The organism is Roseovarius roseus, assembly GCF_043355935.2.
In the GTDB taxonomy this organism is placed as follows: Bacteria; Pseudomonadota; Alphaproteobacteria; order Rhodobacterales; family Rhodobacteraceae; genus Roseovarius; species Roseovarius roseus.
On sequence record NZ_JBHFPE020000004.1, the window covers coordinates 165755 to 221008 of the forward strand.

At 65.5% G+C, this 55254-nt stretch carries 52 protein-coding genes (2 of these 52 only partly in view); 29 read left to right on the forward strand and 23 right to left on the reverse strand.

The features are described from left to right. Both ACEWPL_RS09110 and ACEWPL_RS09115 read left to right on the forward strand, forming a co-directional pair. On the forward strand, positions 1-1087 hold the 3' portion of the coding sequence (locus tag ACEWPL_RS09110) for a sigma-54-dependent transcriptional regulator (protein WP_393931561.1). 248 nt of this gene lie to the left of the window's left edge; 1087 of the gene's 1335 nt are visible here — the last part of the coding sequence; its start codon lies off the left edge, out of view; its stop codon occupies positions 1085-1087. Between the two features lie 431 nt (positions 1088-1518). Next, positions 1519-4314 carry an Rne/Rng family ribonuclease gene (locus ACEWPL_RS09115; protein ID WP_393931563.1) on the forward strand — a complete coding sequence of 932 codons (2796 nt, stop codon included), beginning with the start codon at positions 1519-1521 and terminating at the stop codon, positions 4312-4314. Between the two features lie 173 nt (positions 4315-4487). On the opposite strand, the gene ACEWPL_RS09120 is transcribed toward ACEWPL_RS09115, so the two are convergent. Further along, positions 4488-4721 carry a sulfurtransferase TusA family protein gene (locus tag ACEWPL_RS09120; RefSeq protein ID WP_393931565.1) on the reverse strand — a complete coding sequence of 78 codons (234 nt, stop codon included), beginning with the start codon at positions 4719-4721 and terminating at the stop codon, positions 4488-4490. A gap of 92 nt (positions 4722-4813) precedes the next feature. Between ACEWPL_RS09120 and ACEWPL_RS09125 the strand changes: the two genes are divergently transcribed. The 3 genes from ACEWPL_RS09125 (at position 4814) to ACEWPL_RS09135 (ending at position 8311) form a co-directional block, all read left to right on the forward strand. Beyond that, positions 4814-5569, forward strand: coding sequence for a cytochrome c biogenesis CcdA family protein (locus ACEWPL_RS09125; protein WP_393931567.1), 756 nt, complete (start codon positions 4814-4816; stop codon positions 5567-5569). Between the two features lie 70 nt (positions 5570-5639). Next, positions 5640-6947, forward strand: coding sequence for a hypothetical protein (locus ACEWPL_RS09130; RefSeq protein WP_393931569.1), 1308 nt, complete (start codon positions 5640-5642; stop codon positions 6945-6947). Between the two features lie 53 nt (positions 6948-7000). After that, entirely contained in the window at positions 7001-8311 is a 1311-nt protein-coding gene (locus ACEWPL_RS09135; RefSeq protein WP_393931912.1) for a cytochrome P450, read from the forward strand. A gap of 52 nt (positions 8312-8363) precedes the next feature. Here ACEWPL_RS09135 and ACEWPL_RS09140 read toward each other — a convergent pair whose 3' ends face one another. After that, entirely contained in the window at positions 8364-10763 is a 2400-nt protein-coding gene (locus tag ACEWPL_RS09140; protein WP_393931571.1) for a GcvT family protein, read from the reverse strand. A gap of 172 nt (positions 10764-10935) precedes the next feature. Here ACEWPL_RS09140 and ACEWPL_RS09145 point away from each other — a divergent pair, with 172 nt between their 5' ends. The 3 genes from ACEWPL_RS09145 to ACEWPL_RS09155 all read left to right on the forward strand — a co-directional run bounded on the left by ACEWPL_RS09145 (position 10936) and on the right by ACEWPL_RS09155 (position 16373). Beyond that, on the forward strand, positions 10936-12273 hold the full coding sequence (locus tag ACEWPL_RS09145; protein ID WP_393931573.1) for a DUF2254 domain-containing protein: 1338 nt from the start codon (positions 10936-10938) through the stop codon (positions 12271-12273). Between the two features lie 101 nt (positions 12274-12374). Then, positions 12375-14795: a GcvT family protein gene (locus tag ACEWPL_RS09150; protein WP_393931575.1), complete on the forward strand. Its 2421-nt coding sequence runs from the start codon at positions 12375-12377 to the stop codon at positions 14793-14795. Positions 14796-14888: 93 nt separating this feature from the next. Next, on the forward strand, positions 14889-16373 hold the full coding sequence (locus tag ACEWPL_RS09155; RefSeq protein WP_393931577.1) for an inorganic phosphate transporter: 1485 nt from the start codon (positions 14889-14891) through the stop codon (positions 16371-16373). An 11-nt stretch (positions 16374-16384) separates the two neighbouring features. Here ACEWPL_RS09155 and ACEWPL_RS09160 read toward each other — a convergent pair whose 3' ends face one another. The 4 genes from ACEWPL_RS09160 to ACEWPL_RS09175 all read right to left on the reverse strand — a co-directional run bounded on the left by ACEWPL_RS09160 (position 16385) and on the right by ACEWPL_RS09175 (position 20447). Beyond that, on the reverse strand, positions 16385-17692 hold the full coding sequence (locus tag ACEWPL_RS09160; protein WP_393931579.1) for an HlyC/CorC family transporter: 1308 nt from the start codon (positions 17690-17692) through the stop codon (positions 16385-16387). A gap of 112 nt (positions 17693-17804) precedes the next feature. Continuing rightward, on the reverse strand, positions 17805-18776 hold the full coding sequence (locus ACEWPL_RS09165) for a tyrosine recombinase (protein ID WP_393931581.1): 972 nt from the start codon (positions 18774-18776) through the stop codon (positions 17805-17807). Beyond that, the gene (locus ACEWPL_RS09170) at positions 18773-20308 is read right to left on the reverse strand and encodes a hypothetical protein (protein ID WP_393931583.1); all 1536 of its coding nucleotides are present in this window, start codon (positions 20306-20308) and stop codon (positions 18773-18775) included. Before ACEWPL_RS09170 ends, ACEWPL_RS09165 begins: the two co-directional genes overlap by 4 nt. Further along, complete coding sequence (locus tag ACEWPL_RS09175) at positions 20298-20447, reverse strand: hypothetical protein (RefSeq protein ID WP_393931585.1); 150 nt, start codon at positions 20445-20447, stop codon at positions 20298-20300. The genes ACEWPL_RS09170 and ACEWPL_RS09175 overlap by 11 nt, the downstream gene beginning before the upstream one ends. A gap of 90 nt (positions 20448-20537) precedes the next feature. Between ACEWPL_RS09175 and ACEWPL_RS09180 the strand changes: the two genes are divergently transcribed. Continuing rightward, positions 20538-21116, forward strand: coding sequence for a shikimate kinase (locus tag ACEWPL_RS09180; protein WP_393931587.1), 579 nt, complete (start codon positions 20538-20540; stop codon positions 21114-21116). Beyond that, entirely contained in the window at positions 21113-22225 is a 1113-nt protein-coding gene (gene aroB, locus ACEWPL_RS09185) for a 3-dehydroquinate synthase (RefSeq protein WP_393931589.1), read from the forward strand. Before ACEWPL_RS09180 ends, aroB begins: the two co-directional genes overlap by 4 nt. A 69-nt stretch (positions 22226-22294) precedes the next feature. On the opposite strand, the gene tyrS is transcribed toward aroB, so the two are convergent. Further along, complete coding sequence (gene tyrS / locus ACEWPL_RS09190) at positions 22295-23545, reverse strand: tyrosine--tRNA ligase (RefSeq protein ID WP_393931591.1); 1251 nt, start codon at positions 23543-23545, stop codon at positions 22295-22297. Positions 23546-23608: 63 nt separating this feature from the next. On the opposite strand from tyrS, the gene ACEWPL_RS09195 reads away from it, so the two are divergent. From ACEWPL_RS09195 to ACEWPL_RS09210, 4 genes are all read left to right on the forward strand, one after another. Beyond that, entirely contained in the window at positions 23609-24706 is a 1098-nt protein-coding gene (locus tag ACEWPL_RS09195) for an anhydro-N-acetylmuramic acid kinase (RefSeq protein WP_393931593.1), read from the forward strand. Continuing rightward, positions 24706-25440, forward strand: coding sequence for a maleate cis-trans isomerase family protein (locus ACEWPL_RS09200; protein WP_393931595.1), 735 nt, complete (start codon positions 24706-24708; stop codon positions 25438-25440). The genes ACEWPL_RS09195 and ACEWPL_RS09200 overlap by 1 nt, the downstream gene beginning before the upstream one ends. 69 nt (positions 25441-25509) lie before the next feature. After that, entirely contained in the window at positions 25510-26835 is a 1326-nt protein-coding gene (locus tag ACEWPL_RS09205) for a hypothetical protein (RefSeq protein WP_393931597.1), read from the forward strand. Further along, entirely contained in the window at positions 26832-27608 is a 777-nt protein-coding gene (locus ACEWPL_RS09210; RefSeq protein WP_393931599.1) for a COG3904 family protein, read from the forward strand. Before ACEWPL_RS09205 ends, ACEWPL_RS09210 begins: the two co-directional genes overlap by 4 nt. 65 nt (positions 27609-27673) lie before the next feature. On the opposite strand, the gene ACEWPL_RS09215 is transcribed toward ACEWPL_RS09210, so the two are convergent. Further along, positions 27674-28111, reverse strand: a complete 438-nt coding sequence (locus ACEWPL_RS09215) for a tellurite resistance TerB family protein (RefSeq protein WP_393931601.1) — start codon at positions 28109-28111, stop codon at positions 27674-27676. A 211-nt stretch (positions 28112-28322) separates the two neighbouring features. Here ACEWPL_RS09215 and ACEWPL_RS09220 point away from each other — a divergent pair, with 211 nt between their 5' ends. Then, a complete protein-coding gene (locus ACEWPL_RS09220) occupies positions 28323-28931 on the forward strand; it encodes a hypothetical protein (RefSeq protein WP_393931603.1) in 609 nt (202 codons plus the stop codon). 145 nt (positions 28932-29076) lie between these two features. Next, entirely contained in the window at positions 29077-30765 is a 1689-nt protein-coding gene (locus ACEWPL_RS09225) for a chloride channel protein (RefSeq protein WP_393931605.1), read from the forward strand. 101 nt (positions 30766-30866) lie between these two features. On the opposite strand, the gene ACEWPL_RS09230 is transcribed toward ACEWPL_RS09225, so the two are convergent. From ACEWPL_RS09230 to cobS, 4 genes are all read right to left on the reverse strand, one after another. Continuing rightward, complete coding sequence (locus ACEWPL_RS09230) at positions 30867-31208, reverse strand: DUF427 domain-containing protein (protein ID WP_393931607.1); 342 nt, start codon at positions 31206-31208, stop codon at positions 30867-30869. Positions 31209-31294: 86 nt separating this feature from the next. Next, positions 31295-33109 carry an aminopeptidase P family protein gene (locus ACEWPL_RS09235; protein WP_393931609.1) on the reverse strand — a complete coding sequence of 605 codons (1815 nt, stop codon included), beginning with the start codon at positions 33107-33109 and terminating at the stop codon, positions 31295-31297. Then, positions 33109-34995: a cobaltochelatase subunit CobT gene (gene cobT, locus ACEWPL_RS09240; RefSeq protein WP_393931611.1), complete on the reverse strand. Its 1887-nt coding sequence runs from the start codon at positions 34993-34995 to the stop codon at positions 33109-33111. The genes ACEWPL_RS09235 and cobT overlap by 1 nt, the downstream gene beginning before the upstream one ends. Positions 34996-35068: 73 nt before the next feature. After that, entirely contained in the window at positions 35069-36055 is a 987-nt protein-coding gene (gene cobS, locus ACEWPL_RS09245) for a cobaltochelatase subunit CobS (protein WP_393931613.1), read from the reverse strand. Between the two features lie 207 nt (positions 36056-36262). Here cobS and ACEWPL_RS09250 point away from each other — a divergent pair, with 207 nt between their 5' ends. From ACEWPL_RS09250 to ACEWPL_RS09270, 5 genes are all read left to right on the forward strand, one after another. Next, positions 36263-36760 carry a sigma-70 family RNA polymerase sigma factor gene (locus ACEWPL_RS09250; RefSeq protein WP_393931914.1) on the forward strand — a complete coding sequence of 166 codons (498 nt, stop codon included), beginning with the start codon at positions 36263-36265 and terminating at the stop codon, positions 36758-36760. Continuing rightward, positions 36757-37461, forward strand: coding sequence for an anti-sigma factor (locus ACEWPL_RS09255; protein WP_393931615.1), 705 nt, complete (start codon positions 36757-36759; stop codon positions 37459-37461). The genes ACEWPL_RS09250 and ACEWPL_RS09255 overlap by 4 nt, the downstream gene beginning before the upstream one ends. 93 nt (positions 37462-37554) lie before the next feature. Continuing rightward, on the forward strand, positions 37555-38109 hold the full coding sequence (locus ACEWPL_RS09260) for a fasciclin domain-containing protein (protein WP_393931617.1): 555 nt from the start codon (positions 37555-37557) through the stop codon (positions 38107-38109). A gap of 129 nt (positions 38110-38238) precedes the next feature. After that, entirely contained in the window at positions 38239-38718 is a 480-nt protein-coding gene (gene msrB, locus ACEWPL_RS09265) for a peptide-methionine (R)-S-oxide reductase MsrB (RefSeq protein WP_393931619.1), read from the forward strand. Positions 38719-38847: 129 nt separating this feature from the next. After that, positions 38848-39270, forward strand: coding sequence for an OsmC family protein (locus ACEWPL_RS09270; RefSeq protein WP_393931621.1), 423 nt, complete (start codon positions 38848-38850; stop codon positions 39268-39270). 53 nt (positions 39271-39323) lie between these two features. Here ACEWPL_RS09270 and ACEWPL_RS09275 read toward each other — a convergent pair whose 3' ends face one another. From ACEWPL_RS09275 to ACEWPL_RS09285, 3 genes are read right to left on the reverse strand one after another with little or no spacing between them, the layout of a single operon-like run. Beyond that, complete coding sequence (locus ACEWPL_RS09275) at positions 39324-39800, reverse strand: DUF411 domain-containing protein (RefSeq protein ID WP_393931623.1); 477 nt, start codon at positions 39798-39800, stop codon at positions 39324-39326. A 40-nt stretch (positions 39801-39840) separates the two neighbouring features. Beyond that, on the reverse strand, positions 39841-40143 hold the full coding sequence (locus ACEWPL_RS09280) for a hypothetical protein (protein WP_420744337.1): 303 nt from the start codon (positions 40141-40143) through the stop codon (positions 39841-39843). A 54-nt stretch (positions 40144-40197) separates the two neighbouring features. Further along, on the reverse strand, positions 40198-40824 hold the full coding sequence (locus ACEWPL_RS09285) for a J domain-containing protein (protein WP_393931627.1): 627 nt from the start codon (positions 40822-40824) through the stop codon (positions 40198-40200). 76 nt (positions 40825-40900) lie between these two features. On the opposite strand from ACEWPL_RS09285, the gene ACEWPL_RS09290 reads away from it, so the two are divergent. Further along, positions 40901-41158: a BolA family protein gene (locus tag ACEWPL_RS09290; protein ID WP_393931629.1), complete on the forward strand. Its 258-nt coding sequence runs from the start codon at positions 40901-40903 to the stop codon at positions 41156-41158. A 24-nt stretch (positions 41159-41182) separates the two neighbouring features. Here the strand turns inward: ACEWPL_RS09290 and ACEWPL_RS09295 are convergent, their stop codons facing one another. The 4 genes from ACEWPL_RS09295 to ACEWPL_RS09310 form a co-directional block, all read right to left on the reverse strand. After that, positions 41183-41635, reverse strand: coding sequence for a DUF4177 domain-containing protein (locus tag ACEWPL_RS09295; protein ID WP_393931631.1), 453 nt, complete (start codon positions 41633-41635; stop codon positions 41183-41185). 71 nt (positions 41636-41706) lie between these two features. Next, positions 41707-42207, reverse strand: a complete 501-nt coding sequence (locus tag ACEWPL_RS09300) for a thioesterase family protein (protein WP_393931633.1) — start codon at positions 42205-42207, stop codon at positions 41707-41709. Beyond that, complete coding sequence (gatB, locus tag ACEWPL_RS09305; RefSeq protein ID WP_393931635.1) at positions 42208-43719, reverse strand: Asp-tRNA(Asn)/Glu-tRNA(Gln) amidotransferase subunit GatB; 1512 nt, start codon at positions 43717-43719, stop codon at positions 42208-42210. 73 nt (positions 43720-43792) lie between these two features. Beyond that, positions 43793-45055, reverse strand: coding sequence for a hypothetical protein (locus ACEWPL_RS09310; RefSeq protein ID WP_393931637.1), 1263 nt, complete (start codon positions 45053-45055; stop codon positions 43793-43795). A gap of 185 nt (positions 45056-45240) precedes the next feature. Between ACEWPL_RS09310 and ACEWPL_RS09315 the strand changes: the two genes are divergently transcribed. After that, positions 45241-45939 carry a transglycosylase SLT domain-containing protein gene (locus ACEWPL_RS09315; RefSeq protein ID WP_393931639.1) on the forward strand — a complete coding sequence of 233 codons (699 nt, stop codon included), beginning with the start codon at positions 45241-45243 and terminating at the stop codon, positions 45937-45939. Positions 45940-45945: 6 nt separating this feature from the next. Here the strand turns inward: ACEWPL_RS09315 and pepN are convergent, their stop codons facing one another. Next, positions 45946-48498 carry an aminopeptidase N gene (gene pepN, locus ACEWPL_RS09320; protein WP_393931641.1) on the reverse strand — a complete coding sequence of 851 codons (2553 nt, stop codon included), beginning with the start codon at positions 48496-48498 and terminating at the stop codon, positions 45946-45948. A 119-nt stretch (positions 48499-48617) separates the two neighbouring features. Between pepN and ACEWPL_RS09325 the strand changes: the two genes are divergently transcribed. The 4 genes from ACEWPL_RS09325 (at position 48618) to ACEWPL_RS09340 (ending at position 50521) form a co-directional block, all read left to right on the forward strand. Continuing rightward, positions 48618-48854, forward strand: a complete 237-nt coding sequence (locus ACEWPL_RS09325) for a hypothetical protein (RefSeq protein ID WP_393931643.1) — start codon at positions 48618-48620, stop codon at positions 48852-48854. Positions 48855-48941: 87 nt separating this feature from the next. After that, positions 48942-49121, forward strand: a complete 180-nt coding sequence (locus tag ACEWPL_RS09330) for a DUF2256 domain-containing protein (RefSeq protein WP_393931645.1) — start codon at positions 48942-48944, stop codon at positions 49119-49121. A gap of 55 nt (positions 49122-49176) precedes the next feature. Next, positions 49177-49956: a gamma-glutamyl-gamma-aminobutyrate hydrolase family protein gene (locus ACEWPL_RS09335; RefSeq protein ID WP_393931647.1), complete on the forward strand. Its 780-nt coding sequence runs from the start codon at positions 49177-49179 to the stop codon at positions 49954-49956. A gap of 142 nt (positions 49957-50098) precedes the next feature. Next, the gene (locus ACEWPL_RS09340) at positions 50099-50521 is read left to right on the forward strand and encodes a YbaN family protein (RefSeq protein ID WP_393931649.1); all 423 of its coding nucleotides are present in this window, start codon (positions 50099-50101) and stop codon (positions 50519-50521) included. 23 nt (positions 50522-50544) lie between these two features. On the opposite strand, the gene ACEWPL_RS09345 is transcribed toward ACEWPL_RS09340, so the two are convergent. Further along, on the reverse strand, positions 50545-51222 hold the full coding sequence (locus ACEWPL_RS09345; RefSeq protein ID WP_393931651.1) for a GntR family transcriptional regulator: 678 nt from the start codon (positions 51220-51222) through the stop codon (positions 50545-50547). Positions 51223-51345: 123 nt separating this feature from the next. Here ACEWPL_RS09345 and ACEWPL_RS09350 point away from each other — a divergent pair, with 123 nt between their 5' ends. Further along, the gene (locus ACEWPL_RS09350) at positions 51346-52173 is read left to right on the forward strand and encodes a phytanoyl-CoA dioxygenase family protein (protein WP_420744338.1); all 828 of its coding nucleotides are present in this window, start codon (positions 51346-51348) and stop codon (positions 52171-52173) included. Positions 52174-52177: 4 nt separating this feature from the next. On the opposite strand, the gene ACEWPL_RS09355 is transcribed toward ACEWPL_RS09350, so the two are convergent. After that, positions 52178-52924 carry a pyrroline-5-carboxylate reductase dimerization domain-containing protein gene (locus ACEWPL_RS09355; protein WP_393931655.1) on the reverse strand — a complete coding sequence of 249 codons (747 nt, stop codon included), beginning with the start codon at positions 52922-52924 and terminating at the stop codon, positions 52178-52180. 119 nt (positions 52925-53043) lie between these two features. Between ACEWPL_RS09355 and ACEWPL_RS09360 the strand changes: the two genes are divergently transcribed. Further along, positions 53044-54786: a cobalamin-dependent protein gene (locus ACEWPL_RS09360; protein WP_420744339.1), complete on the forward strand. Its 1743-nt coding sequence runs from the start codon at positions 53044-53046 to the stop codon at positions 54784-54786. Here the strand turns inward: ACEWPL_RS09360 and ACEWPL_RS09365 are convergent. Continuing rightward, a protein-coding gene (locus ACEWPL_RS09365; protein WP_393931659.1) for an SDR family NAD(P)-dependent oxidoreductase crosses the window boundary here: on the reverse strand, positions 54783-55254 show its 3' portion. 260 nt of this gene lie beyond the right edge of the window; only the last 472 of its 732 coding nucleotides appear in the window; the start codon falls outside the window, past its right edge; its stop codon occupies positions 54783-54785. The genes ACEWPL_RS09360 and ACEWPL_RS09365 overlap by 4 nt on opposite strands.

Sequence of the window (55254 nt, forward strand, 5' to 3'; positions counted from 1 at the left end):
CGGGCATGGCGACGTGCCGATGGCCGTCGAGGCGATGCGCGTCGGCGCCTATGATTTCCTGGAAAAGCCGTTCAACCCCGACCGGATGACCGAGCTGGCCAAGAAGGCGACCCATTCGCGCCGCCTCACACTGGACAACCGCGCCCTGCGCCGCGAGCTGTCGGATGGCGGGCAGTTGATGAAGAAGCTGGTCGGCTCCTCCCCGGTGATGGAGCGGCTCAAGGAGGATATCCTGGATCTGGGGCAGGCTGACGGCCACGTCCTGATCGACGGCGAAACGGGCACCGGCAAGACTTTGGTGGCCCACGCCCTGCACGCTGTCGGCGCGCGGGCAGGCAAGAAATTCGTGCTGGTCTCCTGCGCGGCGTATGAGCAGGACCAACTGGCGAAACGCCTTTTCGGCCCGATGAACCCCGAGGACAGCCGCCTGCCGGCGGTTGAGGAGGCGCGCGGCGGCACGCTGGTCTTGGAGGACATTGAGGCGCTCAGCGACAGCCTGCAGGCCCGCCTGCTCACATGGGCCAACGAGGAGGGCACACCGCCCGAGACGCGCGTCGTCGCCATCTCGAACCTTCAGGACGAGGGCAAGACATCCGAGGATGCGCTGCGCCCGGACCTGTTCTATCGGCTCGCGGCCCTCAGGATCACAGTGCCGCCGCTGCGCCAGCGCGGCGAGGATATCTTGACGCTCTTCACCCGCTTTACCGATCAGTTCGCGGATGACTACGGCTGCGATGCGCCGCAGGTCAGCGCGCAGGAGGCGGCGCAGCTCTTGCAGGCGCCGTGGCCGGGCAATGTGCGCCAGCTTTTCAACGTGGCCGAGCGGGCGGTGCTGCAATCGCGGCGCGGCTCGGGCACCATCGTGTCACTGCTGATGAACGATCATCAGGACATGCAGCCGGTGATGACGACCGAGGGCAAGCCGCTCAAGGAGTATGTCGAGGCGTTCGAGCGGATGCTGATCGACAACACCATGCGCCGCCACAAGGGCAGCATCGCCGCCGTCATGGACGAGCTTTGCCTGCCGCGCCGCACGCTGAATGAAAAGATGGCGAAATACGCGCTGCAACGCTCCGATTACCTATAGGACCCCGGGGGCGCCGGCAGCGGCGCCCATTTTGCCCCCGGACATTTTGCCCATTGTCATTGAACCCCTCCGCGCTTTAGGGTGTGGGGATGGAGTGCGCGCAAAACGCCGCGCCCTTCCTTTTGAGTTTCGCTGCGCCCGACACTGCCATGGCACACAAGGCCGGCATGTTGGCGCAGACCGATCAGGCCCTTTTTGCAAGGGGCCGCATTAACGCCGGACAATCCCTCGGGACCGCTTCGGATACATCATGGGCGCCCCAAACGGCGCCGGAGAAGAAACGCGATGACGCGCGCAACACAGGATCACATTCCGCCGGGGGGCCAGCATGGCGCCCTCGCTTGCGCGCCTGACTTCGCCACAATCAGACATCCCCTGCACGACGCCGCCCCACCGGGGCAGGTGCGCGTGCCCGGATGCGAACGGACAACATGGCCAAGAAAATGCTTATCGATGCCACCCACGCCGAGGAAACGCGCGTTGTGGTGGTCGACGGAAACAAAGTCGAAGAATTTGATTTCGAATCCGAGAATAAACGGCAACTCGCCGGAAACATCTATCTAGCGAAAGTCACCCGGGTCGAGCCGTCGCTTCAGGCGGCCTTCATCGACTACGGCGGAAACCGTCACGGCTTCCTCGCGTTCTCGGAAATCCACCCTGATTACTACCAGATCCCCGTCGCCGACCGCGAGGCGCTGATGGAGGAAGAGCGCGCCTATGCCGCCGCCCAGGAGGCCGAGGAAGAAGAGCGCGCCAAACCCAAGAGCCGCTCTCGCGGTGGGCGCAGCCGGTCCAAGGCGGCCCGCGCCGATGATGGCGACGCGGTCACCAGCACCGATGTTTCTGGCATGGAGACGATCGACTTCAGCGAGGACGAGGAAGGCTCGTCCCCCATGGACCGCGTGTCCGAAACCCCCGTCGAAGAGCCGAATGGCGAGTCCGGCGAGGGCGCCAGCGACGATGGCGATGCGAACCAGGACGCTTCGGATGAGGATGCCCCGCGCAAATCGCGCCGCTCGTCCCGCACGCGCCGCTCGCGCAAGGGCGACGACTCGGATGACAGCATCGACGATGCCGCCGACAAGGATGACGATATCGAGATCGTCGCCGATGAGGACAGCCAGGAGGACATCCGTCCGCCGCGCAAGCCGCGTCCGCGCAAATACAAGATCCAGGAAGTCATCAAGGTCCGCCAGATCCTGCTGGTCCAGGTCGTGAAGGAAGAGCGCGGCAACAAGGGCGCGGCGCTGACCACGTATCTTAGCTTGGCGGGCCGCTATTGCGTCCTGATGCCCAACACCGCGCGCGGTGGCGGCATCTCGCGCAAGATCACCAACGCCGTAGACCGCAAGAAGCTGAAGGAGATCGCGACCGAGATCGACGTGCCCAAGGGCGCGGGCCTCATCGTGCGCACCGCCGGCGCGAAACGGACCAAGTCCGAAATCAAGCGCGACTACGAGTATCTCCAGCGCATGTGGGAGCAGATCCGCGAGCTGACGCTGAAATCCATCGCGCCCGCCAAGATCTATGAAGAGGGCGACCTGATCAAACGCTCGATCCGCGACCTCTACAATCGCGATATCGACGAGGTTCTGGTCGAGGGCGATCGCGGCTACCGCATCGCCAAGGACTTCATGAAGATGATCATGCCGTCCCACGCCAAGAACGTGAAGCATTACGTCGACACGATGCCGCTCTTCGCGCGCTTCCAGGTCGAGAGCTATCTCAACTCGATGTTCAACCCGACGGTGCAGCTGAAATCCGGCGGCTATATCGTGATCGGCGTGACGGAGGCGCTTGTCGCGGTTGATGTGAACTCCGGCCGCGCCACCAAGGAAGGCTCGATCGAGGAGACCGCGCTCAAGACCAACCTCGAGGCCGCCGAAGAGGTTGCCCGCCAGCTGCGCTTGCGCGATCTGGCTGGCCTCATCGTGATCGACTTCATCGACATGGACGAGCGCAAGAACAACGCCGCCGTCGAGAAGCGCATGAAGGACAAGCTCAAGACCGACCGCGCGCGCATTCAGGTCAGCCGCATCTCGGGCTTCGGCCTGATGGAGATGTCGCGCCAGCGCCTGCGCCCCGGCATGATCGAGGCGACGACACAGCCGTGCCCGTCCTGCCACGGCACCGGCCTCATCCGCTCGGACGACAACCTCGCGCTCAACATCCTGCGCCAGATCGAGGAGGAGGGCACCAAAGGCCGCTCGCTCGAGGTGCTGGTACGCGCGCCGGTGGGCATCGCCAACTTCCTGATGAACCAGAAGCGCGAGCATATCGCCCAGATCGAGGTGCGCTATGGTCTCTCGGTCCGGATCGAAGGGGATCCGTCGCTGATCAGCCCAGATTTCGCGCTCGAGAAGTTCAAGACGGCCACCCGCGCCGTGCCCGAACAGGTGACGCGCGTGGTATCGGTCGACAGCTCGCTGATGGATGATATCGACAGCGAGACCGAGGCGGATCCTGATGAGCTGCCTTCGGACGAGGACGAGGATGAGACGGACACCCGTCAGCAAAGCCGTCGCAACGGTGATGACAGCAATGGCGAGGACGAGGACGGCAAGCCCAAGAAGCGCCGTCGCCGTCGGCGCCGGAGCAAATCCTCGCGCTCGCGCGAGGATGGCGACAATGGCAACGGCGACAATGACACCGACGAAAATGGCGCCGATGAGGATGCCGACAGTGCCGAGGTGACTGCCGAGGCCGAAGCGGAAAGCAAACCCGCGAAGAGCAGCAGCCGGTCCCGCTCGCGCAGCCGCAGCTCGAAATCCGCCGGCAAGTCAGAAGAGGGTGCGGAAGCGTCCGAGCCGACAGAGACGGCAGACAAACCCGAGATGTCCGAGGAACCCGCCGCAAAGCCCAAACGCACCCGCGCCCCCCGCGCCAAGAAGGCCGACATCGCTGACGCGGCCGCAGAGGACGCTGCGCTAACGACCAAGGCTGAGGACGCGCCCAAACCCAAGCGTGCCCGCAAGCCGCGCGCCAAGAAGACTGACGAGGCTCCCGCGCAGCCGGTCGCCGATGTGGCACCCGAAGTGGCGGCGCCGCCCGCGCCTGCGCCCGAGGCCGAAGCGGCCCCGGTCACGGCGGATGAGCCGACGCCTGCGCCGCAGCCTGAGCCCAAGCCCGAGCCGGTCGCTCAGGCCAAGCCGGCGCCCGCGCCCGAGCAGTCGGGCGAAGAGCCGGCCAAGCCCAAGCGCAAAGGCTGGTGGTCTCTGGGCCGCTGACCCGCAGCACGGCACATTCCCAAGAACACCAAAAGGCGCGGCCATATCGGTCGCGCCTTTAGCTATTGGACCGCTCCTCGTGTCACCGCGGGCCGCCCTGCTTCATCTTGGTGAAAATACTCAAATGGGCCGACGCTCAGCCAAATCCGCGCCAGCCGCCGGTGCGCGCTGCCCTATCGGCCCGCGCCTTGCCCCTTGCGCACGACATAGGCGATGGACGTGCCGCGCTCTTCAACCGAGACCAATCCATGCCCCGCCTCGGCGCAGAAATGCGGCACGTCCACCGCCGCCGCCGGGTCGTCGCAGAGCAGGCAAATCTCGTCTCCCGCATCAATGCCTGACAGGCGCTTGCGCAGCTTGAGGACGGGCAGGGGGCACAGCAGGCCGATGGCATCGATCTCTTCCATGCGGCCCTTGTGCCGCGCCGCCGCTCGGCTGTCCACAAACTTGTGACAAGGTGCCGCGTGACGCCGCTGCGGCGATGCGCTAAGCCAGCCCCATGTTCGGAATAGAAATTATGGACGCGGGCCTCATCCCCGCGATGATCGTGGCGCTGCTGGCCGGGACGCTGTCCTTCCTCAGCCCCTGCGTGCTGCCCATCGTGCCGCCCTACCTGGCCTATATGAGCGGGGTGACCCTGCCCGACCTGACGCAGGAGGGGGGCGCAAACCGCCGCCGGGCCATCGTGCCTGCGCTCTTCTTTGTCCTTGGCCTCTCGACCATCTTCCTGCTTCTGGGCGCTGCCGCCTCGGCGCTGGGGCTGGCCTTTCTGCAATACCAATCGACGCTCAGCAGTATCGCGGGCGTTCTGGTGATGATCTTTGGCCTGCATTTCCTCGGCATCATCCGCATCGGGTTTCTCGACCGCGAGATGCGCATGGATGCGGGCGACCGCGGCGGCAGTGCATTCGGCGCCTATATCCTCGGCCTTGCCTTCGCATTCGGCTGGACGCCCTGCATCGGCCCGCAGCTGGGCGCGATTCTCAGCCTTGCGGCGGGCGAGGCTTCGGTGGCGCGCGGCACAGCGCTGCTGGCGGTCTACGCGATCGGGCTCGGCGTGCCTTTCATCCTCGTTGCGGCCTTCCTGCCGCGCCTCACGGGCGTCATGGGCTGGATGAAGCGTCACATGGCGCGGATCGAGCGGATCATGGGCCTGCTTTTGTGGACGATCGGCCTGATGATGGTCACCGGCGGCTTCTCGGCCTTCGCCTTCTGGCTGCTCGAGACATTCCCGGCGCTGGCGGCCCTGGGATAGGCGCGCGGTCTTACTCTTGCCCCGTTGATGGCCTAGCATGGCGCAAAGGCCAGATCCGGACGATCCGCACATGAGCATTTCGCACAGACCCCAAGCCGATGGCACCGCGTTGCCCGTCGCGCGGCGGCGCGTCTTCTACATCCCCGGCTACGATCCGATCCACCCGCGCCGCTACCGCGAGCTCTACCGCAAGGAGGGCGCCGATCAGGCCGCCATTTCGGGTTATGATCTGAGGCTGCGCGCGCGCGCAGCCCGGCCCGGCGGGCGCTATGGCTGGAGCATGACGGGTCATATGGAGGGCCGCGACGTCACTGCCGAGGTCGATGTGCTGGTCTGGTCCGACATCGTGCGCGCCTCGATGAGCCACACGATCCCCGCCACCTATCTCCAGCTTTTCCGCACCGCCTGGGCCTATATCGGCAGCGGCGCGCTCTGGCGGCTGATGAGGCTGCGCAAGGGGCCGGTGATTGCCGCTCTCTACCCCGTGGGCTTCCTTCTGGTACAGCTCGGGATCGCGGTCATGCTGGGTCATTGGGCGAGGCAGGGCCTGGCCCTTATGGCGGCCCAGATCCCACTCGGGGCAGAAGGCACGGCCTTTGCCGCCCGCATGGTTGTGTTCGATCTGGTCCACTACATTGCAATGGGACTCGTTGCCTGGGGCGTGCTCAGCTGGTTCAAGCGCAAGGATGGCAGGTTCTACGCCTATTACCTCATGCATGACTACGCATATTCGGCGCGTCACGGCGGCGCCAATCCGCCCCCGCTTGAGGCGCGCATGGCCGAGTTCGGGGATGAAATCGCCGCGGCCCTCACCAGCGACGTGGACGAGGTTCTGGTCGTTGGCCATTCCTCGGGCGCGCATCTTGGCGTGTCGATCCTGGCCGATCTGATCCGCGCGGGCCGCGTGCCCGAGGATGGTCCCGCGCTGTCCTTTCTGTCTCTGGGGCAGGTCGTGCCGATGGTATCCTTTCTACCGGGTGCCCACCGCCTGCGCGCGGATCTGGCCTATCTCAGTACGTCGCGCGCGCTGACATGGGTGGACGTGACCGCGCCGGGGGATGGCTGCGCCTTCGCGCTTTGCGATCCGGTGGCCGTCTCGGGCGTCGCGCCGCCGCGCCGCCGCTGGCCGCTGGTGATTTCGGCGGCCTTCAGCCAGACCCTCAGCCCGATGCGCTGGCGCGAGCTGCGCTGGAAGTTCTTTCGCCTGCATTTCCAGTATCTCTGCGCCTTCGACCGCCCCGGAGATTATGACTATTTCCGCATCACGGCCGGGCCGCAAACCCTCGGTGCGCGCTATGCGGGCCGCGCGCCTTCGGCCAGCAGGATCGAGGCGCCGGTCAACAAATACACATCCCTATCGGCGGATGCCGCTGCGTGAGCCTGCCGCCAAAACCCCCGGCGCGGCCTGATCGCGTCTCGCTGTGGCGGTACATGCGCCTTTTCCGGGCTGATATCCTCTCGGCCCAGCCCGCGCGCCTCTACCGCGCCTGGATGGCCGAGTTTCGCACGCCGTTTTTCCGCTCCTATCTCTGCAACCAGCCTGATCTTGTCGAGCTGGTACTGAAGGGGCGGCCCGATGATTTCCCCAAATCGAACCGCGTGCGCGAGGGGCTGACGCCACTCCTCGGCAATTCGGTCTTTGTCACCAATGGCGAGGTGTGGAAACGCCAGCGCCGCATCATCGACCCGGCCTTCGAGGGCGGGCGCCTGCGCCATGTCTTTCCGGCGATGCTGGAAGCCGGGAATAGCGCGGTTCGCCGCATTGGCGCGCTGGCCGATGGCATCCCCCGCGATATCGAGGGAGAGGCAAGCCATGTTGCCGCCGACGTGATCTTTCGCACGCTGTTCTCCATTCCCATCGAGAACGCGGTGGCCGCCCGCGTATTCGACGAATTCCGCGCCCATCAGCGCACGCAGCCGGTCGTCAACCTTGCCGCGCTGATCCCGCTGCCCAAATGGATGCCGCGCCCGCATAATCGTGCGACGCGCCGGACCGCTGGCGTGATACGCGGCCTCATCCGGCAGCTGACGGCGGCCCGGATGGCTGAAATCAGCGCCGGCACCGCGCCCGAAGATCTGGCGACGAAGATCATCACGACAGCGGACCCCGAGACGGGCGAGCGCTTTGACACCGAGGAGATGGTCGACCAGGTCGCCATCTTTTTCCTCGCCGGGCATGAAACAAGTGCCTCCGCGCTTGGCTGGGCGCTCTACCTTCTGGCACTCTACCCAGAGTGGCAGGAGAGGGTGGCGGCCGAGGCGGAGGCGGCGTTCGGCACCGGCGCGCCCGAATTCTCGGATATGTCCAAGCTCGCACAGACACGCGACGTTTTCCGCGAGACCCTGCGCCTCTACCCGCCCGTGCCGATGATGGTGCGCGAAGCGCGCTGCCCCGAGACCTTTCGCGACCGCGCCATTGCCCCCGGCAGCCAAATTGTGCTCAGCCCATGGCACCTGCACCGGCACGAGCGGATCTGGAGCGCGCCCGATGCATTCGACCCTGCGCGATATGCCACCGAAGAGGGCCGCAAATGCCTGCGCGAGGCGTTCATCCCCTTCTCCGCCGGGCAGCGCGTCTGCCCCGGCGCGGGATTTGCGATGATCGAAGGCGTTTTGCTGCTGGCGATGCTGGTGCGCGCCTATCGGTTCGATGCGGTGCCCGAGCGCCCCGCCATGCCGGTCGCGCATCTGACGGTGCGCGGCAAGGATGGTATCTGGCTGAGGATCACGCCGCGCGGGTAGGGCGCCAAGACTATTGGAAATAGTCTTGGCAAAAGCCTTGCAAGGCTTTTGGCTACCCCCGCATCCGCGCGCCATCCGCATCGAAGAGCGGCTGGGTAAGGCGGGTGGCGTCGCATATCTGTCCGAGAATTTCGATCTGCGCCGTGCCCTCCGCGCCCCGTGGGATCAGCCCCAAGGCAACGGACTGGCCCGCATGGTGTGAATAGCCGCCCGAGGTGACAAAGCCGCGCACCTCGCCGTCCAGCCAGATCGGCTCGTACCCATGCGCGTCGGCATCCTGCGCCTCCACCGCGAAGGCGACCAGCTGGCGCTCCGCGCCCTCAGCCTTTTCGGCCTCGGCGGCGGCGCGGCCGATGAAATCCGTCTCCTTGGCCCAGTGAATGAACCGGTCCATCCCTGTCTCGCCCGGCGTGTAATCGGGCGAGAATTCCGAGCCCCATGCGCCGAAGAACTTGTCGAGGCGCAGGGACATCATCGCGCGCATCCCGAAGGGGCGCATGTCGTACGGTGCGCCCGCGTCGCGCAGCGTTTGCCACAGGCTACGCTGGGCCATGGGGTCGCAGTATATCTCGTAGCCCAGATCGCCCGTGTAGCTGACGCGCTGGATCAGACAGTCGGCCATGCCGACGGTACCGTGGCGCAAATCCATGAACCGCATGTCGCCCAAGGGATCGCGGCTGGCGGCCATCAGCACCTCGCGCGCCTTCGGTCCCGCGATCTGAAAGCCGGTCAGGCGGTCGCTGACATTCTCCACATGCACCCCGTCGCGCTCGTGCTGCTGGAACCAGCGCATGTGGATCGCCTGCGCGCCGTAGGAGGCGGTCAGTTGGAACGCCTCGTCCGAGAGGCATGAGACGGTGAAATCGCCCAGCAGGCGCCCCTTGGGCGAGAGCATCGGCGTGAGGCTCATCCGGCCCGGCGCCGGGATGCGGCCCGCCATGATCCGGTCAAGCCAAGCGCGTGCATTCGGCCCCGTCACCAGGTATTTGCCGAAATTCTGCAACTCGTTGATGCCGACGCCGCCGCGTACGGTGGCAACCTCGCGCGCTGTCGCGGCAAAGGCGTTCGAGCGGCGGAAGCTGGGCGTTTCGTATCGCGGCTCATCGCCCTCGGCGAAGTAATTGGCCACCTCCAGCCCGTATTGCGCGCCCCAGACCGCGCCGAGGCCGTCGAAAATGTCATACATCGGTGTGGTGCGGCAGGGGCGGGCGGCGGGCAGCTCCTCGTTGGGGTAGCTGACGGAAAAGCGCTTCTGGTAATTCTCGATCACCTTGGGGCGGGTATAGCCGGGCGTGATCCAGTCGCCAAATCGTGCCACGTCCATCGCAGAGACATCGCGCTCGCATTCGCCCTCGGTCATCCACTGGGCCAGCATCAGGCCAACCCCGCCGCCTTGGGAGAACCCCGCCATGACGCCGCAGGCCGACCAATAGCCGCGCATTCCCGGCACCGGGCCGACCAGCGGGTTGCCATCGGGGGCGAAGGTGAAGGGCCCGTGGATCACCGATTTGACGCCTGCGCGGCCAAGCGCCGGAAAGCGTCGATAGGCGAATTCGATGCTGTCCTCGATTTTGTCGAGGTTATCGGGCAACAGCTCATGCCCGAAATCCCAGGGCGTGCCATCCACCGCCCAGGGCTTGCAGGGCTGCTCGTAGAAGCCGATGCAGAGGCCGCGGCCCTCCTGCCTCAGATACGACTCCCCGGCGGGGTCCATGACATGGGGGTGCTCGGTATCGCGCTCGACGATCTCAGGCACGTCGTCGGTGACGATATACTGGTGCTCCATCGGGTGCAGCGGCATGTAGACGCCCGCCATCGCGCCTACCTCGCGCGCCCATAGGCCGCCCGCGTTCACCACATGCTCGGCATGGATACTGCCCTTGTCGGTGACGACATCCCATGTGCCGTCGGGGCGCTGGCGCGTCTCACGCACCATGCAATGTGTCTCGATCGCGGCGCCGCCCATGCGCGCGGCCTTGGCATAGGCGTGGGTGGTGCCCGACGGGTCCAGATGCCCGTCGAGCGGATCGTATAGACCGCCGAGAATACCCTGGGTATTCGTTACCGGCGCGATTTTCGCGATCTCTTCGGGTGTCACGATATGGGTGTCGAGACCCATGTAGCGATGCTTGGCCCGCTCGGCTTGCAGCATGTCGAAACGGTCCTGATTGTCGGCCAGGGTCACGCCCCCCACATGGTGCAGGCCGCAGGACATGCCGGTGATCTCTTCCAGTTCCTTGTAGAGGCGGATGGTATAGCCCTGCAACGCGGCCATATTGGTATCGCCGTTCAGGGTATGAAATCCGCCTGCCGCGTGCCACGTGCTGCCGGATGTCAGTTCGGACCGCTCGATCAGCATCACGTCGGTCCAGCCCGCCCGCGTCAGGTGGTAAAGAACGCTGCATCCGACGACGCCGCCGCCAATGATCACGGCCCGAGCTGTGGTTTTCATCAGGTCACTCCCCTCGCTTGGGTTCAGCATGCGCGTGCGGCCCCGCGCGCCGCATGCACGCTTGCGACATCATCTGTCGGGATCGGGCAATCCCGCCGGGCGGCGCGGGCAAGGGTGGCGCCCCAGGCTGCGTAGGACTGGAACCGCGGCCGCAGGCGGGGTATTGGCAGATATGAACAATATTCTCCTGATCCCGGCGACGCTCTGGCGCAAGGCGCGCAACTACGCCCAGAAACTCTGGGTGCGGGTGCTGGCGATGGGCCTTCTGTCGGTGCTGTCGCTGGGCGTCACCCAGCTGATCGAACTCTTCATCCCCGAAGATCTGTCCTCCAGTATGTCGGGCGCGTCGGCAGACCGCCTGCTGGACATCATCGCGTCGGCGATGCTGTCGGTCACAATCTTTTCCATGACGGTCATGGTGTCGGTCTATCGCAGCTCGGCGTCGCAATGGACACCGCGCGTGCACCGCCTGATCATGAAGGACAGCGTCACGCAAAAGACGCTGGCCGCCTTCATCGGCGCCTATGTCTACGCGCTGGTCGCCATCATCCTGCGGGAAATGGGGATTTTCGGCGACGATCACGCGCTGGTGCTGTTCTGGCTGACGGTGCTGGTGCTGGCATGGGTGATCTGGTCGCTCATCCGCTGGGTGCTGCATTTGCAAACCTTCGGCAGCCTTCTGCATACCACGCGGCAGGTGGAGGAGATCACCAAGGAGCGCTTTCAGGAGCGGCTGCGCACGCCCTGCCTCGGGGCCAATCCGCTGACCGAAGAGGTGCCCGAGGCGGCGCGGCCCATCGAGTCGGATCAAAGCGGGTATATCCAGCATATCTATCCCGAAGGGCTGAATGCCGTCGCCGAGCGCTACGAGGTCACGCTCTACCTGCCGCGCCCCATCGGCTATTTCGTCTTCCTGCACGAGCCGCTGGTCTGGGTCGAAGGCGAGGTGGCCGACGACGATCGCGAGGAGTTCGAATCGCTGGTGCTGGGCCATGTCAATGTCGAGGATCTGCGCGACTATGATCAGGACCCGCGTTTTGGCCTCGTGGTCATGGGCGAGATCGCGTCGAAGGCGCTGTCGCCCGGCATCAACGATCCGGGCACGGCCATCGACGTCATCACCCGCGTGGGGCGCATCCTGTCGAGCTATTCCAGCACCGACACGCGGCGCGAGGCGCATGAGGATGGTGAGGAGGATCCCGACAAGGAAGGCACCGGCCCCGAACTGGATCGCCTCTGGGTGCCGCCGCTTTCGCCGGATGAGCTTCTGGACGACGGCTTTGGGGCGCTCACCCGTGACGGCGCGCAGATATACGAGGTGCAACATCGCCTACAGGCGACGCTGGCCGGGCTGATGCGCCACCCGGACGAGGGGCTGCGCAACGCGGCCTTCGACTTTGCCGAACTTGCCCTGCGCCGCGCGCTGCAGTCGATGGATTTCGAGCCGGATCGCGCCCGCCTGCTGAACAGCGTCAGCGAGCGGTTGCGCCTGCGGGTGACCGAAACCTGAGCAGGGTTGCCTCACGGCGACATCCGCAGTCGCGGCAAGGCAATCGGCCGGTCCTCATGCGCGCCAAGTTGGGCGCGAATCGCAGGTCAGGAGCAGCGCCCATGAAAACCCACGCACAGGCCGTCGTGATCGGCGGCGGCGTCATCGGATGCTCAATCCTCTATCACCTGACGAAACTGGGCTGGACCGATGTCGTCCTTTTGGAGCGGGACGAGTTGACCAGCGGCTCGACATGGCACGCGGCGGCCAATATCCACGGCCTGCATGACAGCGCCAATATCAGCCGCCTGCAGCATTACACCATGACGCTCTACAATCGGCTCGAGGCCGAGACAGGGCAAAGCTGCGGAGTTTTTCAGCCGGGCTCGCTCTACCTCGCGCAGACCGAGGCGCGCGAGCATCAGCTGCGCCTGCAAGCGGCCAAGGCGAAGCTCTATGGCATGAATTTCCACGAGATCAGCCGCGCCGAGGCCGAGCGCCTGCATCCGCTGGTCAATTTCGACGGCATCCGCTGCATCATGTGGGAGCCTGATGGCGGCAATGTCGATCCCTCGGGGGTCACCGCCGCCTATGCCGCCGGCGCGCGCGCGGCGGGGGCCGAGATCCACCGCTTCACGCCCGTCATGGCGACGGTGCAGCAACCCGATGGCACCTGGATCGTCGAGACGCCCAAGGGCAATATCGCGACGCCCTGGGTCATCAATGCCGCCGGTCTCTGGGGCCGCGAGGTCGCGGCGCTTGCAGGCATCACCTTGCCGCTGCAGCCGACCGAGCATCAGTATTTCGTGACCGAGACCATCGCAGAGATCGCCGGGCTGGACCGGCGCCTCCCGTCGGTCGCGGACCGCGATGGCGAATATTACCTGCGCCAGGAGGGCAAGGGCCTGCTGATCGGCGCCTATGAGAAGGACATGCGCTTCTGGGCCGAAGAGGGCACGCCGCTCGACTTCGCGCATGAGCTGTTCGCGGATGATCTGGACCGGATCGAGGACAACATGATGCGCGCGATCGAGCGCGTGCCCGCCGTCGGCGAGGCGGGGATCAAGCGGGTCATCAACGGCCCGATGATCTGGTCGCCCGATTCCAACGTGATCCTCGGGCCGGTGCCCGAGCGACGCGGCTATTTCTGCTGCAACGGCATCATCCCCGGCTTCAGCCAATCGGCGGGCATGGGCCTCATGGTGGCCGACTGGATCGTGGAGGGCGAGATGCGCTACGACATGTTTGCCTGGGACATGGCCCGCTTCGGGGACTGGGCGGACAAGGCTTTTACCAAGAGCAAGGTGCGCGACCAATATGCCAACCGCTTTGCCATCCACTTCCCCTACGAGGAGCGCAGCGCGGGCCGGCCCTGCCGCGTACGGCCCGCCTACGATATGCAGAAAGAGATGGGCGCCGTCTTCGGCCTCAACTACGGCTGGGAGCATCCCTTGTGGTTCGCGGATCAGCCCGGCGTGGAGGACACCAAGGGCTTCACCCGTCAGAACTGGTGGGCGCCGGTCGGTAAAGAATGCCGCATGCTGCGCGAGGCGGCAGGCATCATCGACATCTCGAATTTCGCCAAGTATCGCTGCAAGGGGGCAGGGGCCGAGGACTGGCTGAACGCGGTTTTTGCCAACACCATGCCCAAGGCGGTGGGCCGCTCCTGCCTGACGCCGCTCATCTCGGTGAGGGGCGGTATCGCTGGCGATTTCACAGTCACGCGCACGGGCGAGGACGAATTCCACATCATCGGATCGGGAATGGCCGAGCGCTATCACATGCGGTTCTGGGGTATGGTGCCGCTGCCCGACGGGACGGTCTTCGAGAGCCTGACCGAGGCGATGTGCGGCTTCAACGTGGCCGGACCGAAATCGCGCGAGATGCTGGCGCGGATGACCAACGCCTCGCTGGAAGCGGAGGATTTCCCCTTCATGCGCTCGGCTTGGATCGAGCTGGGCGGTGTGCGCTGCCTCGCGCTGCGCGTCAGCTTTACCGGCGATCTGGGCTGGGAACTGCACTGTGCCACCGAGGATCAGGTGCAGCTTTACACCGCACTTGTCGCGGCGGGCCGCGACATCGGTGCGGGCCCTGTGGGCAGCCGCGCTTTGATGAGCCTGCGGATCGAAAAGGGCTATGGCAGCTGGGGGCGCGAATACAGCCCCGAATATTGGCCGCAGGAAGTGGGGCTGTCGGGCCTGTGCAAGATGGAGAAGGATTTCCTGCACAAGGAGGCGGCCGCCGCCAACATGGAGAAAGAGCCGCGCGAGGCGCTGGTTTTGCTGCACCTGAACGAGGAAGACACCAATGCCTCGAACGCCGATGCGACCGGGGGCGAGCCGATCTTCAAGGATGGCAAAGGGATCGGGCGCGTCACCTCGGGCAGCTACGGCTACTCGGTCGGGATGAGCCTCGCACAAGGCTATGTGAAAGGCGCCAAGCCCGGCGATGCCGTCGAGGTCATGCTGCTGGGACGTCCGCACCGCGCCGTGATCCTTGCCAGGCCGCCATTCGACCCCGAAGGGACGCGGCTCCGGGCCTGATCCCCGCCTTTTCCGCCGCGATTTCGCTTGAACGGGTTGCCATTGCCGCCCTTGTGGCGCTACTCGTCGCAGCCAGCCAAGGGGATGACAGATATGAACGACGAACAGGGCGACCCGCGCCATCTCGATACGCTGGATCGCGATCTGGCGAGATACTCCAACCTCGAAGTCGCGACGAGCTATATCTCGCGGCCCATGGTCGGCCCCGGCATCGCGCTGGTCTTTATCCTGATGGCGGGCATTGTGGCGATGCTGTTCCTTGGGCAGACCAGCAATGCCGCCATTGTCGTGATCGCAACCTGCCTTGGCGCCTATATGGCGCTGAATATCGGCGCCAATGACGTCGCCAACAACATGGGGCCGGCGGTGGGCGCCAATGCCCTGACCATGGGCGGCGCGATCGCCATTGCCGTGATCTTCGAAAGCGCAGGGGCGCTTCTGGCCGGGGGCGACGTGGTCTCGACCATCGCCAAGGGCATCATCGCGCCCGAGAGCATGGGCACCGCCTCGATCTTTATCTGGGCGATGATGGCGGCGCTCCTTTCGGCCGCATTGTGGGTCAACCTGGCCACATGGATCGGCGCGCCGGTCTCGACCACGCATTCGGTGGTGGGCGGCGTGATGGGTGCGGGCATCGCGGCGGCGGGCTTCGCCGCCGTCAACTGGCCGACGATGGGCGCCATCGCCGCCAGTTGGGTGATCTCGCCCATCATGGGCGGCGCGGTGGCCGCCGGATTCCTGTGGCTGATCAAGTCGCGCATCATCTACCGCGACGACAAGATCGCGGCGGCGCGCGTTTGGGTGCCGATCCTGGTCGGGATCATGGCAGGAGCCTTTGCCACCTACCTTTCGCTCAAGGGCCTGAAACAGGTCCTGGATGTTACCCTTCCGCTGGCGCTGTTGATCGGGGCCGGGATCGGTATTCCGGCCTGGCTGATGATGATCCCGGTGACGCGCCGCCAGTCGAGGGGGCTGGAGAACCGGAACAAATCGCTCAAGGTTCTGTTCGGCATTCCGCTGGTCGCCTCGGCGGCGCTGCTCAGCTTTGCGCATGGGGCCAATGACGTGGCCAATGCGGTTGGCCCGCTGGCGGCCATCGTTCAGGCCTCGCAATCGGGCAGCTTTACCGATGCCGTCAGCCTGCCGTTCTGGGTGATGGTGATCGGCGCCTTCGGCATTTCCTTTGGCCTCTTTCTGTTTGGCCCCAAGCTGATCCGCATGGTCGGCAGCCAGATCACCAAGCTGAACCCGATGCGCGCCTATTGCGTGGCACTGTCGGCGGCAATCACCGTGATCATCGCCAGCTGGCTGGGCCTGCCCGTCAGCTCGACCCATATCGCGGTGGGGGGCGTCTTTGGCGTCGGATTCTTCCGCGAATGGGATGCCGAGCGGCGGATGCGTAATGCGCGCCTTTCCATGCCGGACCGCACCGCCTTTGGCCCCGAAGAACGGCGCCGCCGCAAGCTGGTGCGCCGCTCGCATTTCATGACGATCATCGCGGCCTGGATCATCACGGTGCCTGCCGCCGCGATCCTGTCGGGCAGCATCTTTCTGCTGATCAACGCCGCCGTCGGCTAGGCGCGCGCCGCCTAGAGCTTGCCGATCTTGAGCCGCGTGATGCGGTTGTCCTTGCGCGCCATGACTTCAAAGCGGAAGCCGTGGAAGCTGAACACCTGATGCGCTTTGGGGATCATCTGCGCCTCGTGGATCACGAGGCCCGCGATGGTGTTGGCGGCGTCATCGGGCAGAGACCAGTCAGTCGCGCGGTTCAGATCGCGGATCGTCATGGCGCCGTCCACCAGGTATTGGCCGTCTTCGCTGCGGCGAATGGGATGCTCGGCATCGGCGTCGAATTCGTCGGTGATCTCGCCCACGATCTCCTCGAGAATATCCTCAAGCGTGATCAGACCTTGAAGCGAGCCGTATTCATCCACCACCAGCGCGAAATGCGTGCGCATCCGCAGAAACTGGCGCATCTGGTCGTCGAGCGTCGTCGTCTCGGGCACGAAGTAGGGTTTCATCACTACGGAGGTGATATCGAAGGCGCGCCAGGCATCGGTGCTGCCGCCATCGCCAAGCGCCAGCTTGTGCATGGCGCGCAAAAGGTCCTTGGCATGGACGATGCCGATGATGTTGTCGGGATCGCCGCGGTAGACGGGCAAGCGGGTATGGGGCGATTTGAGGCACTGGTCCAGAATGGCGACGGGCTCGAGCCCCGCGTCGATCATCTCGATCTGGCTGCGGTGGCGCATGATCTCTTCGACGGCCCTCTCGCCCAGATCGAGCGCGCCCAGGATGCGGTCCCGATCCTCCTTCTCGACCACGCCCTCGGAATGGCCGAGATAGAGCGCGCCCGCGATCTCCTCGCGCACGGCTAGGATCTGGCCATCAGGGTCCGTCTTGACGCCGACGAGGCGCAGGATCAGCCGCACCAGCACCCGGACAGCGGACACGACGGGCGAGAAGATGCGAATGACGAGTGTGATGCCGGGCGCAACGCGGCTGGCGGCCACCTCGGCATTGGTGATGGCATAGGTCTTGGGCAGAACCTCGGCAAAGATCAGCACAAGCAGCGTCATCACCAGCGTCGCCAAGGCCACGCCCGATTCCCCGAAAAGCCGGGTGAAAAGGGCGGTGGCCAGCGACGTGGCAAGGATATTGACCAGATTGTTGCCCAGAAGGACACTGCCAATCAGTCGCTCATTATCCTCGGTGATACTCAGCGCGCGCTCCGCGCCCTTGTCGCCCTTGTCGGCGCGGGCGCGCAGCTTGCCCCGCGAGGCGGCGGTCAGGGCGGTTTCACTGCCCGAGAACAGCCCCGACATGACCAAAAGCAGCAGGATCGCCGCCGAGGTGATCCAGAAAGCGGCGTCGAAAGTGAGGGTCATCTCGTCCATTGGGGCCTTTGTCCTTTTATGCCACAGGGGTTATGGGGTTTGCCGCGCCCACGATCAAGGGATCATGGGCGGCCCTGCTCAATGAACGTGCAAAGGTGCCGCCCGGCCCGCGCTACTCGCCGTCCGAAACGGCACTTGCCGAAGATTTGCGCGCGGCCGCGTCGGAGAGGGGGTGATGCTCCAGCACCAGGGCCGAGAGGCGCGCGTCAAGGACGTGGGTATAAATCTCGGTCGTGGCGACATCGGCGTGGCCCAGAAGGGCCTGGATCGCCATGAGGTCCGCCCCGTTGGCCAGCAGATGCGTCGCGAAGGCGTGGCGCAGCGTATGCGGTGTCACGTCCGCGGGGCTGACGCCGGCCTCAACCGCCAATTCCTTGATCAGTGCGTAGAAGCGATGCCGGGTCAGATGCCCCGATTTGCCCGACGAGGCAAAGAGATAGGGTGAGGGCGGTTTGCCCTTGGCGCGGTCCCGCTCGGCCTGCGCGTCCAGCATGGCAAGCCACTCCTGCAACGCGGCGCGGGCGGGCGGCGACAGGGGCACCATCCGCTCCTTGCCGCCCTTGCCGCGGATCATCAGCATCTGCGGATTGCCGCGCGCCGCCGCAACGGGCAGCGAGACAAGCTCGGTCACGCGCATCCCGGTGGCGTAGAGGAGTTCCATCAGGCAGATGTTGCGGCAGCGATCGCGCGCGCTCCGCCCGGCGGTGCGGGCGGCCTCCAGAAGGCGGTCGACCTCATCCTCGCTCAGCGTCTTGGGCAGGCGCGCGTCGCGGCCCGGCCCCTTGATCCGCATCGCGGGATTGTCGGCGCGCAGCCGGTCCTCGAAGGCAAAACGGTAGAGCTGTTTTACCGCCGAGAGCCGACGCGCGCGGGTGGATTTTGCCAGCCCCTGCGCCTCCAGTCCGACAAGGTAGCGCTCGATATCCGCCTGGCTGGCGGTATCGGGGGCAAGGTCCTCATGCGTCAGCCAGCCGGTGAAATCCGACAGATCGCGGGCATAGGCCTCAAGCGTGTTGCGCGCCGCGCCCTGTTCGGCGGCCTGCGCCTCGAGAAAGGCGGCGCACCATTGGCCCGCAGTGCTCATGCGGGCGTTCCAAGGATGAGCGCCTGCAACGCGGCGCGCCGGGCCGCATCCTCAAGGCCGACAGCCCGCAACGTGCGCAGGGCGCTTGCCATTTCGCCGGGATCGCCATCGGCGCGGTCGAATTGCAGCGCGGCCGACAGGATCGCCTCGCCCAGCTTGCCTTGCCGGATCAGATAGGCGTGTTCTGGCGCGGCCTCGGGAGGCTGGCCAAAGGCGGCGGCGATCATGCTCTCTGCGGGGCTTTCGGCCAGCGCCGCATCGGGGCGGCCCCGGGCCAGACCGGCGAGGAACGTCATGGCACGCCCGTCCGGGACGCGTTCCGTCGCCGCTTCGTAATCGGGCGTCAGAAGCGCCATCTGAAACGCCAGCGCGTGCAGCCGATCGGGAAGCTCCGCGTCCCTGACACGCTCGGCGAAAAGCTCGGCAAAGGGCACTTCCAGCCCCTCGCTACGCATCTGGTCCCAGGCGTTTTCCAGCGCCGTTCCGATGCGCGCGGCATTGCCAGCTGCAAGGGCGGTTTCGAGCTCCTGAATGGCACTCACCCGGTCCCAGACCCCGCCCGAGGCCGAGGCATCCTGCCGCGTGTAAAGCCCCATGAGCCGGTTCGGCGCCAGGGCGCCCGCGCGCGTCAGGCGTTCGGCGGCCTCAATCTCGGCCTTCCAGCCGATGGTGCCGCGCAGGTCCGACATCGCAAAGGCCAGCGGAAGCCCGCGCGTCGGCAGCGGGGAGCCGATCCCGTCGAACAGGCGAAATTCCAGAGGCGAGGGTGCGCTGCTGGGTACCGGGACGGGAGCCTCTTCGGCCAACTCGGGGTCAAGAAACTGCGCCAGCAGGGCACTTTCGCTACCCTTGATCGTGCCGAGGGCAGCGCCCGTGTCATACATAAGCGCGGCCGTCGCCCAATCGCCGGTCAGCGCCGCGCAATAGATGCGGGCGGCGTCGCCCGCCATCAATCCTGGCGATGCCTGGAGCGCGGTGCAGGCTTCCGTCTCGGAACCCGCCAGCAGGGCCAGATCGAACCAGGCGGGGAATATCCCCGGTGTTTCGGGTCCGGCGCGGGCCAGCAGTTCCATGGCTGGTTCGACAGCACCAAAACGGCGCAGCATGTCAACACGCGTGCGCAGATACGCGCTCTCGCGCCCATGCGGCGGCTCGGCCTCGGCCAGCAGAAGCGAATGATATAGGGCCATGATCGCCGGCGGTGGCTGTTGCGTCGCACTCTGCCAGAGGGCGGTCAGGTCTTCGGCGCCGCTCTGCGCCCAGAGCGTGGCGGGCAGGCCCGTGACTGAGGGCGGCAGAAGGCCCACAGCGCCGCTGGTCGCATCGGCAAGGGGGGTCGTCTCGACGCTGGGGATATTGACCTCGCCGGCGACGGGCGGCTCGCTGATCGGGCGGCCCGGCGTCGATTGCGCCGCGCCCGGCTGGTTCAGCCAGTCGATCGCCGAGAGCGGCGGCGCGGTCTCTTGCGCCAGTCCCGCGCCGGGCAGCAGCGCCAGCGCAATCGCGGCAGCGCGTCCGGGGCTACTGTGCATCTAGCAGGATGTCCTGACGAATCTCGGTCGCTTCGGGCGTGAAATCCGCGCCAAAGAACGGGCCCAGATAGGCGTATCCCACCAAGGCGATGAAGCCCAGGATGGCGAGATAAAACAACCACTTGATAAGTCTGAACACGATATGCCTGCCTGCGGTTCGATCCGTTTTGCCCAACTTATAACTGGCCTTTCGGGCAAGATCACGTCATTCAGTCACGGATTGTTGCAAATGGGCGGGGGAGTGCCGACAGTGGCAGGCAAAGGGCCGTCAACCTTGAGCCGGACAGTGGTTCTGGTGGGCATGATGGGCGCGGGCAAAACGGCGGTGGGCAAGGCGCTGGCGGCGCGGCTTGGCGTCCCGTTCCGCGATTCTGATGCCGAGATCGAGACAGCCGCGGCAATGAGCATCTCCGAGATTTTCGAACGCGATGGCGAGGCCTTCTTTCGCTGCCGCGAGACGGAAGTCATCGACCGCCTGCTCTCGGGCGAGCGCAGCATCCTCAGCACCGGGGGCGGCGCCTTCCTGCAGCCGCGCAACCGCGAGATCATTGCGCAAAAGGGCGTGTCGGTTTGGCTGAACGCCGATCTGGGGCTGCTCTGGAATCGGGTCAAGAACAAGGATACGCGCCCGCTGCTGCGCACGCCCGATCCCTACGCGACGCTGCGCAGTCTCTACGAGGCTCGCGTGCCCATCTACGCCCAGGCCGATATCGAGGTTGTCAGCCGCCCCGGCTATACGATCGAAACAATGACCACCCGCGTGATCGAGGCGCTTGCCGCCCGCCCCGGAATACTGGAATCCGAATGAGCCATATCGTCCATGTCCCCCTTGGCGAGCGCGCCTATGACGTCCACGTCGGCCCCGGCCTGCTCGCGCGCTCGGGCGCGCTGATCGGGCCTTTGCTGCGCCGCCCGCGCGTCGCGGTCGTCACTGATGAGGCTGTCGGCGCGCTGCATCTGGACGCGCTGCGCGCCGGGCTGGGCGAGGCGGGCATCGAGATGACGGCGCTGGCACTGCCACCCGGCGAGGCCACGAAATGCTGGGCGCAACTGGAGCGCACCACGGAATGGCTGCTGGCCGCGCAGGTCGAGCGGAACGATGTCGTGATCGCCCTCGGCGGCGGCGTGATCGGCGATCTGGTGGGGTTTGCGGCGGCGATCCTGCGGCGCGGCGTGCGTTTTGTGCAGATCCCGACCAGCCTTCTGGCACAGGTCGACAGCTCGGTCGGGGGCAAGACGGGGATCAACTCGGCCAAGGGGAAAAACCTGATCGGCGCCTTTCACCAGCCCAGCCTCGTTCTGGCCGACACGGACCTGCTGGCAACGCTGAAGTCCCGTGACTTCCTCGCCGGTTATGGCGAGGTCGTGAAGTATGGCCTGCTTGGCGATGCCGCCTTTTTCGAGTGGCTGGAACAAAACGCCCCCGTGATGGCCGCCGGCGACATGGAGGCGCGCATTCACGCCGTTTCGCGCTCGGTCCAGATGAAGGCCGATATTGTCGCCCGCGACGAGATCGAGCAGGGCGACCGCGCGCTGCTGAACCTCGGTCATACCTTCTGCCACGCGCTCGAAGCCGCCACCGGCTATTCGGATCGCCTGCTCCACGGCGAGGGCGTCGCCATCGGCTGCGCGCTCGCGTTCGAGTTGTCGGCCCGGCTCGGCCTCTGCCCGCAAGAAGCACCCAGCCGCGTGCGCGCCCATCTTCGCCAGATGAAGATGAAGGTGGATCTGGCTGATATCCATGGGGATTTGCCGGACGCGCAGGCGCTCCTTGATCTGATGGCGCAGGATAAGAAGGTGCAGGCCGGACGTCTGCATTTCATTCTCGCGCGCGATATCGGCGAGGCTTTCGTCACCTCGGATGTGCCACCGGATACCGTCCTGTCAGTGTTGCAAGACGCGCTCGCCACCCGTTGAGCGCCCTGGTTTCATCTTGGTAAAAATACTCAAATCCCGGCGCCCGAAACAGGCGCCGGAGCCAGTAATTCAGCCCAGCTTCACCAGCGCATGACGCTTCTTGCCCGCGCTCAGCTTGATCGGCTGGGCCAGGTCCGCGGCGCCAATCATCAGCCCAGCATCCTCGAGCGGCGCATCGTTCATCCGCGCGCCGCTCTCGGCGATCAGGCGTTTGGCGTCCTTGCCGGACTTGGCCAGCCCTGTGCGCACGATCAGCTGTACGATCGACACGCCCTCCGCCGCCTCAGAAGGCTCCAGAACCAGCGTCGGCAGATCGTCCCCGACGCCGCCTTTCTCGAAGACCTCGCGCGCCGTCGCCTCGGCGGCCTGTGCCGCTTCAACACCGTGCAGTAGCCCTGTGACTTCATTGGCCAAAATCACCTTGGCCTCGTTGATCTCGGAGCCACCCAGCGCGCCCAGACGCTCGCATTCGTCCAATGGCAGCTCGGTGTAAAGCTTCAGGAAGCGTCCGCTATCGGCATCGGTCGTGTTGCGCCAGAATTGCCAGAACGTGTAGGGGCTGCACATATCGCCATTCAGCCAGACGGCCCCGCCTTCGGATTTGCCCATCTTCTTGCCGTCCGAGGTGGTCAAGAGCGGCGAGGTCAGGCCAAAGACATGCCCCTCGATCACGCGGCGCGTCAGGTCGATCCCGTTGACGATATTGCCCCACTGGTCCGATCCGCCCATTTGCAGCGCACAGCCATAGCGGCGGTTCAGCTCAAGGAAATCATAGGCTTGCAGGATCATGTAGTTGAATTCGAGAAAGCTCAGCGACTGCTCGCGGTCGAGGCGCGACTTGACGGATTCAAACGAGAGCATCCGGTTGACCGAGAAATGCCGGCCGATATCACGCAGAAATTCGAGGTAGTTGAGCCCATCGAGCCATTCGGCGTTGTTGACCATGATGGCATCGGTCGCGCCCTCACCATACGACAGGTATTGCGCAAAGACCTGCTGCATCCCAGCGATGTTCTCGTCGATCACCTCGTTCGTCAGCAAGGGCCGCTCATCCGCGCGAAAGCTGGGATCGCCCACCTTGGTCGTGCCGCCGCCCATCAGGGTGATTGGCTTGTGCCCGCATTTTTGCAGCCAGCGCAGCATCATGATGTTCAGCAGATGGCCGATATGAAGCGACTTGGCCGTGGCGTCATATCCGATATAGCAGGGGGTCACGCCCGCCATCATCCGCTCGTCCAGGCCCTGCATGTCGGTGCAGTCGGCCAGATAGCCGCGCGAGACCATGACGTTCAGGAATTCGGATTTGGGGTGATAGGTCATGGCGCTTGTCCCGGATTGCTTTGCGCGGCATGTATAGGTGCGCATCGGGCAAAGGAAAAGAGCATGTTGAAGGCCGAACGGATGTGGGCGCTGGGGGGGATGTCGGGCACGTCGCTGGACGGGGTCGATGCCGCACTTGTCGAGACCGATGGCGAGGCGATCTTCAGCTTCGGGGATAGCCGCTATCGCGCCTATAACAAGGACGAGCAGGCGGTGCTGAGCGCCGCGCTGGGCCGCTGGCCGGGCGATGATCTGGATGCGGCCGAACGGATCGTGATGGACGCACATATCGAGGCGCTGAGCGGGCTTGACGCGGCCCTCGTCGGCTTTCACGGCCAGACGCTGGCGCATGAGCCGGGCGGGCGCGGTACGCATCAGTTGGGCGATGGCGCGGCGCTGGCCGAGGCGTTGGGCCTGCCGGTGGTTTGGGATTTTCGCAGTGCAGACGTTCGCCTGGGCGGGCAGGGCGCGCCGCTGGCGCCGTTTTTTCACCACGCCTGCGCGCGTTATATTGGTGCGGATGCGCCCGTGGCCTTCCTCAATCTTGGCGGTGTGGGCAACCTGACATGGGCCGATCCCGCTGTGCGCCGCCCCGAGGATGCCGGCGCGCTGGTGGCCTTTGACACAGGGCCGGCCAATGCGCCGATCAACGATTTGATGATGGCCCGGCGCGGTGTGCCCTATGACGAGGGCGGCAGGCTGGCCAAGGCGGGCACCGTGGCCGAGGGCGCGCTGGAGCTTTTCCTCGACGAGGGATATTTCCTGAAGATGCCGCCCAAATCGCTGGACCGCGACGCCTTTGCCGACATGATCGATCTGGTCGAGGAGCTGCCCGATGCCGATGCCGCCGCGACGCTCACGGCCATGTCCGCCGCCGCCGTGCTGCGCGGGATGGAGCATTGCCCCGAGCCGCCCGCGCGCCTCTTGGTCTGCGGTGGCGGACGGCACAACCCGGTGATGATGGACATGCTGCGTGCCGCCCTCGATTGCGAGGTGGCGCCAGTCGAAGATGTCGGCCTCGATGGCGACATGCTGGAGGCGCAGGCCTTTGGCTATCTGGCCGTGCGCGTGGCGCGGGGGTTGCCGACCTCCTGCGCGGCAACGACGGGCGTGCGCGCGGCGGTATCGGGTGGCACGCTCAGCAGGCCGGGAGAGGCGTGATGGACTACGCCCTGAACGATGGTGCCGGGGGCGGTGGCGCGCGGCTGGGCCTGATCGTGCTCGCCACCGACGAGACGCTGGAATTCGAGGCGCGGCAGATGTTGGCGGGCCGCGAGGTGCAACTGCTTCATGCGCGCATCCCGGTGGCGGCGCAGATCACGCCCAATACGCTGGCGCAGATGGATGCGGCGATGCCCGTCGCCGCCGCCCTCCTGCCTCAGGGGCTGGATGTGATCGGCTATGCCTGCACATCGGGCGCGACGGTGATCGGGCAGGCGCGCGTGGCCGCGCAGGTGCAAACGGTGCATCCTGATACGGCGGTGACCGACCCGATCAGCGCTGTGATCGCCGCGCTGTCACGGGTGGGCGCAGAGAGCATCGGGATGGTCACGCCCTATGTTGCCAGCGTGACCGCCCCGATGCGCGCGCTCCTCGCGGTCAACGGGATCGAGACACTGCATGAGGTCAGCTTTGCCGAGAGCGATGACAGGCGCGTGGCCCGTATCGATCCGGCCTCGACCCGGGCGGCGCTGCTGGAGGCGGCCAAGACGCCGGGGATCGGCGCGCTCTTTGCCAGTTGCACGAATTTGCAGACATTTCCCATCATCGCCGAGGTCGAGGCGCAGACCGGCCTGCCGGTGATCACGTCGAATCAGGCGCTTCTTTGGCACATGCTGCGGCTTGGCAAGGCGGGTGCGCAGGGCTGGGGGCCGGGCCGCCTCTTTTCGCTTTAGCGCGGCCGTCGCTTTGCCAATCGCGCGTGCGGCCCCATATTGGACCGAAGCCAAGCAGGAGAGTTGCGCATGAGCGAGACCAAAGCACCGCCCCCGACTCCGGGGATCAGCCGCGCCGAGGCACAGGGCGTGCGCTATGCCGCCGAGCTGGAGGGCCATGTGCGCTGGCTGGATGCCATCACAGGCGCGGCGCTGGGCGTTCTGGCAACGGCCTCGGGCATCTATACGTATCTGGGGGTCTCGTCGCTGCTGGATGACAACGGGGCGCTCAGCTTCTTTGCGGCCGCGTCCTATTCAATTGCGGTGTCGGTCGGCATTTTCGTCTTCTGGTCCTACCTTATGCGCCTTTTGCCCTCGGTGCGCAGCATGGCGTCGCGCATCGGTTTGCTGGTCTCAATGGGGATTGGCTCGCTTGCGATCATCGCCATGTCCTCATGGCTGAACGCCGCTGCGCTGGCCGGATCGGCGGCGGTCGAGCAGCATCTGGCCAAGACGGTGCAGGATTACCAGGCCTCGCTGGAGCAGGCGCATGACATCGCCGTTTCCGCACAGGGGCTGGAGCGGGACGTGGCCCGCGTGCGCCAATCCTTCGAGGATCTGAGCGCGCAGGAGGCCAGCGGGGATCTGTCGGGCCTAGCCGGACGCGGTGCGGTCTTTCGCGTCCTCAGCCAGAAGTCGGACGAGCTGCGCGGTCTCGAGGCGCAGATCGCCTCGCAGCAGCCGCTGGTCGAGGCGGCCTTTGCCGAGGGCAACGCGACGCTCAGCCGGATGCGCGCGCTGACGGTCGAGCCGGGCCCGGTCGAGCCGCGCTCGGTCCAGTTTTCCGAAGAGGCGGTGCGCCTTGCCGGCCTCATCACGCAGCTGCGGCAGTTGTCGGTCGCGCCGCTGGTTTCGCGCGCGGCGCAGGATCTGGCGGCGTCCGTGGTGCTGCCAGAGCTGGACGGGCGCAGCGATGCGGCGCGCGGCGATCAGCAGACCACGATCAGTTCTGTGCTGGAGGTGTTGGGCCAGCGTGCCGCGACACTGCGCAGCGCTGCCGATGCCGTCGTGTCCATGCCGCCCCCCAGCGAGACGACCTATACACCGATCTCCACTGCCGATGCGGTGATCCGCTATGCCGGGAATTTCGCCCCCTCCTGGGCAGGGGCCATCGCGATCGACCTGCTGCCGGCGGTTCTGGTCTTTATCCTGATGGTGACGCAGGCGGCGATCCGGTCGGGCCGCGAGGGCGTCGGGATCGAGCAGACGCTGACTCTGTCCGAGCTGCGCGCGGCCATGATGGTGTTGCACGAGATGGACGAGGTGCGCCACCCAGTGCCGCCCGTCGCGCGGGCCGATAGTGCCCCGGTGCAGGCGCCCGGCAGGGCGGGTGGCAACGGGTCCGCCACGCCATGATCGAAAAGGCAAAACGCGGCTGGGACGCGCGCCGCGTTCTTTATGCTGTGCTGGGGCTGCAACTGGTCATGGCCGGGCTGCTGGCAGGTTCGGACGTGCTGGGCGCGCTGCCGCGCCTTGGCTGGCCGTCCTCTGCGCCCGGTGTCGAGAGCCCGGTCGCGCCGGGCGATCAGACCCGCCGCTATGCCCCGCGCGACATGCCCTTGCCCGAGCGCGCACCCGGCGCGCCCGAGCGGCCCTATCGCAACACCGGCGACATGCCCGGCCGATTGGAATTCCTCCGCGACGGCGCGGCGCTGCGCGTGACCGGCACCATCGCCCCCGGCGACGACGAGCGCCTGGCCGAGCGACTGGAGACCGAGGCCGGGCTGGAGCGCATCGTGCTGAACAGCCCCGGCGGATCGGTGCGCGATGCGCTGGATATCGGGCGCAGCATCCGCGCGGCGGAACTCGACACGGTGATCGAGGCTGGCGATGTCTGCTTTTCCGCCTGTCCCTACATTCTGGCTGCGGGCGTGGCGCGCAGCGCGCCGAAGGGTGCGCAGGTGGGCGTGCATCAGCATTATTTTGGCAAGAATACCGTGCTGCCTGCCTTTCTGGCGGTTGAAGATATCCAGCGCGGGCAGGGCGAGGTGATGGAATACCTGGATGACATGGGCGTCGATATCCGCCTGATGCGTCCGGCACTGGCGACGGGGCCGGACGACATCTACGTGCTCTTGCCCGAGGAGTTGCTGGAGTATCGCCTGGTAACGGACGGGGTCGAGGGCTGAAGGGGTGGAGCCTCCGGCGGGGATATTTTGAGCAAGAAGAAATCTGTGCGCGCGGTTGTCGGCGGTCAGAGCGGGGCGGCGCGCAGTTTTGCGCCATCGCAATCGGCCTTTGAGAGGCCAAGCGCCTCGCGCACCTGCAGGACGATGCCCATCTCGGTCTCGCTGGGAACGCCATCGGCCAACATCACCTGCCAAAGCGCCTCATGCGCCTCTATCCGGGCTTCGAAGCTGACGGTTTCGCGGATGAGAAGCGCGAATTTGCGCGTGCTGGGCGCCTCGGCCTCGATCTTTTCGCAGGTGGCGCGCATCTTGGCCGCGTCGACGGGGCCGAGCCCGTTCAGGCGTGCAAGCAGCGTGTCGATTCGGCTGATCTCGGCAAACTGGTAATCGTCGTCGGATTTGGCGACACGCACCATCAGCGCGCCGAGGGCAAGGCGCGCATCGGGCTCTGGCAGAGGGTCCGACGGGTGCCCCTTGAAGAGGTTGAGGATACGGGTCAACATATCCAGACGTTTACCGCGTCTGCGCAGCAGGGCAAGCGTTTTCCTGCGCCGCTGAGCGGCCTTGGCCCCTGGCCGCCGATACGGGGCGGCGCGCGGCGGTCCCGCAAAGTTTTTCGAATTGCCCGAATGGTGCCACATGCAGACCCCGGTCCCACCCGAATCGAGGGGCATTCCGGCGGCACGCAAACGAATGTTTCGAAGGGTCTCACACATGCATATGCCGTTTCGTCAGGACTGGACCCAAGGCAGCGCCGCGGCGCACCTCAAGATCATGCGCCGCGCGCGGCGGGGCGATCTGATCCGTCTGGCGCGAAGCTATGACTGGGAGGCGCATCCTGAGGTAGTTCTGGGCTGGATCATGGCGCAGCGGCGGATCGATCTGGGCGCGGCCTTGACGGTGTTCCTGCGCGGGGAGCCGGAGCGCTTCAACTACATGCCCAAGCGGGATGTGGCCGAGGCGCACCAGCCCGCGGCGCGGCTTCTCGACAATATCTGTCTGCGGATCAATTCGGGGTTTTACCTGCCGGGTGGGCCGGTCTCGCGCGCCGAGAAGAGGCGGCTGATCCGCTGGATCGAGGCGCAGCAGGCCGACCGCGCCGAGGGCAAGAATGGCCGCTGGGTGCTGGACGAGGAGATCCTGTCAGCGATCATGCACGCTGCCGAGGACGATGCGCCGGGCGCCCCGCCAGCCGGGGACGAGGCGATGCGTCTTCAGTCGCGCAGCCGCGGTGCGGGCAGGGCGCCGGGCGGAACGGCGCAGTGGCTGCGCCGCGCGATCAACTTGCTCGCGGATCTGCGCGGGGGGCGAGGACGGCCCTGACCATCGAGGAGGGCCCACGAGACCAGAAGAGGCGTTCCGCACCGGGGCGATCTGCGTTAAGCATTCCGGTAGCCAGCGCATGGCGCCGAGAGGGCGCTCTGCGCAGATCCGACGCCAAGCCCCGAGATGAGTCCGAGGGACAGATATGAGCACGCCAGACCCCTCCTTCGTGGCCCGGACCCTTTCGGAGACGCGCGCCGGGCTTCGGCGGGCGTGGCATATCATGGTCACGCGGGGGCCCAGCCAGTTCCAGTTCTGGATCATCGCGCTGCTGATCGGTATCGCGGCGGGCTTTGGCGCGCTGTTTTTTCGAAAGGGCATCACATGGCTGCAGGTCCTGCTCTATGGCGTCGATGATCCGCGCAACCTCTATACGTTTGCGGGCGGCATGGCGTGGTACTGGATCCTGATCATTCCCATCCTCGGCGGTCTGGCCGTGGGCCTGATCCTGACCCGGTTTACCGATGACGGGCGCGTGCGCGCGGTGGCGGACGTGATCGCGGGGGCGGCGCTGCACGACGGCCGGGTCGAGCGGCGGGCCGGGATTGCCTCGGCGGCGGCGTCGCTGATCACGCTGGGGGCGGGCGGCTCCTCGGGGCGCGAGGGGCCGGTGGTGCATTTGGCAGGCGTCATCTCCAGCTGGGCGGCGGACCGGATCAATGCCAACGGCTTGCATGGGCGCGACCTCTTGGGATGCGCCGTGGCGGCAGCGGTTTCGGCCTCGTTCAACGCGCCGATTGCGGGAGCGCTTTTTGCGCTGGAAGTGGTGCTGCGCCATTTCGCCATCCACGCCTTTGCGCCGATCGTCATCGCGAGCGTCGCGGGAACGGTCATCAACCGGCTGGAATTCGGCGGGTTGACCGAATTCGTGTTGCCGACCTCATCGGCGCTGGAGTTTTATGGTGAGTTGCCGGCCTTCCTGCTCCTCGGCCTCGTCTGCGGCGTTGTGGCCGCAGCGCTGATGCGTAGCACTTTCTTCGCCGAGGATGTGGGCACGGCGATCTGCACCCGCCTGTCAATTCCGGGCTGGCTGCGCCCCGCCATTGCAGGTGCGATGCTGGGGGGGATGGCCATCGGATTTCCGCATATCATCGGCGTGGGGTACGAGACGACGAACGCCGCGCTCACCGGCCAGCTGATGCTGCACGAGGCCATCGTCTTTGCCGTGCTCAAGGTGGTGGCAGTCGCCATCACGCTGGGTGGCCGCATGGGCGGCGGAATATTCTCGCCTTCGCTCATGCTGGGCGCGCTGACGGGGCTGGCGTTCGGCTTGATCGCAACGCCGATCTTTCCCGATGTCTCGGGATCGCTGTCGCTCTATGCGCTGGCGGGCATGGGGGCTGTCGCGGCGGCAGTGCTGGGTGCGCCGATTTCGACCACCATGATCGTGTTCGAGCTGACCGGAGACTGGCAGACCGGTCTTGCCGTGATGGTGGCGGTGTCGATGTCAACAGCACTGGGCACGCGGCTGGTCACGCGGTCATTCTTCCTGACACAGCTCAAGCGGCGCGGCATCCATCTGGCCGAAGGGCCGCAGGCTTATCTGCTGTCGATGACGCCCGTGGTGGGACTGATGCGCCCGGCGGGCAATGACAGTGCGCCCTCCGAGGAGGTGTGCCGCGCCATGATCGACAAGGGCATTCATGTGGATATCGGCGCTACGCTCGAGACCGCGATGCCGCTCTTTGAGGCGCATGAGGTGAACTATGTGCCGGTCATCGCGCAAGGCACGGGCGAGGCGCCCAGCATATACAAGGGTGTTCTCTATCACGTCGATGCGCTGAAGGCGTTCAACCTGGCGCTGGCGTCGCTGTCGCGTGAAGAACACGGGTAGGGCAATGCCGCCGCAGGGGTAGGGGGCTTTGCCCCCGCGCCGTAAAATTCGGGGAATTTCCCGGCGCTCCCCCAGGATATTTTCAGCAAGAAGAACCGGTGTCAGACCCGCTCGACCGTAACGAGATCGCCGGTATGAAAGGCGAGGTGGCCCTTGATCTGCGAGACCTCGGCCAATGGGTCCTCATAGCTCCAGGCTGCGTTCTCGATAGTGCGGCTTTTCGTGATGATCGAGTAGTAACTGGCCAAGCCCTTGTGCGGGCAATCTGTGTTATGCGCACTGGGGTCGAGAAAGGCGGTGGCAATGTCATCGCGGGGGAAGTAGATGACCGGGGCATACCCTTCCTCGGTAAGTTCGAGGGCATCCCCGCTTTCACCGATGACGGCGCCGCCTGCGCGGACGCACCAGGTGCCGGAAGCGGGTTCGATCGTGATCTTGGTCATGGGCGTTTGCCTTTCGTGCTGCTGCGCTTGGCGGCACCATGCCGCCTTTGGCGCGGCAATGCCAGTGCTGTGAGCGGGCCCCCGCCTCAAAGGGGGGCGGTCGCCTTTTCCAGCCATTCCGCGGCAGCGTCGCTCAGGTGCGGGCCGATCTTGTCGCGGCACCGGGCGTGGTACGAGTCGAGCCAGGCGATTTCGAGGTGGGACAGCGCGTCGCGGTCGATCAGGCGGCGGTCGATGGGCACGAAATTCAGCGTCTCGAAAGCGAGGCGGTTCTTGGCGCTGTCTGCCTTGTCGCTGTCGGGCAGGGGCGTGGCGGGCTGTACCACCAGCAGATTTTCGATGCGGATGCCGAAATGCCCCTCGCGGTAATAGCCGGGCTCGTTCGACAGAATCATGCCGGTGCGAAGCGCCGTCTCGCTGGCGCGGCTGATGCGCTGGGGCCCCTCGTGGACGCAGAGATAGACGCCAACGCCGTGGCCGGTGCCGTGGGCATAGTCCTGATCGGCCAGCCACAGCGGGTAGCGCGCGATGGCGTCGATGTCGCGACCGGCGAGGCCCTTCGGGAAGCGCAGGCGGCTGATGGCGATCATGCCCTGCAGCACGCGGGTAAAGGCCGCGCGTTCGTCCTTGCCGGGCGTGCCGATAGGCAGGGTGCGGGTGATATCGGTGGTGCCGTCGAGATATTGCCCGCCGCCATCGAGCACCAGCAGATCGCCGTCCAGCAGTGTACGGTTCGACGTCTCGGAGACGCGGTAATGCGCCAGCGCGCCGTTGGGGCCACCGCCTGCGATGGTGTCAAAGCTGATATCCAGCAGCTTGCCCGTGGCGCAGCGGGCCTCTTCGAGCCGGGTGACCACGTCGATCTCGGTGATCGTGCCGGGCGCTTGCGCATCCAGCCATGCGAGAGTTTCGCAAACCGCCGCGCCGTCGCGCAGATGCGCCGTCCGGGTGGCGGCAATCTCGGCCTCGGTCTTGCAGGCCTTGGGCAGGATGCAGGGATCGGGCGCGTGGGCGGCGTCGATACCCGCCTCATCCAGCGCCTGCGCCACGGCGACGGGGATCGACGCTGGGTCGATGCGTACGGGCGAGAGCAGCAGGGTGAGTGCGGCGGAAAATCCGGTATCAGGATGGGCCGAGACGCCGTCCGAGGTGCAATTTGCGGGCAGGCTGTCCAGCTTGGCGGGATTCACATAAAGTTCGACCCGCGTGTCGTCATGCAGGATGGCGAAGGCATGCGGGATCGGGTTGCGCGGGATGTCCGCGCCGCGAATGTTCAGCAGCCACGCAATGCTGTCGGGCAGGGTGAGGATGGCGGCGCGGTGGCCTGCCTTGCGCAGGGTCCCGGCCAACTCTGCGCGCTTTTCGGCGCTGGTTTTGCCCGCCAGATCGTCGGGGTAGGTCGTGATGGCGCCATTCGGGGGCGCGGGGCGGTCCGGCCAGATGGTATCGATCAGGTTCGCCTCGGCGGTGCACTCGATGCTAGAGCCTTCGAGGGCGCCTGCCAGATCGTCCATCTCCTTGACTGTGTGCAGCCACGGATCGAAGCCGACCTTGCCGCCATCGGGCAGAGCGTCCTTCAGCCAGTCGGCCAGCTTGGTGTCGGGCCAGTCGACGAGTTGGAAGGCCGAGCCGTCGGTCTGGCTTCGGACTTGGGTGCGGTAGCGGCCATCGACGAAAACGCCTGCCTGATCTGTGGTGATCGCAGCGAATCCGGCCGAGCCGGTGAATCCGGTGAGCCAGGCCAGACGCTCGTCCCCCGGGGCCACGTATTCGCCCTGATGCACATCGGCGCGCGGCACCAGCCAGCCGTCAAGGCGCCCGGCCTGCATCGCATTGCGCAGCGCGGCAAGGCGGGGCGGCCCCTGTTCGGGGCTGGATTTGGTGTCAAAGGATTGAAACATCACGAGGCCCTTTTCATGCCTTTGGACATGCCCATCACGCGCGCTCGGGCGCGCGGATCGCTGTCAAACAGTGCGGCCAGCTGCTCGGTCATGGCGCCGGCCAGCTGGTCGACATCGGTGATCGTCACCGCGCGGTCATAATAGCGTGTCACGTCATGGCCGATGCCGATGGCCAGAAGCTCGACCGCCTTGCGCTTTTCGACCATGGCGATGACGTCGCGCAGGTGTTTTTCGAGGTAATTCGAAGGGTTGACGGACAAAGTTGAATCGTCGACCGGCGCGCCGTCCGAGATGACCATCAGGATCTTGCGCGCCTCGCGGCGGGCCATCATCCGGCGGTGCGCCCATTCCAGCGCCTCGCCGTCGATATTCTCCTTCAGCAGGCCTTCCTTCATCATCAGGCCGAGGTTCTGGCGCGTGCGGCGCATTGGGCTGTCGGCGGATTTGTAGATGATATGGCGCAGATCGTTGAGCCGTCCGGGCAATTGCGGGCGGCCCTCACCCAGCCATGTCTCGCGGCTTTGGCCGCCCTTCCACGCGCGGGTGGTAAAGCCGAGGATTTCGACCTTGACGTTGCAGCGTTCAAGCGTGCGGGCAAGCACATCGGCGCAGATCGCGGCGATGCTGATGGGGCGGCCGCGCATGGACCCGGAATTGTCCAGAAGCAGCGTCACGACCGTATCGCGAAACTCGGTATCCTTCTCGACCTTGAAGCTGAGCGGTGTCGTGGGGCTCGCCACGATGCGCGCAAGACGGCCGGCGTCGAGGATGCCTTCCTCGCGGTCAAATTCCCAAGAGCGGCTTTGCTGCGCTTGCAGGCGGCGCTGCAACTTGTTGGCAAGGCGGGAGACGGCGCCCTTCAGCGGCTCGAGCTGCTGGTCGAGATAGGCGCGCAGGCGCTCCAGCTCGACGGGCTCGGCCAGGTCTTCGGCATGGATTTCCTCGTCGAAGAGGGTCGAGTAAACCTGATAATTGGGGTCAGCGTCCGAGACGGGCTGCGGGGCGGGCGGCTCCATCGGGGCGTCGCCATCGGGCATGTCGGCATCTTCGCCAGCATCCTCATTGGCGCTCTCGTCCATGCTGACCTGCGCCTGCGACGCATCCTGCTGCTCGTCCTGGGACTGCTCGGCCTCGGCGTCGGACTCTTCGGTGTCGCTCTGGTCCTCGCCGCTGCTGTCGGGCTCGTCCTCGTCCTGATCCTGCTGGGCCTCGTCCTCCTGCTCGTCATCCTCGGCATCGGGATCGTCGCCCAGCTGGTCGCCATAGCCCAGATCCTCGATCACTTTGCGCGCGAACTTGGCAAATTCGGCCTGATCGGCGAGGGTATCTTGCAGGTTCTCCAGGGTCTCGCCCGCCTCGCCTTCGATAAAGCCGCGCCAGAGCTCCATCACGTTGCGCGCGCCTTCGGGCAGCTCGCGGCCCGTGGCGAGGTGGCGGATCAGGTATTCGGCGGCCTTATGCAGCGGCGCATCGGCGGGATCAGTGATCTGCGCATAGCCCGCGCGCGCGGCCTCGGCGGCGATCTTGCTGTCGATATTGCTCGCTGTCCCTGGCATGGTACGCGCGCCCACCGCTTCGCAGCGGGCCGTCTCCATCGCCTCGTAGATGTCGCGGGCCATCGCGCCGGGGGGCACGTATTTCGCGTGGGTTTTCGCGTTATGGTACTTGTGCCGCAGCGCCAGCGCGTCGGCGGTGCCGCGCGCGTGCAGCACCTCCTCGCGGGACATCCGGCGGCTGATCTGCGGCAGGCGCATGGAATCGCCCGAGATGCCCGCGGGATCGACCGAATAACTGACATTCAGATCACGGTCGCCGGACATGACCTTGGTCGCCTCGGCGAGCGCCTTCTTGAACGGATCGGCTGGGTTGTCGGATGGTTTTTTCATTTTGATCCTTCAACGCATCGCGCATTGGGCCGCGAACAGAAGCCGCGTCCCTGATGGAACGCGGCGGGGCGCATCAGCCGAGGCTCACGCTCGCCGCACTTTCCGGCAGTTCCTCGTCGAAGCAGCGCTGGTAGAATTCGGCGACGGTCTGGCGCTCCAACTCATCGCATTTGTTCAGGAACGTCAGGCGGAACGCATATCCCACGTCGCGGAAGATGCTGTTGTTCTGCGCCCATGCGATGACGGTGCGCGGCGACATCACCGTCGACAACTCACCATTCATGAAGGCGGTGCGGGTGAGGTCGGCCACGGTCACCATCTGGCTGATCTTCTTGCGCCCCTCGGCAGTGTTGTAATTGGGGTTCTTCGACAGAACGATCGCCACCTCGGCGTCATGGCTGAGGTAGTTGAGCGTGGCGACCAGGCTCCAGCGGTCCATCTGGCCCTGGTTGATCTGCTGGGTGCCGTGGTAAAGGCCCGTGGTGTCGCCGAGGCCGACGGTGTTGGCGGTGGCGAAGAGGCGGAAATAGGGGTTGGGCGTGATCACCTGGTTCTGATCCAGCAGCGTCAGCTTGCCATCCGCCTCCAGCACGCGCTGGATCACGAACATCACGTCGGCGCGGCCCGCGTCATATTCGTCGAACACGATGGCGGTCGGGTTGCGCAGTGCCCAGGGCAGGATTCCCTCATGGAATTCAGTGACCTGCACGCCGTCCTTCAGCTTGATCGCGTCCTTGCCGATCAGGTCGATCCGGCTGATATGGCTGTCGAGATTGACGCGCACGCAAGGCCAGTTGAGGCGCGACGCCACCTGCTCGATATGGGTGGATTTGCCGGTGCCGTGATAGCCTTGGATCATCACGCGGCGATTATGGGCAAAGCCCGCAAGGATGGCCAGCGTCGTGTCGCGGTCGAATTTGTAGGTGCTGTCATTGTCGGGCACACGCTCGGTCCGCTCGGCAAAGCCCTTGATCTTCATGTCGGACTCGATCCCGAACACATCGCGCACGGAAATCTCTTCGGTCGGTTTCGCTTGCGCGTCGATCATGCCATCTGCCATTGCACTACGTCCTTAAGTCGCATCTGAGAGTTGCCTCGTGTGGTGCAACATATCGTGCAGAAGGGCAAGGGAAAGGGAAAGAAATGCTGGCCCTCGGGCCTGTCCGTCCTATACCCTTCCCGGAAGGCGCACGGCGCCCCTTACCAGTTTGGGACGACTACACCAGTGACGCGCGACGAGATTGAATTGCTGATCGCCCGCGCCGCCATGGGTGAACGCGCGGCCTTCTCCGATCTCTATACGCATACTTCCGCGAAACTATTCGGCATCTGCCTGCGTGTGTTGCATGACCGCGCCGAGGCTGAGGAGGCGTTGCAGGAGGCTTTCGTCAAGGTTTGGCGCCATGCGGATCGATACCGCGCCAACGGACTCAGCCCCATGACATGGCTCATTACCATCGCGCGCAACACCGCGATCGACCGGGCGCGCAAGCGCCGTGAGGCGCAGCCGGGCCTTGATGCCGCCGACATGGTGGCCGATGCCGCGCCCGGCCCCGAGGCGCAGGCCATCGCCACGGGCGCGCGCGCGCAGTTGGAGCAGTGTCTGGGCGAGCTGGACAGCGGCCATTCGGAGGCGGTGCGCCGCGCCTATCTGGACGGCGAGACCTATGACGAGCTTGCCACGCGGTTTGGCGTGCCGCTGAATACGATGCGAACTTGGCTGCGCCGCAGTCTGCTGAAACTGAGGGAGTGCCTGACGCGATGACCGCCCCGCCGCCATATGATGAGGACGACCGCGTCCTTGCGGGCGAGTACGCGCTTGGCCTGTTGGGCCATGATGCGGCGGCGGCGTTCGAGGCGCGTCTGGTGGCCGAGCCTGAGTTGCGCGCGCTCTATGCCGCCTGGGCCGAGGATCTGGCCGGGCTGACGGACGGTATCGCGCCGGTTGCGCCGCCCGCGCCGATGAAAGCACAGGTGGAGGCTCGGGCCTTCGGCACCGTATCGCCGCGCCGGCCCTTTGCCGGGCTGCGCGGGCTGGCCTGGCTGGTGGGCGGCGCGGTGGCGGCGGCGCTGGCGGTGTTCGTGGCGCTGGATACCGGGCTGCTGGGGCAGGGGCCGGCGCTGCAGGGCGCGCCGGAATACATCGCCGAAGTCGCGGCCGACGACGGCTCGCTGGTCATCCTGGCCAGCTATGATGCGGACGAGCGCGCGCTGACGGTCGAGCGGCGCACCGGCACCGCACCGGCAGGGCGCGTTCTGGAGCTTTGGTTGATCGCGGGCGAGGATGCGCCGGTTTCTCTGGGCGTTCTGCCCGAGGGCGAGGGCGCGCTGCTGGATATGGACCCGGCGCTGGCCGCGCGCCTGCCGGGCGGCGTTCTGGCCATCTCGGACGAGCCGCCGGGCGGCTCACCCACTGGCGCGCCGACAGGCAGCGTTCTGGCCACCGGCGTGGTCGCGCCCGTGTAGGCTCTGCAAAATAGTTTGAAACTATCTGCGCCCCGGCGCCGTGTCTGCAAGGGTCAACAGGCGATACTGCCTGCTCAACCCAAGGAGATATCCATGACTTTCAAGACTATGATGACCGCTACCGCCACCGCCGCCGTTCTGGCCACGGGCGCATATGCCGAGAACCCGATGGTCGGCGGCGCCGCGATGTATGCGGACAAGAACATCATCGAGAACGCCGTGAACTCCGCCGATCACGAGACGCTGGTTGCCGCCGTCAAGGCCGCCGACCTTGTCGAGACGCTGTCGGGTGATGGTCCCTTCACCGTGTTCGCGCCTACCGATGACGCTTTTGGTAAGCTGGCTGACGGCACCGTCGAGGCTCTACTCAAGCCCGAGAACAAGGAGCAGCTGACGCAGATCCTGACCTGCCACGTGGTCGGCGCCGATGCTATGTCGGATGCGATCATGGGCATGATCGACGATGATGGCGGCGCGCACATTGTCCCCACGCTGGGCGGTTGCAAGCTGAACGCCACCTATGACGGCGACACCATCATGCTTGAGGACGAGCAGGGCCAGACCATCAATGTCACAATCGCGGATGTCGATCAGTCGAACGGCGTGATCCACGTGGTCGACACGGTCATCCTGCCCGCTACCCAGTAAGGCGCACACGGGCGCTACACGATCCGGTGAGAACGCGGGCCCGGCACTTGCCTGCCGGGCCCGCAGCTTTCAGATTGACACCAACAGCGCGGCCTGACGGCCCTTGCGCATAGCGACAGGAGCAGGATCATGGACAGACGCCATTTCATCACCGCCGCACTCGCCGCAGGATCGGCCACCGCCTTTGCAAGGTTCGGCGGCGCCGCGGCGCCAGAGGGGAATTTCGAGGTCACGCGTACCGAGGCCGAATGGCGCGCGATGCTGAGCGAGCTTGAATATGCCGTCATGCGCGAGGAGGCGACCGAGCGCGCCTTCACCTCGCCGCTCGACAAGAATTACGACGATGGTACCTATCTTTGCCGCGGTTGTGATCTTCCGCTCTATGCCTCGGAGGTCAAATTCGACAGCGGCACCGGCTGGCCCAGTTTCTGGCAGGCCAAGGAGGGCGCGATCGGCACCAAGGCCGACCGGTCGCTCTTTGGTGTGCGCACCGAATGCCATTGCAGCCGCTGTGGCAGCCATCTGGGCCATATCTTTGACGATGGCCCCGCCCCCACGGGCAAGCGGCACTGCATCAACGGCGTCAGCCTGACCTTCGCCGCCGCCTGATCCGCCCGCGCACATCCCCCGTGCAACCATAAAGGCCGTCTTTGCGTTGTCCCGGTGACAGGCCGCAAGGGCGGCTTTTCTGCGCGCGACGCGCATCATTTGACACTCACACGATGCAAGGAGACCCACATGCAACGCAAAGGTTCTGCAATCTGGAGCGGCGATCTGAAATCCGGCAAGGGCCAAGTCAGCACCGAAAGCGGCGCGCTCAAGAATTTGCCCTATGGCTTCAATACCCGGTTCGAGGACGAGCCGGGCACCAACCCCGAAGAGTTGGTCGGCGCGGCCCATGCCAGCTGTTATGCAATGGCGATGTCTTTGGGGCTGGGCGAGAAGGGCCTGAAGGCGGATGAGATCGACACCAAGGCCAATGTGACCCTTTCGGAAGTCGATGGCGGCTTTGCCGTGACCAAGGTCCATCTGGATGTCAGCGCCAAGATCCCCGGCATCAGCGAGGATGATTTTCAGGAGGTCGCAGAGGCGACCAAAAAGAACTGCCCGATCTCCAAGCTGCTGACCGCCGAGATTACGCTGGACGCCAAGCTGGTCTGAAGTTTGTAAAAACTGTAAAAGCCCCCGGCATGACACCGGGGGCTTTTGCGTTTCTACTGCCCGGCGCGGTAGAAGACCTCGCCATCGCCCGCACTGCCGCCAAAGGCGATCACGTCGAACTCAGCGTTCGGATCGTCGCCCATACCGGGCGATCCAGCGGGCATGCCGGGCACCGATATGCCGGTGATGTCCGGTTTTTCGGTCAGAAGTTTTTCGACTGCGGCAAGGGGCACATGTCCTTCGACGACATAGCCACCAACGCGCGTCGAGTGACAGGAGGTCAGGTTCGGCGGCACGTCATGCGCGCGCTTGGTGCCCGCATAGTCCATGTTCTCAAGGATCTCGACGTCATAGCCGTCCTTGGCGGCCAGATCGGCCCAGGCGCTGCAGCAGCCGCAATTGGGCGTCTTGGTGACCGTCATCGAAAGGCCGGCGGGCACTGACATCGCGGGTTCTTCCGCATGGGCGCCCATCGGGGTGACGAGGGGCAAGGTTGCTGTCAGCGCGGCGAAAAGGATATGGGATTTCATTGGATCGCTCCGTTGGTTCAGGATGTGAAAGGGGCAGGGTTCACACAGGGCGCGGAGGTCCGGTGGGCGGGCAAGGGCTGCGCCCGGCCCAATGCTCAAGCGTGCCCGGAAATGTGAGGGTCAGGGCCGAGCAGGCAGGCCGCATCATCGGCGCAGTCTCGAAAATCGCGAAAACGGCGCAAGCGGGGGTGGCATGGGTGCTGCCGGCCGCGTCGCAGCACGGCATCGTGCCCTCGCCCGCATGGATCATCGCGGGGGGCGCGGGATGCGCAAGCATCGCCTGCGCATGGCCGAGTGTCGCCGCGCAGGTCAGAAAGAGGATCAGCAGATACCGCATGCGCATCTTTGTGCCGCCCGGTCCCGGCGCGCGCAAATCACCATCCGGTGAGCGCGGCCATCACTTGAAATTACGGCTGTTCTTCAACTGCTCCCACGCCCACATGACCTGCTGCAACTGCTCTTCCTGGCTGCGGTCGCCGCCGTTCATGTCAGGGTGCAGCACCTTGATCAGGGCGCGGTAGCTGCTGCGCAGCTCGGCCTTGGTCATGGTGTCCTTGGCGTCGAGGATCTCGATCGCCTGGCGCTCGGTCGGGGGCAGGCGTTTGCCGCCGCCGGCCTTGTCCTTGCCGGGGTTGCGCGTGGCATTGACGCCCAGCACCTGGTGCGGATCCTCGATGCCCAGCCGGGCCCAGGCACGGGCTTCGGGATCGGTGAAGGCCTTGGTGGTGCGCTCCCACACCTTGTCCTTGGACATCTGCGCGTTCATCTCGGCCTCGGTCGTGCCGTCGAAGAAATTCCACTTGAGGTTATATTCGCGCACATGCTCTTGGCAGAACCAGTAAAACTCATCCAGCACGTCGGGTGCTTTGGGGGCGCGGTAGAGGCCGGGCTTTTCGCAGCCTTCATGCTCGCATTGCCGCTTGGACGTCTCGGACGCGCCGGACATTCCGCGGCGGCCGCGCGGATTTTTCTTCTTGGCCGATGATACGGACATGTCGAAGCCAAATGGATCGGATTTGCTCATCGGGCACCTCTTTGCGAGTCGAAGCCGATACTCTAGTCTAATTGCACGCAAGTTGAAGGGGGCTAGGACCAGAATTATGGACAAGGCGGCAGAAATTCGCGCGGCGCTGGAGCGGAACCTGGAGGTTCAATTCCTTGAAGTGATTGACGAAAGCGAGGCGCATCGCGGTCATGCGGGCTATCCGGAGGGCGGCCAGTCGCATTTTCGGGTGCGCATCCGCGCCAACGAGCTGACCCCGATGTCGCGCCTGGCGCGGCACCGTGCGATCCATGCCGCCATCGGGCCCGAGCTGATCGGGCAGATCCATGCGCTTGCCATAGAAGTCGACGCGTGACCGTGAAAGGCGGGCGCCGCGGTGCTAGTCCTTGTCCGGCGTCTTGGGCGTGTCCGGCTTCGGAGCGTTAGGCTCCGGCTTGGGCGCGTCGGGTGATGGCGCGGGATCTGCACGCGAGGGCTTGATGGGCGTCAGCGAGGGCTCGCGTCGCTGCACACCCTTCTGGCCGGATGTGCCCGGCCCGGATGCCTCGGCCATGTCCTGCGCGGTCTGGATCACGTCATCAGCGGCAGCGCCGGCATCGCCCTTGGCGCGTCGAAACACCATCAGGGTGCGGTAGACGGTTTGCGATCCGGTCAGGCCCTGCCGCTCGTCTGAGGGCAGGATGTCGGTCCGCAGGTATTCCCAGCCATCGGCGGCCTGCGCGTTCAGCGCGGCCTCGACCGTTCCGGCAAAGCGTGCCTCAGCGGTCTTGACGCCCGGTGCCTTGACGCCCTTGGTGGGGGCCGGGATCACCTTGTATTCGTAATGCGTCATGGTGCTCTCGTCCCTCGTGAAATATGTGCAGTCGCGCCAGCTTAGTCGCAGGGCGCGGCAGTGAAAAGCAGCTATGCCTTGGACGGAATGCCCATCGGCAGGCCCACGCCGCAGGGGCGGGGCAGCTTGTCATGCGCGGCCTGCAGCGCCGCGACACGCTTGGCGATATCCTCGGGCATGGGGGCCACGCGGGGCCCGCTCATGTCCACATGCAGCGTCAGCGCCTCGGCGGTCGCGGCCAGCCAGCCATCCTCGTGATGCAGCGTCTGAAAGCTGTGAAAGCGTTTCTCGTCATGCGCCAGAAGTTGCACCGCGCATTGCACACGGTCGCCCTCGTGCAGCTCGCGCAGGTATCGCACACGGAAATCGGCCACATAGGTCGTCATGCCGCGTGTCTTGGCGTAGTCGGCACCGAAGCCCATCAGGCGATAGACATCGTCGATGCCCTCGTCGAAGAGGACGTTGTAATAGGCCATGTTGAGATGGCCGTTGAAGTCGATCCACTCGGGCTTGACGACCATCCAGTCCGAGAGGGCGGGGCCATCGATGACCTTATCGGGCAAGTCCACCATTTACAGCCCCAGCTTGGCCGAGACGATCTCGTTCACGGCCTTGGGATTGGCCTTGCCGCCCGTGGCCTTCATGGTCTGGCCGACGAACCAGCCTGCCAGCTTGGGGTTCTGCCGGGCTTTTTCGACCTGCGCGGGGTTCTCGGCGATGATCTGGTCCACGGCAGCCTCGATGGCGCCGGTATCGGTGACCTGTTTCATGCCGCGCTCTTCGACGATCTGCGCGGGATCGCCGCCCTCGGTATAGACGATCTCGAAGAGATCCTTGGCGATCTTGCCCGAGATGGCGTCGGACGCGATCAGATCGACGATGCCGCCCAGCTGAGCGGGGCTGACCGGGCTTTCGGTGATGTCGGCGCCTTCCTTTTTCAGGCGGCCGAAAAGCTCGTTGATGACCCAGTTGGCCACCAGCTTGCCGTCGCGGCCCTCGGCTGCGGCTTCGAAATAGGCGGCGTTCGCGACCTCGGCGGTGAGGACGGAGGCGTCATATTCCGACAGACCGAAATCGAGCACGAAGCGCGCTTTCTTGGCGTCCGGCAGCTCGGGCAGGGAGGCGGCAATGCCGTCGACCCAGTCCTGCTCGATCTCCAGCGGCAGCAGGTCGGGGTCGGGGAAATAGCGGTAATCATGCGCCTCTTCCTTGGACCGCATCGAGCGTGTCTCGTTCTTGTCCGGATCATAGAGGCGCGTTTCCTGCACCACTTCGCCGCCCGCCTCGACGATGGCAATCTGGCGGCGCGCCTCGACCTCGATCGCGGCCTGGATGAAGCGCATCGAGTTCATGTTCTTGATCTCGCAGCGGGTGCCAAGATGCGAGAAATCCTGCGTTTCCTGATATTTCTCATACTGGCCCGGACGGCAGATCGAGACGTTCACATCGGCGCGCAGGTTGCCGTTCTGCATGTTGCCGTCGCAGGTGCCAAGATAGCGCAGGATCTGGCGCATCTTCAGGACGTAGGCGGCGGCCTCTTCGGGGCCGCGGATGTCGGGGCGGCTGACGATTTCCATCAGGCAGACACCCGTGCGGTTGAGGTCCACGAAGCTCATGTTCGGGTCCATGTCATGGATCGACTTGCCCGCATCCTGCTCCATGTGAATGCGCTCGATGCGCACGAGGCGCGCGATGCCCGGCTCCATGTCCACCAGGATTTCGCCCTCGCCGACGATGGGGTGGTAAAGCTGGCTGATCTGATAGCCCTGCGGCAGGTCCGGATAGAAATAATTCTTGCGGTCGAACGCCGATTTCAGGTTGATCTGCGCCTTGAGGCCCAGCCCCGTGCGCACCGCCTGCTCGACGCAGAATTCGTTGATGACGGGCAGCATGCCGGGCATGGCCGCGTCGACGAAGGCAACGTTGGAATTCGGCTCGGCGCCGAACTTGGTCGAGGCGCCCGAGAACAGCTTGGCATTAGAGGCGACCTGCGCATGCACCTCCATGCCGATGACCAGTTCCCAATCATGCTGGGCGCCGGAAATCACGCGGGGTTTCGGGGTCTCGTAGGTCAGGTCCAGCATGGCGGGCGTCCTTTGGTCAGATGCCAAGGCTTCTAGGACAGGCGGCGCGGCTGGGCAAGGGGCTGGCCGCGCGCTAGGGCGAGGGCAGCATGTACATCCCGGCGGGCGAGAAGGCGATGGACTGCCCGCGCGCGATATCATCCGCAAACTGCGCCGCGATGGCGCGCAGGGCGGTGCGGCGTCCCTCGCTGATCAACGCGCGGCGGGGCGGCAATGGACGGGTGCCGGGGCAGTGCAGCGCTTGCGTCCAGATCAACGGATGCAGCTCATAAAGATGATCGCGCAGGATCCACGTTAGGCAACCGTTGAGCGCGGTGCGTCCCGCATCTTGCGCGGCGCCCGTATCCTCGCCCGCGCGCATGGTGATGGCGCAGAACGCAGCCATCAGATTGGCCGTGTGTTGATCCGGGCAGCGGCGCAGAATATCGCGCATCCCGTCGATGAAGAAGATCGGATCCAGCAGCGCCAGCGCCTTGGCATCCAGCGCCAGCGCGTCGAGATAGACCCACGTATACCCGCCCGCACCCCAAAGGCTGGCGCTGCGCACGGCGGTCCTGCGGGCCTCCAGCTCCAGTTGCGCGAAATTGCCCGGCTCGATCGCCAGAATCGCCGCGCCGAGCGCACGCATGTTGCGCGGGCTGGCGGGGTCGAGGTCGATCAGCTGCTCGTACTGGTCCGCCACCTGCAGCACAGTCGCGCCCGGCGCGGCGCGCAGCAGCGCGCATTGCGCGGCCGCCAACGACGGTGCGTCGAGGTCCAGTGCAGAATAGGGGTCCAGAAGGCTCTGCGCACGCGCCGCATGATGCGCGATGCGCTCGGTCGCGCCCGCCAGCGAGGCGGCGCCCGGCACGGATGTCCACGCGCGGGCCAGGTCGATATGCGCCAGTGCCAGGGTGGCATGCACGGGATAGTCGCCCGGATGTTCTTCCTCCAAGGCATCCAGCGCGTCGATGCCGTAGCGGTCTGGAACCATGCCGTCATGCAACGAATCCTCGGCCATCGCCACCACATCGCTGCGTGCGCCAAGTCCCATCAACATCGCCGCCGACTCGCCCCCGGGCGTGCCGCTGCGGGTTCGGTCGGCCTCGATGATGCGATCCGACAGATCGCCCCACATCTCCTGCCGGGCCAGTTTCCGCCCCAGATCCTCAAACGCGGTGCGCGCGGTTTCCTCCTCGGTGAGGGGGATCCAGGGCAGGATGATCCGGCGGCTGAGCTTGTCGAGATTGGGCTGCGGATGCGCCTTGGCGCGGCCCGGGTCCGGCCGCCTGCGTGGCAATAGCCTGCCGATGCGGGCGCCAAGCCGGGTCTTGGAATTGGGCAAAGGGTGCATCACGTCAGCGGGGCCTTCTGCAGCAGGTTATTGGAACTTCTTGTTGCCGCCGCAATCAGGCCAAATCATGTCACCGCCGGGGAGAATGGAAGACTGCCTTGCGCGGAAACACGCCCTTGCGCCGCCTGTTGCCCATGCGCGGCCGGTGGGGCCATTGCAGGGCAGGGTGTTTTGGGCGATCATTCAGCATGAAACGGATTGGCCTCAGTCTTTGCGTGATGGTTTGCCTTGTCATGGCCCCCGCGCATCTGCACGCTTCAGAGATAGGGGGCGCGGTCAACGCGACCCGGCCGCAATCTCGCGCCATCGAAATTCCCAAGGCCCGCTGGGATCATCGCCCCGGCGGCGCGGCCTGGACCCGCAGCGCGCTGACGGCGCTGGCCCGACATGGCGCGCCGCTCGTGCAGGCAGTGCCGCGCGATATCTCCACCTGGTGCCCCGGCTACGCCTCGGGCGACGAGGCGCAAAGGAAGGCCTTCTGGGTCGGATTCCTGTCGGCCCTGGCCAAACATGAAAGCACCTACCGCGCCAAGGCCGTGGGCGGGGGCGGGCAATGGTATGGGCTGCTCCAGATCCTGCCGGGAACAGCGCGGAGTTATGGCTGCCGGGCGACCTCGGGCGGCGAATTGGTGGATGGGGGCGACAACCTGAGCTGCGCGATCCGCATCATGGCCCGCACCGTGCCACGCGACAATGCCATCGCGGTGCGCGACGGGCGCTGGCGCGGGGTGGCCGCCGATTGGGGCCCGATGCGCAGCACGGCCAAGCGCACGGATATGTCCTCATGGCTTCGCGGGCAGGAATACTGCGCGCTCAAACGCTCGCCCCGCCCCCTGCTGCGGCCCGAAACCATTGAGACAAAGCGCAGCGCCCGCAAGACGCGCTGAGCCGCATCAGCTTTTCAGGATGCGGCCCACCATTTCCGCGGTATCGCGGCTGAGGCCGGGCCGCGCGGCAATCCGCTTCAGTTGCGCCTCGATCAGCGCCTGGCGATCCGCATCATAGCGCCGCCATGTCTCGAAGGCCGAGCACATGCGCGCCGTGGTTTGCGGGTTGAGCGGATCGAGCTGGATCAGCCAGTCGGCCAGCAGCTTGTACCCCTTGCCGGAGGCGTGATGAAAGCCCGCCGGCGATCCGGCTAGCGCGCCCAGCGTGGCGCGGAACCGGTTGGGGTTTTTCATGGTGAAATCAGGATGCTGCGTCAGCTTGTCCGCGACTTCTGCCGTCTCGTCAGGTTCGGCATAGGCGACCTGCAGGCTGAACCATTTGTCGATGACAAGGCGGTCCTTTTGCCACTGGTCGTAGAAGGCAGCGATGGCCGCATCGCCCTTGCCCGCCTGCAGCAGGCATCCCAGCGCCGCCAGCTGCTGGGTCATGTTATCGGCCGCCTCGTACTGCGCTTGCGCGGCCGCGCCGCCATCGCGTCGCGTGATCATTGCCAGCGCAGCATTGGCCAGCGACCGCGCGCCCGACTGGGCGGCGTCGGGTCGGTAGGGCGCGGTAACCTGATGGGCCTCGTAGAGGTCGCGAGCGTTGTCCTCCATCGCCTCGGCGCGCGCGTCTTTCAGCGCCTCGAGCGCGTCCCAGATGGCTTGCGGGTCAGGCGTGCCGCCCGCGTCGTGGATGGCCTGCGCCAGATCGTCCTGGCTGGGCAAACCCAGCGCCAGCGCGCGGAAGGCCGGATCGAGCGTATCGTCCCGCGCCATCGTCAGCGCCGCATCCAGATAAGCCGCATCGGGCGCCGCGCCGTCCCGGATCATCGCCAGCAGCCCCTCGCGCGCCAGTGCGCGGCCCGCCTCCCATTTGTTGAACGGGTCGGTATCATGCGCCAGAAGGAAGGCGCGCTCGGCATTGTTGGTCTCGCGTTGAAGGATCACGGGGGCCGAGAATTCGCGCAGGATAGACGGGATAGGATGCGCCGAAAGGCCGGTGAATTCAAAGCTTTGCTCGGCCTTCGTCATCTCGAGCGTCCGCGTCGCCGCCACCTCGCCGCCATTCTGGCCCAGAAGGCCGACCTTTATCGGAATGACGCGCGGTGGCTTGTCCTCCTGCCCCGGCGTGGGCGGCGTTTCCTGTTTGAAATGAAGGGTGTAGGTTCCGTCCTTGAACTCGTCCGTGACCGACAGGCGCGGCGTGCCCGCATCTTCGTACCAGCGCTTGAATTGCACCAGATCGCGGCCCGTTACATCCTCGAACACGCGCAGCCAATCCTCTATCGTGCAGGCCTGCCCGTCATGCCGATCGAAATAGAGCGCCAGCGCCTTCTTCCATGCCTCGTCCCCGACCAGGGTTTTCAGCATCCCGATCAGCTCGGCGCCCTTTTCATAGACGGTCGCGGTATAGAAATTATTGATCTCGACAAAGCTCTCCGGGCGGACGGGATGCGCCAGCGGGCCATTATCCTCGCGGAACTGGCGGGCGCGCAGGGCGATGACATCTTCGATCCGCTTGACCGGAGCGCTGCGCAAGTCGCTGGTGAACTGCGCATCGCGGAACACCGTCAAACCCTCTTTCAGACACAGCTGAAACCAGTCTCGGCAGGTAATACGGTTGCCCGTCCAGTTGTGGAAATACTCATGCGCGATGATCGCTTCGATCCGCTCGAAATTGGCGTCCGTGCTGGTCTCGGAACTGGCCAGAACGCAGGAGGAGTTGAAGATGTTCAGTCCCTTGTTCTCCATCGCGCCCATGTTGAAATCATCGACTGCGACGATGTTGAAGAGGTCAAGATCGTATTCACGGCCATAGACCTCTTCGTCCCAGCGCATCGATGCCTTCAGCGCCTCCATTCCGAAGGCGCATTTGCCTTCGTCGCCGGGGCGCACCCAGATGTTCAGGTCCACCTCGCGGCCCGACATGGTGGTGAAGCTGCCCAGATGATTGACCAGCCGCCCGGCCACCAGCGCAAAGAGATAGGCGGGCTTCGGCCAGGGGTCATGCCATTCGGCAAAGCCATCGCCGGTCTTCCCGGGGTTGCCGTTGGAGAGCATGACCGGCTCGGCGCCCTCGATGCGCACATCGAAGACGGCCATCACGTCGGGGCGATCAGGGTAGTAGGTGATCTTGCGAAAACCCTCGGCCTCGCATTGCGTGCAATACATGCCGCTCGACATGTAGAGCCCCTCCAGGGCGGTGTTGGCCGAGGGGTTGATCTCGACCTCGGCCTCCCAGGTGAATTCGCCTTCCGGCACGTCGCAGCTGAGGCCCGTTTCGGTGACCAGCGGCGTGACCTCTTGCCCGTCGATGCGTGCGCGGATCAGCGTCATGTTCTCGCCATCCAGCGCGAAATCGTGGGACGAGGCGTCAGGATTGGGCGCGAATGTGATCCGGCTGAGGACGCGCGTGCGCGTCGGATCCAGCCGAAAGGTCAGGTGCACGCCCGTGACCAGCCAATTGGGCGGGGTATAGTCGGAAAGGTGGATGGTCTGGGGGGCGGCGTCCTGCATGTCGCGTCCTTTCGGTCGGAACCATTTGGTTTCGGCCAGAGTTAGAGGGATAAGAGAGGCCCTTCAATGGCCTTATGTGGCGTGCAGCGCCGCACCATCAACGCAAGGGAGGACGCGCCATGTCGGCACCCGACACCAATACCGAAAAAACCAAGCCCGCCCACAAGACACCGATTTCCGGAATGGTCGGCGTCGTTATCTTTGCGGTGCTTCTGCTGCTTGGGCTGGTCATCTGGCTCAGCTTTGCAGGGAACGATCCAGGTGATGAGGCCGGGGTCGAGACCGGCGTCAGCTCGGAGATGACGGAGGGCGTCGCCGCCGATGGCGCCGCCGTCGAGGGCACGGCAACCGAGTGACCCTGTTGCCGTAGTTTCGCGGCACGCTATCTATTCATAGGCCCGCCGGCGCTGCCGGGCGGGCCTTTTGCGTGCCGGAGGGGCAAGATGAAACATCGCAAGAAGGGCGATCTGCCCCGCAAGATCTGCGCCACATGCGGTCTGCCCTTTGCATGGCGCAAGAAATGGGCACGGAATTGGGACGATCTGCGGCATTGCAGCGAAAAATGTACGCGAAACCGGCCGCGCGCCGCGCCAGAGACGCCTGAGCCCAACCGTGGGGGTTGAAGTTTTGCTGCCATGCGGCAAGATTGATCTGATCCAGGCACAAAACAGGTCACCCATGAAACGTCCCGTTATCGGTATCATCAGCAATCAGCATGTGATCGACGATCGCTATCCGCTTCACGGGGCGGGGCGGATGAACCTTGAGGCGGTGACGCAGGTGGCGGGCGGCATGCCCTACATCGTCGCCGCCGACCCGCTTCTGGTCAGCGTGGACGAGCTTATGCACGTCTGTGACGGCTTCCTTCTGACCGGGGGGCGCGCGAATGTGCATCCTGGTCATTACGGCGAGGACGAGACCGAGGCACATGGCGCCTTTGATCCGGCGCGCGACGCGATCACCCTGCCGCTGGTGCGCGCCTGCGTCGAGGTGGGGATGCCGATCCTCGGGCTTTGCCGCGGGTTTCAGGAGATCAACGTGGCGATGGGCGGCACGCTTCATCCCGAGATCCGCGATCTGCCGGGCCGCGACAATCACCGCATGCCCCCCGACGGCACGCTGGACGAGCAATTTGCGCTGCGGCACGTGGTCAGCTTTACCGAGGGCGGGATTTTTCATCGTCTGATGGGCGCGCGCGAGGTCATGACGAATACGCTGCACGGGCAGGGCATCAAGACGCCCGGTGCGCGGATCGTGATCGAAGGGCACGCGCCTGATGGAACCGCCGAGGCAATCCATGTCAGCGGCGCGCGCGGCTTTGCCCTGGGGGTTCAGTGGCATCCTGAATGGAAGGCCATCGAGGATCCGGTCTCGCGTCCCCTGTTCGAGGCGTTCGGCGCGGCAGCGGCCCATTGGGCGGCCGGGCATGGTCCTGCACCTGCGCTGAAATCGGCCTGATCGGGAAAACATCGGCGGGAGCACCTGTTGCAACCGGCGGGATTTGGGTATTTTTAACCAAGAAAAAGCAGGGTGCCGCGCGGCGGTATGCATGCTGCGGTCTGCCGCCCCGCGGCGTCTCAATCGAAGGGGCAGGAGCATCGTGAAACCGGATCCGAAACCCTCGCCGCCCGGCGATGCGCGTCCACCCGTCGGCGCGGTAATGCGCACGATCTGGATCTGTATCGGTTCGGTGTCGCTGGCGCTGGGCGCTATCGGGGTGATCCTTCCGCTGCTGCCCACCACGCCTTTCGTGCTGCTGGCGGCATTTGCCTTCGCGCGCAGCGCGCCGCGCCTTCGGGCATGGCTGGCACGCAGCTCGGTCTTTGGCCCGATCATTTCGGATTGGGAGGCACATGGCGTGATCGCGCCGCGCTACAAGGCGATGGCCTGCGGGGCGATGGCTGCCGTTCTGGTGGCATCGCTGCTGGGCGGTCTGGACCTGCGATTGATCGCGGTGCAGGCGCTCTGCATGGGGGTGGGTGCGGCCTATGTGCTTAGCCGGCCGTCCTATCCGCGAGGCTAGGGGGCCGATTTGCAAGGTTTCGATCAGGCGATATCGCCCTCGTAGATCTGGGCGAGGGCGGTGCGCACCTGGGCCTGCACCTCGGCAGCGGACCTTTCCAGATGGCCGGCGAGCATCTTGCGCGCGGCGTCCTCATCGCGTGCGGCCACGGCGACGACCAGTCGCTGATGTTCCTCGTGCGCACTGGTGCGGCGCGCCTCATGCTCCAGATTGATCCGCCGGACAAAGCGGATGCGGTCGTTGATGTTTCGCAAAAATCCCAGCCGAGCAGAGTTCTCACCCAGCCGGGCAAGGGCGAGGTGGAACGCCTCATCCGCGGCGATCATCGCCTCGGCATCGGTGCTGCCGGGGGCGCAGCCGTCCTGCCAGTCTGCAGCGAAGGCGGCAAGGGCCGCATCGGTCGCTTGGCGCAGCGCGGATTTCAGCGCCCCCGCCTCGAGATCGAAGCGTACGGCGTAAAGCTCGGTGATTTCGCGCGCGCTGAGCTTGCGGCAAAAGAACCCGCGCCCCGGCTCGAACCGGACCAGCCCGTCCGAGATCAGCCGGTTGAGCGCCTCGCGCACGGGCGCGCGGCTGAGCCCCAGATCGGCGGCCAGCGCGCTTTCATTGAGGCGCGCGCCGGGTTTCATGCGAAAGGCGATCAGCCGTCCGCGCAAGGCCTCATAGGCCAGATCGACGGCATTTTCGCGCAAAGGGGGCATGGGTGGCAGCGCCTTTCATGTATTTTCCACCGGCAAGCTTGACAGGTTTCGTGGGTGTGTCAACACTGCCGACAGGATTGTCGACAATCCTGCCGGCACAATGCTGCGAGACGGAGAGAGATGATGACGGACACCCCGGACAAACCTTTGAGTGAAGCGCAGGTAGCGGAATATCACGAGCGGGGCTGGGTCATCCCCGATTGGGAATTTCCGCCAGAGTTGATCGCCGAAATGCGCGCCGAGTATGAGGCGTTGTTGGCGCGCAATCCCGATATCGCGTCCGACATCATCCTTGCGCCGCATCAGGAGGAGGGTGGCTCGATGGGGGTGAATGGCAGTCGCAAATGGCTGGAATTCGCCACGCATCCCAAGCTGATGGAGACGGCGCGCCAGCTGATCGGCGATGACATCATCCTCTGGGGCACGACCCTTTTCGGCAAGCCGCCCAAGAACGGCAAGGAGACGCCCTGGCATCAGGATGGCGGCTACTACCCGATCAAACCGCTTGAGACGCTGACCATGTGGATCCCGCTGGATGATGTCACGCCCGAGAACGGCCCGATGACCTTCATCCCCGGCTCGCACAAGGCGCATGAGCTCTACAGCCACTCCTGGCAGGAGGGGGACAACAAGACCATCAACCTCGTCTGCGATTCCGAGCATTTCGATGAGGCCGAGGCCGAGCCGCTGATCCTGAAGGCCGGGCAGGTCAGCTTTCACGATGTCTACATGATTCACGGCTCCAAGGCGAACCATACCGATCATCGCCGCGCGGCCTTCATCGTGCGGCTGATGCCCGCGACGTCGTTCTACGATCACGCATGGGGCGCCGAGATCGGCAAGAAGCATCCCAGCCAGGGCTACGGCACGCGGCCCCTGCATCTGGTCAGCGGGCAGGACCGGGCGGGCAATAATTTCGAGATCGGGCATGGCGCGACTGCACCGGCCTGAGGGCTTAGCCGCGCAGGCGGGCGAGGATGGCGTCGCATGCGCCCTCCCACGCCTCCGGCACGCCCTTTTCCTCCAGATGGTCGAGGCCCTGCCGTGTGATTCCGCCGGGGGTGCAGAGGCTGGCGAGGATCTGGTCCATTGGCGCGTCTTCTTCGGCGATCATGCGGCCCGCGGCGGTGAAGGTGCGCGCGACCAGTTGGCGCGCATTGACCGGGTCCATGCCCTGTGCCGCCGTCCAGTCGGCGCCGGTGCGGATCAGCGCCTGCGCCCAGCCATACATCGCCGCCGAGACGGTGGCCGCCTCAAACTCGTCCTCGCTGCGCAGCGCAATGATGCTGCCGATCGCGTCCAGCAGCGGGCGCGCGGCGGGCAGGTCGGGATAGGCGAGGGTGGGGCTGGCCCCCAGCCTGGAGGCGGTGATGGGCATGATGCGCATGACATCGGCAGGCCCCGCGTCCAGCGCGCCCAGCGTCACGCCCGCGCAGGCGCTGAGCAGGGTCTGCCCCGCGCGCCAGTACAGTCCGCTTATGGCTTCTCGCGCATCATCCGGGCGGACGGCCAGCAGAACCAGATCGCACTCGGCCACGATCTGCGCGTTGCCCTCGGCCAATGCAAAGCCCTGCTTTTGCGCCAGATCAGGGCCGCGCCCCCGCGGCGAGAGCATGATGCCTGCGGGTGCATGGCCCGCCCGCAGCAGCCCGTCCAGCATGGAGACCGCCAGATGACCAACTCCGATAACGCCCAGTTTCATGTGATGCGGCCCCGTTTCCATTTAAGGTCCGCGCATACTGTCACAGAGGCACCGGATGACAAGTCCGCAGCGCCCCGCGTTGGCTCAGGCACCTACGCTGGCGGTGAAAGGAAAGTGGGATGACGACACCAAAGTTCGGGGGCACAGCTGTACCAATGCCTGATTTGACCGATCCGGCCTTGACGCCGGGGCGTGCCTTGCTGGCCGAAGGGCGTGCGATGGCGCGGTATTGGCAGCTCGGTCGCTCGGCCTTCATGGAGGCCGAGGGGGTGGCGTCGGAGGCCGACTACAAGCGCCGCGCCATGACGGACGGGCGCATGATGCAGCACGCCCATATCGGCTTTCGCAGCATCGACCGCACGGTGGAGGCGATGGGTGAGTTGCATGGGCGCGCTGCGGCGCAGGGTGTGCGCATCGACCGGTTCGGCGTCACGTTGGACTGGACGATGGGCTATCCGCAGAACAGCCGCGCGGATCGGGCACGCGGGACCGGCATCGTCCTGACCGGCCCCGAGGATTTCGCCCGCATCACGCAGGCCAGCCCGGCGGCGGCACATTTCGGGGATTTCATGCTGGGCCTGCCCGGCGCGCTGGACAATACCTGCGCGGCGATCGCGGCGGGGGCGACGGCCATTGGCAATCTGGGGCAATATTTCACCTTTCGGCTGCCTTACTGGGACGATGACGTGGCAACGACGGAGGCGACGCTCCGCGCGCTCGGCCTGATCGCGGCGCAGGAGGCTGAGATCCTCGTGCATTCCAACCTTGATGACGGGTTCGCGGGGCTTTTCCTCGACATGACATCGGCCTTTGGCATGGCGCTGATCGAGAAACATATCGTCGAGGATCTGATTGGCGCGCCGCTGTCCTTCTGTTTCGGACATCACTTTTCGGCGCCGCTGACGCGGGCGGCGTTTCAGGCTGCGCTGGCGCGGGAAACGGACACGCCTGGCACGATGATTTTCGGCAATACGGTGGCTTATCAGGGTGGCGCTGCACAAAACTACGCAAGTCTTTCCAGCTATTTGCTGGCCGATCTTTGTGCGTTGCATGAACATCACTCGGGCCATGCGGTCAATCCCGTACCGGTTACGGAAAACCTGCGCATTCCCGACGTGGACGAGATCCTTGATGCGCAGCTTTTCGCGGCGCGGCTGGCGGATCATGCGCCGGGCCATGCCAGGCTGCACGATAGCGCGCTCATCGACGCGATGGCCGGGCGCCTGATCGCGGGCGGGCGCGTCTTTGCCGAGAATGCGCTGAGGGGGCTGGCCGAGCGGGGCGTCGATACCGCCGATCCAGGCTCGCTGATGCTGGCGATCCGGCGGCTGGGCGCGCGGCGGATGGAGGCGATGTTCGGCGCGGGCCCAATGGAGGGGGCCGCGCGCGCGCCCTTGGTCGCCGCCGACTGGGCCGAGGAACTGGACGAGATGGCCGCCGCATGGGTGCAGCGGCAGCAGGGCGCGGCCTTGGCGCGCCGGCGCGTGGTGCTGGGCACGACTGATGTGCACGAACATGGCGCCTACCTTGTGCGCCGAGCGCTGATCGGCCTCGGGGCCGAGGTGATCGAGGCAGGTGTTGCCATCGATGCGGAGGTGATGGTGTCGCGCGCGATTGATGCGGGCGCCGATGCCATCGCGGTCAGCACCTATAACGGCATCGGGCTGGATTATGCGCGCCGACTTATCGCCGGATTGAAAGCGCGGGGCGTGGATATCCCCGTTCTGATGGGCGGCAAGCTGAACGAGATTCCGCAGGACAGCAATTCCAGCCTGCCGGTGGATGTCACTGTCCAGATCCGCGCCACCGGGGCGCATCCGTGCAAGGATCTGGACGACATGCTGGCCGCCCTGAAACGCTAGACGTGCTGGCCGCCATTCACGTCGATGGACGCGCCGTTGACGTATGAGGACTGCCCCGAGCAGAGGAAGAGCACGACGCGCGCCACCTCTTCGGACTGGCCAAGGCGGCGCAGCGGGATGGTGCGGGTGATTTCTTCGGTGCCGGGCGACAGGATCTCGGTCTCGATCTCGCCGGGGGTGACCATATTGGTGCGGATGCCGCGCGGCCCGAACTCGGCCGCCGCCTCGCGCGTCAGCGCGGCGAGGGCCGCCTTGGAGCAGGCATAGGCCGCCCCGGCGAAGGGGTGCACGCGGCTGCCCACGATGGAGCCGACATTGACGACGCAGCCTTGCGCCACCTCAAGCTCGGGCAGAAGATCGCGCATCAGGGCGGCTGGGCCGATCAGGTTGACGTTCATAACGTGGTGCCACGTTGCGTCATCCGTGCCCGCGATGCCCAGCCGCGCGCCAGCCTCACCCTTGGGCGAG

Bases quoted from the DNA above. Each gene is read 5' to 3' on its own strand.
- ACEWPL_RS09115 (WP_393931563.1), top strand. From the start codon at position 1,519: ATGGCCAAGAAAATGCTTATCGATGCCACCCACGCCGAGGAAACGCGC.
- ACEWPL_RS09120 (WP_393931565.1), bottom strand. From the start codon at position 4,721: ATGGAAGAGATCGATGCCATCGGCCTGCTGTGCCCCCTGCCCGTCCTC.
- ACEWPL_RS09125 (WP_393931567.1), top strand. From the start codon at position 4,814: ATGTTCGGAATAGAAATTATGGACGCGGGCCTCATCCCCGCGATGATC.
- ACEWPL_RS09130 (WP_393931569.1), top strand. From the start codon at position 5,640: ATGAGCATTTCGCACAGACCCCAAGCCGATGGCACCGCGTTGCCCGTC.
- ACEWPL_RS09135 (WP_393931912.1), top strand. From the start codon at position 7,001: ATGCGCCTTTTCCGGGCTGATATCCTCTCGGCCCAGCCCGCGCGCCTC.
- ACEWPL_RS09140 (WP_393931571.1), bottom strand. From the start codon at position 10,763: ATGAAAACCACAGCTCGGGCCGTGATCATTGGCGGCGGCGTCGTCGGA.
- ACEWPL_RS09145 (WP_393931573.1), top strand. From the start codon at position 10,936: ATGAACAATATTCTCCTGATCCCGGCGACGCTCTGGCGCAAGGCGCGC.
- ACEWPL_RS09150 (WP_393931575.1), top strand. From the start codon at position 12,375: ATGAAAACCCACGCACAGGCCGTCGTGATCGGCGGCGGCGTCATCGGA.
- ACEWPL_RS09155 (WP_393931577.1), top strand. From the start codon at position 14,889: ATGAACGACGAACAGGGCGACCCGCGCCATCTCGATACGCTGGATCGC.
- ACEWPL_RS09160 (WP_393931579.1), bottom strand. From the start codon at position 17,692: ATGGACGAGATGACCCTCACTTTCGACGCCGCTTTCTGGATCACCTCG.
- ACEWPL_RS09165 (WP_393931581.1), bottom strand. From the start codon at position 18,776: ATGAGCACTGCGGGCCAATGGTGCGCCGCCTTTCTCGAGGCGCAGGCC.
- ACEWPL_RS09170 (WP_393931583.1), bottom strand. From the start codon at position 20,308: ATGCACAGTAGCCCCGGACGCGCTGCCGCGATTGCGCTGGCGCTGCTG.
- ACEWPL_RS09180 (WP_393931587.1), top strand. From the start codon at position 20,538: ATGGGCGGGGGAGTGCCGACAGTGGCAGGCAAAGGGCCGTCAACCTTG.
- aroB (WP_393931589.1), top strand. From the start codon at position 21,113: ATGAGCCATATCGTCCATGTCCCCCTTGGCGAGCGCGCCTATGACGTC.
- tyrS (WP_393931591.1), bottom strand. From the start codon at position 23,545: ATGACCTATCACCCCAAATCCGAATTCCTGAACGTCATGGTCTCGCGC.
- ACEWPL_RS09195 (WP_393931593.1), top strand. From the start codon at position 23,609: ATGTTGAAGGCCGAACGGATGTGGGCGCTGGGGGGGATGTCGGGCACG.
- ACEWPL_RS09200 (WP_393931595.1), top strand. From the start codon at position 24,706: ATGGACTACGCCCTGAACGATGGTGCCGGGGGCGGTGGCGCGCGGCTG.
- ACEWPL_RS09205 (WP_393931597.1), top strand. From the start codon at position 25,510: ATGAGCGAGACCAAAGCACCGCCCCCGACTCCGGGGATCAGCCGCGCC.
- ACEWPL_RS09210 (WP_393931599.1), top strand. From the start codon at position 26,832: ATGATCGAAAAGGCAAAACGCGGCTGGGACGCGCGCCGCGTTCTTTAT.
- ACEWPL_RS09215 (WP_393931601.1), bottom strand. From the start codon at position 28,111: ATGTTGACCCGTATCCTCAACCTCTTCAAGGGGCACCCGTCGGACCCT.
- ACEWPL_RS09220 (WP_393931603.1), top strand. From the start codon at position 28,323: ATGCATATGCCGTTTCGTCAGGACTGGACCCAAGGCAGCGCCGCGGCG.
- ACEWPL_RS09225 (WP_393931605.1), top strand. From the start codon at position 29,077: ATGAGCACGCCAGACCCCTCCTTCGTGGCCCGGACCCTTTCGGAGACG.
- ACEWPL_RS09230 (WP_393931607.1), bottom strand. From the start codon at position 31,208: ATGACCAAGATCACGATCGAACCCGCTTCCGGCACCTGGTGCGTCCGC.
- ACEWPL_RS09235 (WP_393931609.1), bottom strand. From the start codon at position 33,109: ATGTTTCAATCCTTTGACACCAAATCCAGCCCCGAACAGGGGCCGCCC.
- cobT (WP_393931611.1), bottom strand. From the start codon at position 34,995: ATGAAAAAACCATCCGACAACCCAGCCGATCCGTTCAAGAAGGCGCTC.
- cobS (WP_393931613.1), bottom strand. From the start codon at position 36,055: ATGGCAGATGGCATGATCGACGCGCAAGCGAAACCGACCGAAGAGATT.
- ACEWPL_RS09250 (WP_393931914.1), top strand. From the start codon at position 36,263: ATGGGTGAACGCGCGGCCTTCTCCGATCTCTATACGCATACTTCCGCG.
- ACEWPL_RS09255 (WP_393931615.1), top strand. From the start codon at position 36,757: ATGACCGCCCCGCCGCCATATGATGAGGACGACCGCGTCCTTGCGGGC.
- ACEWPL_RS09260 (WP_393931617.1), top strand. From the start codon at position 37,555: ATGACTTTCAAGACTATGATGACCGCTACCGCCACCGCCGCCGTTCTG.
- msrB (WP_393931619.1), top strand. From the start codon at position 38,239: ATGGACAGACGCCATTTCATCACCGCCGCACTCGCCGCAGGATCGGCC.
- ACEWPL_RS09270 (WP_393931621.1), top strand. From the start codon at position 38,848: ATGCAACGCAAAGGTTCTGCAATCTGGAGCGGCGATCTGAAATCCGGC.
- ACEWPL_RS09275 (WP_393931623.1), bottom strand. From the start codon at position 39,800: ATGAAATCCCATATCCTTTTCGCCGCGCTGACAGCAACCTTGCCCCTC.
- ACEWPL_RS09280 (WP_420744337.1), bottom strand. From the start codon at position 40,143: ATGCGCATGCGGTATCTGCTGATCCTCTTTCTGACCTGCGCGGCGACA.
- ACEWPL_RS09285 (WP_393931627.1), bottom strand. From the start codon at position 40,824: ATGAGCAAATCCGATCCATTTGGCTTCGACATGTCCGTATCATCGGCC.
- ACEWPL_RS09290 (WP_393931629.1), top strand. From the start codon at position 40,901: ATGGACAAGGCGGCAGAAATTCGCGCGGCGCTGGAGCGGAACCTGGAG.
- ACEWPL_RS09295 (WP_393931631.1), bottom strand. From the start codon at position 41,635: ATGACGCATTACGAATACAAGGTGATCCCGGCCCCCACCAAGGGCGTC.
- ACEWPL_RS09300 (WP_393931633.1), bottom strand. From the start codon at position 42,207: ATGGTGGACTTGCCCGATAAGGTCATCGATGGCCCCGCCCTCTCGGAC.
- gatB (WP_393931635.1), bottom strand. From the start codon at position 43,719: ATGCTGGACCTGACCTACGAGACCCCGAAACCCCGCGTGATTTCCGGC.
- ACEWPL_RS09315 (WP_393931639.1), top strand. From the start codon at position 45,241: ATGAAACGGATTGGCCTCAGTCTTTGCGTGATGGTTTGCCTTGTCATG.
- pepN (WP_393931641.1), bottom strand. From the start codon at position 48,498: ATGCAGGACGCCGCCCCCCAGACCATCCACCTTTCCGACTATACCCCG.
- ACEWPL_RS09325 (WP_393931643.1), top strand. From the start codon at position 48,618: ATGTCGGCACCCGACACCAATACCGAAAAAACCAAGCCCGCCCACAAG.
- ACEWPL_RS09330 (WP_393931645.1), top strand. From the start codon at position 48,942: ATGAAACATCGCAAGAAGGGCGATCTGCCCCGCAAGATCTGCGCCACA.
- ACEWPL_RS09335 (WP_393931647.1), top strand. From the start codon at position 49,177: ATGAAACGTCCCGTTATCGGTATCATCAGCAATCAGCATGTGATCGAC.
- ACEWPL_RS09345 (WP_393931651.1), bottom strand. From the start codon at position 51,222: ATGCCCCCTTTGCGCGAAAATGCCGTCGATCTGGCCTATGAGGCCTTG.
- ACEWPL_RS09350 (WP_420744338.1), top strand. From the start codon at position 51,346: ATGACGGACACCCCGGACAAACCTTTGAGTGAAGCGCAGGTAGCGGAA.
- ACEWPL_RS09355 (WP_393931655.1), bottom strand. From the start codon at position 52,924: ATGAAACTGGGCGTTATCGGAGTTGGTCATCTGGCGGTCTCCATGCTG.
- ACEWPL_RS09360 (WP_420744339.1), top strand. From the start codon at position 53,044: ATGACGACACCAAAGTTCGGGGGCACAGCTGTACCAATGCCTGATTTG.